This window comes from Massilia sp. GCM10023247 (genome assembly GCF_042653325.1).
Lineage (GTDB): Bacteria > Pseudomonadota > Gammaproteobacteria > Burkholderiales > Burkholderiaceae_D > Telluria.
Map to the genome: position 1 here is coordinate 113,702 of NZ_JBHSIB010000024.1, position 56,895 is coordinate 170,596.

Annotated in this window: 51 protein-coding genes (2 of these 51 only partly in view); 35 read left to right on the forward strand and 16 right to left on the reverse strand. The window is 67.5% G+C overall.

Annotation, left to right across the window (positions count from 1 at the left end):
* The 6 genes in view from cyoB to ACFPAH_RS19715 are tightly spaced (each overlapping or abutting the next) and all read left to right on the forward strand, a layout consistent with a single transcriptional unit that may run on beyond the window.
* Positions 1-1,508, forward strand: the 3' portion of a protein-coding gene (gene cyoB, locus ACFPAH_RS19690; protein WP_379748705.1) for a cytochrome o ubiquinol oxidase subunit I. 496 nt of this gene lie to the left of the window's left edge; the window shows 1,508 of its 2,004 coding nt (coding positions 497-2,004); the start codon falls outside the window, past its left edge; it ends in the stop codon at positions 1,506-1,508.
* On the forward strand, positions 1,501-2,145 hold the full coding sequence (gene cyoC, locus ACFPAH_RS19695) for a cytochrome o ubiquinol oxidase subunit III (RefSeq protein WP_379748708.1): 645 nt from the start codon (positions 1,501-1,503) through the stop codon (positions 2,143-2,145). Before cyoB ends, cyoC begins: the two co-directional genes overlap by 8 nt.
* Positions 2,142-2,555, forward strand: coding sequence for a cytochrome o ubiquinol oxidase subunit IV (gene cyoD, locus ACFPAH_RS19700; protein WP_379748710.1), 414 nt, complete (start codon positions 2,142-2,144; stop codon positions 2,553-2,555). The genes cyoC and cyoD overlap by 4 nt, the downstream gene beginning before the upstream one ends.
* Positions 2,552-3,373, forward strand: a complete 822-nt coding sequence (locus ACFPAH_RS19705; RefSeq protein WP_379748712.1) for an SURF1 family protein — start codon at positions 2,552-2,554, stop codon at positions 3,371-3,373. Before cyoD ends, ACFPAH_RS19705 begins: the two co-directional genes overlap by 4 nt.
* A complete protein-coding gene (locus tag ACFPAH_RS19710) occupies positions 3,357-4,712 on the forward strand; it encodes an ATP-binding protein (RefSeq protein ID WP_379748714.1) in 1,356 nt (451 codons plus the stop codon). The genes ACFPAH_RS19705 and ACFPAH_RS19710 overlap by 17 nt, the downstream gene beginning before the upstream one ends.
* Positions 4,705-5,265 carry a response regulator transcription factor gene (locus ACFPAH_RS19715; RefSeq protein ID WP_379748716.1) on the forward strand — a complete coding sequence of 187 codons (561 nt, stop codon included), beginning with the start codon at positions 4,705-4,707 and terminating at the stop codon, positions 5,263-5,265. The genes ACFPAH_RS19710 and ACFPAH_RS19715 overlap by 8 nt, the downstream gene beginning before the upstream one ends.
* A gap of 127 nt (positions 5,266-5,392) precedes the next feature.
* On the opposite strand, the gene ACFPAH_RS19720 is transcribed toward ACFPAH_RS19715, so the two are convergent.
* The gene (locus ACFPAH_RS19720; RefSeq protein WP_379748718.1) at positions 5,393-5,728 is read right to left on the reverse strand and encodes a DUF5710 domain-containing protein; all 336 of its coding nucleotides are present in this window, start codon (positions 5,726-5,728) and stop codon (positions 5,393-5,395) included.
* Positions 5,729-5,842: 114 nt separating this feature from the next.
* Entirely contained in the window at positions 5,843-6,607 is a 765-nt protein-coding gene (locus ACFPAH_RS19725) for a ZIP family metal transporter (protein WP_379748720.1), read from the reverse strand.
* Positions 6,608-6,746: 139 nt separating this feature from the next.
* Between ACFPAH_RS19725 and ACFPAH_RS19730 the strand changes: the two genes are divergently transcribed.
* From ACFPAH_RS19730 to ACFPAH_RS19755, 6 genes are all read left to right on the forward strand, one after another.
* Complete coding sequence (locus ACFPAH_RS19730) at positions 6,747-7,607, forward strand: metallophosphoesterase (protein WP_379748722.1); 861 nt, start codon at positions 6,747-6,749, stop codon at positions 7,605-7,607.
* A 33-nt stretch (positions 7,608-7,640) separates the two neighbouring features.
* Positions 7,641-8,174, forward strand: a complete 534-nt coding sequence (locus tag ACFPAH_RS19735) for a hypothetical protein (RefSeq protein ID WP_379748724.1) — start codon at positions 7,641-7,643, stop codon at positions 8,172-8,174.
* 222 nt (positions 8,175-8,396) lie between these two features.
* Positions 8,397-9,581 (forward strand): cation:proton antiporter, encoded by a 1,185-nt coding sequence (locus ACFPAH_RS19740; RefSeq protein WP_379748726.1) that lies wholly within the window; start codon positions 8,397-8,399, stop codon positions 9,579-9,581.
* Position 9,582: 1 nt separating this feature from the next.
* Positions 9,583-10,704 (forward strand): YbdK family carboxylate-amine ligase, encoded by a 1,122-nt coding sequence (locus ACFPAH_RS19745; RefSeq protein ID WP_379748728.1) that lies wholly within the window; start codon positions 9,583-9,585, stop codon positions 10,702-10,704.
* 94 nt (positions 10,705-10,798) lie between these two features.
* The gene (locus tag ACFPAH_RS19750; RefSeq protein WP_379748730.1) at positions 10,799-11,704 is read left to right on the forward strand and encodes a hypothetical protein; all 906 of its coding nucleotides are present in this window, start codon (positions 10,799-10,801) and stop codon (positions 11,702-11,704) included.
* Positions 11,701-12,330: an RES family NAD+ phosphorylase gene (locus ACFPAH_RS19755; RefSeq protein ID WP_379748732.1), complete on the forward strand. Its 630-nt coding sequence runs from the start codon at positions 11,701-11,703 to the stop codon at positions 12,328-12,330. Before ACFPAH_RS19750 ends, ACFPAH_RS19755 begins: the two co-directional genes overlap by 4 nt.
* Before the next feature lie 23 nt (positions 12,331-12,353).
* Here ACFPAH_RS19755 and ACFPAH_RS19760 read toward each other — a convergent pair whose 3' ends face one another.
* A complete protein-coding gene (locus tag ACFPAH_RS19760; protein ID WP_379748734.1) occupies positions 12,354-12,854 on the reverse strand; it encodes a MarR family winged helix-turn-helix transcriptional regulator in 501 nt (166 codons plus the stop codon).
* Positions 12,855-13,011: 157 nt separating this feature from the next.
* On the opposite strand from ACFPAH_RS19760, the gene ACFPAH_RS19765 reads away from it, so the two are divergent.
* Positions 13,012-15,426, forward strand: coding sequence for a penicillin-binding protein 1A (locus tag ACFPAH_RS19765; RefSeq protein ID WP_379748736.1), 2,415 nt, complete (start codon positions 13,012-13,014; stop codon positions 15,424-15,426).
* Between the two features lie 292 nt (positions 15,427-15,718).
* Here the strand turns inward: ACFPAH_RS19765 and ACFPAH_RS19770 are convergent, their stop codons facing one another.
* From ACFPAH_RS19770 to ACFPAH_RS19780, 3 genes are all read right to left on the reverse strand, one after another.
* On the reverse strand, positions 15,719-16,558 hold the full coding sequence (locus tag ACFPAH_RS19770; RefSeq protein WP_379748738.1) for a glucose 1-dehydrogenase: 840 nt from the start codon (positions 16,556-16,558) through the stop codon (positions 15,719-15,721).
* Between the two features lie 82 nt (positions 16,559-16,640).
* On the reverse strand, positions 16,641-17,789 hold the full coding sequence (locus ACFPAH_RS19775; protein WP_379748740.1) for a mechanosensitive ion channel family protein: 1,149 nt from the start codon (positions 17,787-17,789) through the stop codon (positions 16,641-16,643).
* A gap of 154 nt (positions 17,790-17,943) precedes the next feature.
* Positions 17,944-18,126: a DUF3606 domain-containing protein gene (locus tag ACFPAH_RS19780; protein WP_379748742.1), complete on the reverse strand. Its 183-nt coding sequence runs from the start codon at positions 18,124-18,126 to the stop codon at positions 17,944-17,946.
* 302 nt (positions 18,127-18,428) lie between these two features.
* Between ACFPAH_RS19780 and ACFPAH_RS19785 the strand changes: the two genes are divergently transcribed.
* The 3 genes from ACFPAH_RS19785 (at position 18,429) to ACFPAH_RS19795 (ending at position 23,271) form a co-directional block, all read left to right on the forward strand.
* Positions 18,429-21,542: an amidohydrolase family protein gene (locus ACFPAH_RS19785; protein ID WP_379748744.1), complete on the forward strand. Its 3,114-nt coding sequence runs from the start codon at positions 18,429-18,431 to the stop codon at positions 21,540-21,542.
* Positions 21,543-21,634: 92 nt separating this feature from the next.
* Positions 21,635-21,970 carry a thioredoxin family protein gene (locus tag ACFPAH_RS19790; RefSeq protein ID WP_379748746.1) on the forward strand — a complete coding sequence of 112 codons (336 nt, stop codon included), beginning with the start codon at positions 21,635-21,637 and terminating at the stop codon, positions 21,968-21,970.
* Positions 21,967-23,271 (forward strand): MFS transporter, encoded by a 1,305-nt coding sequence (locus ACFPAH_RS19795; protein ID WP_379748748.1) that lies wholly within the window; start codon positions 21,967-21,969, stop codon positions 23,269-23,271. The genes ACFPAH_RS19790 and ACFPAH_RS19795 overlap by 4 nt, the downstream gene beginning before the upstream one ends.
* Here ACFPAH_RS19795 and ACFPAH_RS19800 read toward each other — a convergent pair.
* Positions 23,268-24,704: an App1 family protein gene (locus ACFPAH_RS19800; protein ID WP_379748750.1), complete on the reverse strand. Its 1,437-nt coding sequence runs from the start codon at positions 24,702-24,704 to the stop codon at positions 23,268-23,270. The genes ACFPAH_RS19795 and ACFPAH_RS19800 overlap by 4 nt on opposite strands.
* A 197-nt stretch (positions 24,705-24,901) precedes the next feature.
* Between ACFPAH_RS19800 and ACFPAH_RS19805 the strand changes: the two genes are divergently transcribed.
* Entirely contained in the window at positions 24,902-25,987 is a 1,086-nt protein-coding gene (locus ACFPAH_RS19805) for an endonuclease/exonuclease/phosphatase family protein (RefSeq protein ID WP_379748752.1), read from the forward strand.
* Between the two features lie 112 nt (positions 25,988-26,099).
* Positions 26,100-26,306 (forward strand): hypothetical protein, encoded by a 207-nt coding sequence (locus ACFPAH_RS19810; RefSeq protein ID WP_379748754.1) that lies wholly within the window; start codon positions 26,100-26,102, stop codon positions 26,304-26,306.
* Positions 26,307-26,437: 131 nt separating this feature from the next.
* Here ACFPAH_RS19810 and ACFPAH_RS19815 read toward each other — a convergent pair whose 3' ends face one another.
* Both ACFPAH_RS19815 and ACFPAH_RS19820 read right to left on the reverse strand, forming a co-directional pair.
* Positions 26,438-27,253, reverse strand: a complete 816-nt coding sequence (locus tag ACFPAH_RS19815; RefSeq protein WP_379748756.1) for a DUF481 domain-containing protein — start codon at positions 27,251-27,253, stop codon at positions 26,438-26,440.
* Positions 27,254-27,453: 200 nt separating this feature from the next.
* Complete coding sequence (locus ACFPAH_RS19820) at positions 27,454-28,746, reverse strand: NCS2 family permease (RefSeq protein ID WP_379748758.1); 1,293 nt, start codon at positions 28,744-28,746, stop codon at positions 27,454-27,456.
* Between the two features lie 246 nt (positions 28,747-28,992).
* Between ACFPAH_RS19820 and ACFPAH_RS19825 the strand changes: the two genes are divergently transcribed.
* The 6 genes from ACFPAH_RS19825 (at position 28,993) to ACFPAH_RS19850 (ending at position 39,871) form a co-directional block, all read left to right on the forward strand.
* Complete coding sequence (locus tag ACFPAH_RS19825; RefSeq protein ID WP_379748760.1) at positions 28,993-31,236, forward strand: hybrid sensor histidine kinase/response regulator; 2,244 nt, start codon at positions 28,993-28,995, stop codon at positions 31,234-31,236.
* Positions 31,237-31,320: 84 nt separating this feature from the next.
* Positions 31,321-32,526: a hypothetical protein gene (locus ACFPAH_RS19830; protein ID WP_379748762.1), complete on the forward strand. Its 1,206-nt coding sequence runs from the start codon at positions 31,321-31,323 to the stop codon at positions 32,524-32,526.
* 514 nt (positions 32,527-33,040) lie between these two features.
* Complete coding sequence (locus tag ACFPAH_RS19835) at positions 33,041-34,228, forward strand: glycosyltransferase family 1 protein (RefSeq protein WP_379748764.1); 1,188 nt, start codon at positions 33,041-33,043, stop codon at positions 34,226-34,228.
* Positions 34,229-34,460: 232 nt separating this feature from the next.
* Entirely contained in the window at positions 34,461-38,513 is a 4,053-nt protein-coding gene (locus ACFPAH_RS19840; protein ID WP_379748766.1) for a PAS domain S-box protein, read from the forward strand.
* Complete coding sequence (locus ACFPAH_RS19845) at positions 38,510-38,935, forward strand: NUDIX hydrolase (protein ID WP_379748768.1); 426 nt, start codon at positions 38,510-38,512, stop codon at positions 38,933-38,935. The genes ACFPAH_RS19840 and ACFPAH_RS19845 overlap by 4 nt, the downstream gene beginning before the upstream one ends.
* 102 nt (positions 38,936-39,037) lie before the next feature.
* Complete coding sequence (locus ACFPAH_RS19850) at positions 39,038-39,871, forward strand: phytanoyl-CoA dioxygenase family protein (RefSeq protein WP_379748770.1); 834 nt, start codon at positions 39,038-39,040, stop codon at positions 39,869-39,871.
* Positions 39,872-40,030: 159 nt separating this feature from the next.
* On the opposite strand, the gene ACFPAH_RS19855 is transcribed toward ACFPAH_RS19850, so the two are convergent.
* The 4 genes from ACFPAH_RS19855 to ACFPAH_RS19870 form a co-directional block, all read right to left on the reverse strand.
* A complete protein-coding gene (locus ACFPAH_RS19855) occupies positions 40,031-40,282 on the reverse strand; it encodes a hypothetical protein (RefSeq protein WP_379748772.1) in 252 nt (83 codons plus the stop codon).
* A 78-nt stretch (positions 40,283-40,360) separates the two neighbouring features.
* Positions 40,361-40,630: a DUF5985 family protein gene (locus ACFPAH_RS19860; RefSeq protein WP_379748774.1), complete on the reverse strand. Its 270-nt coding sequence runs from the start codon at positions 40,628-40,630 to the stop codon at positions 40,361-40,363.
* Positions 40,631-40,632: 2 nt separating this feature from the next.
* The gene (locus ACFPAH_RS19865) at positions 40,633-40,890 is read right to left on the reverse strand and encodes a DUF5985 family protein (RefSeq protein ID WP_379748776.1); all 258 of its coding nucleotides are present in this window, start codon (positions 40,888-40,890) and stop codon (positions 40,633-40,635) included.
* Positions 40,890-41,243 (reverse strand): hypothetical protein, encoded by a 354-nt coding sequence (locus tag ACFPAH_RS19870; RefSeq protein ID WP_379748778.1) that lies wholly within the window; start codon positions 41,241-41,243, stop codon positions 40,890-40,892. Before ACFPAH_RS19870 ends, ACFPAH_RS19865 begins: the two co-directional genes overlap by 1 nt.
* A 216-nt stretch (positions 41,244-41,459) precedes the next feature.
* On the opposite strand from ACFPAH_RS19870, the gene ACFPAH_RS19875 reads away from it, so the two are divergent.
* From ACFPAH_RS19875 to ACFPAH_RS19890, 4 genes are all read left to right on the forward strand, one after another.
* Entirely contained in the window at positions 41,460-42,266 is an 807-nt protein-coding gene (locus ACFPAH_RS19875; protein ID WP_379748780.1) for a DNA/RNA non-specific endonuclease, read from the forward strand.
* 21 nt (positions 42,267-42,287) lie between these two features.
* A complete protein-coding gene (locus ACFPAH_RS19880) occupies positions 42,288-42,548 on the forward strand; it encodes a hypothetical protein (RefSeq protein WP_379748782.1) in 261 nt (86 codons plus the stop codon).
* A gap of 284 nt (positions 42,549-42,832) precedes the next feature.
* On the forward strand, positions 42,833-43,267 hold the full coding sequence (locus ACFPAH_RS19885) for a DUF2382 domain-containing protein (protein WP_379748784.1): 435 nt from the start codon (positions 42,833-42,835) through the stop codon (positions 43,265-43,267).
* Between the two features lie 24 nt (positions 43,268-43,291).
* The gene (locus tag ACFPAH_RS19890) at positions 43,292-44,908 is read left to right on the forward strand and encodes a YsnF/AvaK domain-containing protein (RefSeq protein ID WP_379748786.1); all 1,617 of its coding nucleotides are present in this window, start codon (positions 43,292-43,294) and stop codon (positions 44,906-44,908) included.
* Between the two features lie 137 nt (positions 44,909-45,045).
* Here the strand turns inward: ACFPAH_RS19890 and ACFPAH_RS19895 are convergent, their stop codons facing one another.
* From ACFPAH_RS19895 to ACFPAH_RS19905, 3 genes are all read right to left on the reverse strand, one after another.
* On the reverse strand, positions 45,046-47,901 hold the full coding sequence (locus ACFPAH_RS19895) for a M16 family metallopeptidase (protein ID WP_379748788.1): 2,856 nt from the start codon (positions 47,899-47,901) through the stop codon (positions 45,046-45,048).
* Between the two features lie 95 nt (positions 47,902-47,996).
* On the reverse strand, positions 47,997-48,914 hold the full coding sequence (locus ACFPAH_RS19900) for a sensor domain-containing diguanylate cyclase (protein ID WP_379749099.1): 918 nt from the start codon (positions 48,912-48,914) through the stop codon (positions 47,997-47,999).
* Between the two features lie 287 nt (positions 48,915-49,201).
* The gene (locus ACFPAH_RS19905) at positions 49,202-50,149 is read right to left on the reverse strand and encodes a sensor histidine kinase (protein WP_379748790.1); all 948 of its coding nucleotides are present in this window, start codon (positions 50,147-50,149) and stop codon (positions 49,202-49,204) included.
* Positions 50,150-50,348: 199 nt separating this feature from the next.
* On the opposite strand from ACFPAH_RS19905, the gene queE reads away from it, so the two are divergent.
* From queE to nadA, 7 genes are all read left to right on the forward strand, one after another.
* Positions 50,349-50,984 carry a 7-carboxy-7-deazaguanine synthase gene (gene queE, locus ACFPAH_RS19910; protein WP_379748792.1) on the forward strand — a complete coding sequence of 212 codons (636 nt, stop codon included), beginning with the start codon at positions 50,349-50,351 and terminating at the stop codon, positions 50,982-50,984.
* 25 nt (positions 50,985-51,009) lie between these two features.
* The gene (gene queD, locus ACFPAH_RS19915) at positions 51,010-51,456 is read left to right on the forward strand and encodes a 6-carboxytetrahydropterin synthase QueD (RefSeq protein WP_379748794.1); all 447 of its coding nucleotides are present in this window, start codon (positions 51,010-51,012) and stop codon (positions 51,454-51,456) included.
* Positions 51,449-51,982 carry a tRNA adenosine(34) deaminase TadA gene (tadA, locus tag ACFPAH_RS19920; protein ID WP_379748796.1) on the forward strand — a complete coding sequence of 178 codons (534 nt, stop codon included), beginning with the start codon at positions 51,449-51,451 and terminating at the stop codon, positions 51,980-51,982. Before queD ends, tadA begins: the two co-directional genes overlap by 8 nt.
* A 183-nt stretch (positions 51,983-52,165) precedes the next feature.
* Positions 52,166-53,092 (forward strand): alpha/beta fold hydrolase, encoded by a 927-nt coding sequence (locus tag ACFPAH_RS19925; RefSeq protein ID WP_379748798.1) that lies wholly within the window; start codon positions 52,166-52,168, stop codon positions 53,090-53,092.
* Complete coding sequence (gene ldcA, locus ACFPAH_RS19930; RefSeq protein WP_379748800.1) at positions 53,089-54,027, forward strand: muramoyltetrapeptide carboxypeptidase; 939 nt, start codon at positions 53,089-53,091, stop codon at positions 54,025-54,027. The genes ACFPAH_RS19925 and ldcA overlap by 4 nt, the downstream gene beginning before the upstream one ends.
* A 90-nt stretch (positions 54,028-54,117) precedes the next feature.
* Positions 54,118-55,719, forward strand: a complete 1,602-nt coding sequence (locus ACFPAH_RS19935) for an ABC-F family ATPase (RefSeq protein ID WP_379748802.1) — start codon at positions 54,118-54,120, stop codon at positions 55,717-55,719.
* A 102-nt stretch (positions 55,720-55,821) separates the two neighbouring features.
* Positions 55,822-56,895 carry the 5' portion of a quinolinate synthase NadA gene (gene nadA, locus ACFPAH_RS19940; RefSeq protein WP_379748804.1) on the forward strand. It continues 60 nt past the right edge of the window, so only the first 1,074 of its 1,134 coding nucleotides appear in the window; the start codon lies at positions 55,822-55,824; the stop codon falls past the right edge of the window.

Genomic DNA, 56,895 nt, shown 5'->3' on the forward strand with positions numbered 1-56,895 from the left:
TCATGGCTTCGCTGTTCGTCGGTGAGTTCGCGCGTACCGGCTGGCTGGCCTTCCCGCCGCTGTCGGGCATCCTGGCCAGTCCGGGTGTCGGCGTCGACTATTACATATGGGCCTTGCAGATCGCCGGTGTCGGTACCCTGCTGTCCGGCGTGAACCTGATCGTCACCATCGTCAAGATGCGCGCGCCGGGCATGGACCTGATGAAGATGCCAGTCTTCACCTGGACCTCGCTGTGCACCAACATCCTGATCGTGATGTCGTTCCCGATCCTGACCGCGACCCTGGCCATGCTGGGCATGGACCGCCTGTTCGACACCAACTTCTTCACGAACGACAAGGGCGGTAACGCCATGCTGTACGTGAACCTGATCTGGATCTGGGGCCACCCGGAGGTGTACATCCTGATCCTGCCGGCCTTCGGCATCTTCTCGGAAGTCGTCTCGACCTTCTCGGGCAAGCGCCTGTTCGGCTACACCTCGATGGTGTATGCGACCGTCGTCATCATGATCCTGTCCTACCTGGTGTGGCTGCACCACTTCTTCACCATGGGTTCGGGGGCGAGTGTCAACGCGTTCTTCGGCATCACGACCATGATCATCTCGATCCCGACCGGGGCCAAGATCTTCAACTGGCTGTTTACGATGTACCGCGGCCGTATCCGCTACGAACTGCCGATGATGTGGACCGTGTCGTTCATGCTGACCTTCACCATCGGCGGCATGACCGGCGTGATGCTGGCGATCCCGGCGGCCGACTTCGTGCTGCACAACTCGCTGTTCCTGACCTCGCACTTCCACAACGTGATCATCGGCGGCGTGCTGTTCGGCCTGTTCGCTGGTTTCAACTACTGGTTCCCGAAGATGTTCGGCTTCAAGCTCAACCAGTTCTGGGGCAAGGTCTCGTTCTGGCTGTGGTCGATCGGTTTCTGGGTCGCCTTCACGCCGGGCTATATCCTGGGCTTCATGGGCGTCACCCGCCGCTCGAGCCACTTCCAGGACCCCGAGCTGCAGCCGCTGTTCGTCATCGCCTTTATCGGCACGCTGATGATCGCCGGCGGTATCGCGGCCCTGATGATGCAGATCTACACCAGCTGGCGCGACCGCAAGAAAAACGTCGACGTCACCGGCGATCCATGGGATGGCCGTACGCTGGAGTGGGCGACCTCGTCGCCGCCGCCTGACTACAACTTCGCGTTCACGCCGGTGGTGTACGACAACGACACCTTCGCCGACATGAAGAAGAACGGCTGGAAGCGTCCGCTGCACGATTTCGTCGCGATCCACATGCCGAAGAACACCTGGGCTGGTTTCGTGATCTCGGCGATCTCGATGGTGCTGGGTTTCGCGATCATCTGGCACATGTGGCTGCTGGTCGGCATCTCGTTCTTCGCGATGATGGTGGCAATCATTGCCCACACGTTCAACTACAAGCGCGACTACTACATTCCGGCGGAAGAAGTGACCCGTACCGAGAATGCCCGTACTAAACTGCTGGAAAGCTATGTCTAACATTAACGCTACTCTGACTACCCAAGGCGGCGCCGTCGGCGCCGACACGGGCGCGCGCTACCACGTGCGCGAACACCACCCCCAGAACGGCACGCTGCTGGGGTTCTGGATCTACCTGATGAGCGACTGCCTCATCTTCGCCAGCCTGTTTGCGACCTATGCCGTTTTGGGCCGCAACTACGCCGGCGGCCCATCGGGCGCCGAACTGTTCGACCTCTCGCTGGTGGCCATCAACACGGCCTTCCTGCTGGTGTCGTCGATCACCTTCGGCTTCGCGATGATCTCGGCCCAGGCGAAAAACCTGGCCAAGACCCAGCTCTGGCTGGGCATCACGGGCGTGCTGGGCGTCTGCTTCCTGGCGCTCGAGATCTATGAGTTCTACCACCTGATCCACCAGGGTGCCGGTCCTGCGCGCAGCGCCTTCCTGACGGCCTTCTTCTCGCTGGTCGGCACCCACGGCCTGCACGTGCTGTTCGGTATCGTGTGGCTGACCACGCTGATGTTCCAGCTGCCGAAACACGGCCTGACCGCGGAAAACATGCGCCGCCTGTCGTGCCTGTCGCTGTTCTGGCACTTCCTGGACGTCGTCTGGATCTTCGTGTTCACCTTTGTTTACCTGATGGGAGTGCTGCCATGAGCGATCACAACCACGCGCTTCACGGCCACGACCACGGCCACGATCATCACGATGAGCCGGGCGTGCATTACAGCCTGAAGGACTACACGACCGGCTTCGTGCTGGCCGTGATCCTGACGGTGATTCCGTTCTGGCTGGTCATGGGCAACGTGCTCGACCCCAGCCTGACCCGCACCGTCATCCTCGGTTTCGCCGGCGTCCAGCTGGTCGTGCACATGGTGTACTTCCTGCACATGAACTCGAAGTCCGAGGGCGGCTGGAACATGATGGCGCTGATCCTGACGCTCGTCCTGCTGGGCATCATCCTGGCCGGCTCGATCTGGGTCATGTACCACATGAACACCAACATGATGGGTGGCATGGGCGACGCGGCCGCAGTCACGGGTCACGGCTCGCACGACATGCCATGATGGACCGGCACGATCCGGCAGGAGCCGCCCTGGCGACGGGGCGCCCACGCAGCGTTGCCAAAGTCATCCTGGCAATCATTGCCCTGCTGCTGATCGTGCTGTTCGCGGGGCTGGGGACCTGGCAGGTGCAACGCCTGCAATGGAAACTGGCCCTGATCGAACGCGTGGAGTCGCGCGTGAACGCGGCTCCCGCCCCTAGTCCCCCGGCCGCGCGCTGGGGGCAGGTGTCACGCGACACCGACGAATACCGGCACGTACGCCTGGCCGGACACTTCCTCTACGAATACACCACGCCGGTGCAGGCCGTTTCCGAACTCGGCGCCGGCTTCTGGCTGCTGACGCCGCTATGCACCACCGAAGGCACGATCGTGCTGGTCAACCGCGGCTTCGTTTCCGCGCCTGATGCGCGTGCGCGCTATCCGGCCCGTCGTGCCGAGGGCAATCCCTGCGCCGCCGCGGGCCCTGCGCACAGCCTGACCGGCCTGTTGCGCATCACGGAGCCGGGCGGAGGCTTCCTCCGAGAAAATGACCCGGCGAACAACCGTTGGTTCTCGCGCGACGTCGCGGCGATCGCCGCCGCGCGCGGGCTGGACCAGGTCGCGCCGTTCTTTGTCGACGCCAGGCGCGGGCAGGACCCGGCTGGCGCGCCCGAGGCGCCGGTCGGCGGCCTGACCGTCATTTCCTTCCAAAACAATCACCTCGTCTATGCCATCACTTGGTATGCTCTGGCTTTGATGGTGATCGGGGCGTGGTGGTTCGTTGCGCGCTCCGGTCCCCGTGGCGCCACCAGGGCAAAGGACAATGGCAGTAAAGCTTGATCTGTTAACAAGAATAGCGCCTTCGGCGGCATCCGCCGCCGAGGCAAACGTCGAATACGCGGCCGGGCACAAGAACATGTTGCAGCTCATCGAGCTGCGCTGGATCGCCGTCATCGGCCAGGTCACGACCATCGCCGGCGCGATCCTGATCTTCGACATCAACCTGCCGCTGGTCCACATGCTGCAGGTGCTGGCCTGCCTGATCGCCTTCAACATCGCCAGCCACCTGCGCTGGCACGAGCGGCGCCCGGTCGCCAACAGCGAGCTGTTCATGGCGCTGCTGGTGGACGTCGCCACGCTCACGGTGCTGCTCTACCTGTCGGGCGGCACCACCAATCCCTTCGCCTTCCTCTACCTGCTGCAGATCATTATCTCGGCGGTGCTGCTGGAAGCCTGGTCGACCTGGACCATTGTCGTGATCACCTTGATATGCCTGGCCCTGCTGGCCGTCTTCGCCCAGCCGCTGGCGCTGCCCTTCGACCACGCGCGCGGCATCGCCAGCCTGTATGTGCAGGGCATGCTGATCTGTTTTGCCCTGAATGCCGCGCTGCTGGTGATTTTTATTTCTCGCATCAGCGGCACCCTGCGTGCCAAGGCCGCCCAGCTGGCCGACCTGCGCCAGCGCGCGGCCGAGGAAGACCATATCGTGCGCATGGGCCTGCTCGCCTCCGGCGCCGCCCACGAACTCGGCACGCCGCTGGCGACCCTGTCGGTGATCCTGGGCGACTGGAAGCGCATGCCCGCCTTCCGCGACAATCCGCTGCTGGCAGAGGAAATCGCCGAGATGCAGACCCAGTTGCTGCGCTGCAAGTCCATCGTCAGCGGCATCCTGCTCTCGGCCGGCAATGCGCGCGGCGAGTCCGCGGTGCGCACGACCATCCACACCTTCCTCGACGGCCTGGCCGAGGAGTGGGAAGAGCGCCGCCAGGCGCCGCATTTCGAATACGAGAACGGCATCGCCGACGACGTGCCGGTTGCCTTCGACTCGGCCCTGAAGCAGACCATCGACAACCTGCTCGACAACGCGCTGGAAAGCTCGCCCGACTGGGTGCGGCTCGAGGCCAGCGTGGAGGAGGACACCCTGCGCCTGGTGGTGACCGACCGCGGCCCCGGTTTCGCTCCGGCCATGCTGGCCCAGTTCGGCAAGCCCTACCAGTCGACCAAGAACCGCGCCGGCGGCGGAGTGGGGCTGTTCCTGGTGGTGAACGTCGCGCGCACCCTCGGGGGCGCAGTCAGCGCCCGCAATCGCGCGGAAGCCGGGGAAGACGGCGGCGCGGAGGTCGTGCTGACCATCCCGCTGGGCTCGATCGCCTTGCCGGTGGAGGGCGAACATGCTTGACGACACTGTCGATACCGTCGAGGCGGCCCCGCTGCTGCTGATCGTCGAGGACGACGAAGCCTTTGCCCGCACCCTCGGCCGCTCCTTCGAGCGGCGCGGCTACCGGGTGCTGCACGCGCCGGGCCTGGATGAAGCGGCCGAGATCCTCAAGGAGCACGATCCCGGCTATGCGGTGGTCGACCTGAAACTCAAGGGTAATGCGTCGGGCCTGTCCTGCGTGCAGTTGCTCCACGCGCACGACCCGGAGATGCTGATCGTCGTCCTGACCGGCTTCGCCAGCATCGGCACGGCGGTCGAGGCAATCAAGCTCGGGGCCTGCCAGTACCTGGCCAAGCCCTCCAACACCGACGACATCGAGGCCGCGTTCGGCCACGTGGCCGGCAGCACCGAGGTGGAGGTGACGAATCGCTCGACCTCGATCAAGACGCTCGAGTGGGAGCACATCCATGCCGTGCTGGCCGAGACCGATTTCAATATTTCCGAAGCGGCGCGCCGGCTCGGCATGCACCGCCGCACGCTGGCGAGGAAGCTCGAAAAGCAGCGGGTCAAGTAAGGCGTACAGCGTAGGGTGGACTCCCGAGTCCACGCGTGAACGAGGAGCAGCCTTCAACGCAGCAGCGTCGCCCGCTACCAGCCCGCTGCCAACCGGTGGACTCGGGAGTCCACCCTACAAACCAGACCTACAGCGCCGCCAGCAGCCTGCGCACGGCCTGGTGCGCCTCCGACCAGCCGCTTTCGGCCAGCCTGGGCTTGCACTCGGCGCATTCCTCGAAGGGGTTGCAGGCGTGCGGCAGTTCGAGATACTTCGATCCGATCACCGGTTTCGCGCCAAAGGCGTCGCGCGAGGAGGCGCTGCCGCCGGCGGTCTTGCCGGCCGCGCCGGCGTCGATCCAGCGCTCGAACGGTTCGCTCGGCTTGCCGTCCGGGACGTACCAGCATTTGCGTGTGGGATTCCAGCGCGCGCCGAGCGCCTTGGCTTCGTCTTTTTCCGCGTACGGGACCTTCAGGACTATCATTCGGGCTTCTTTCAATGGTCGATACGGTGCCGCGCCTGGCGCAGCGGCGCACGTATTGTAAGGGCAAGTCGACGGCCGGGCACAGCCCGTGCCGCGAATCGCCGGCGCCGCCGATCAGCCACCGAGCTTGCTAAGGGCAAATGCCGCGAGGAAGCCGGCGACCGTGATCAGGCCGGCGAAATCGCGGGCCTCGTCGAAGGCTTCGGGAATCATGGTGTCGACCAGCATCGCCAGGATCGCGCCGGCCGCGATCGCCGTCGTCGCCGCCACCGTGCCCGGCGCGACCCCCTCGAACAGCGTGTAACCCACCAGCGACGCGGCGCCGGAGGCGAGGGTGATCGCGCCCCAGATGCCGAAGATATAGCCGGCGCTGCGGCCGGCCTTCTTCATCCCGGCCGCGCTCGACAGCCCTTCCGGCACGTTCGACAGGAAGATCGCCGAGACCGCGACCAGGCTGACCTTGTCGCCGCCCAGCAGCGACAGGCCGATCACGATCGATTCGGGAATGCCGTCGAGCAGGGCGCCGACCGCGATCGCCAGGCCGCTGCCGCCATGTGCGGCCTCGCTCGGCTGCAAGCCGCAGGAGCGCTTGCGGTGTTTCGCGCCATGGTGCGACAGCAGCCAGTTGGCGAGCGTAAAGATGGTCGCGCCCCCGAGGAAGCCGAGCGCCGTGGCCCGAAAGCCGCCGGTGCGCAAGGCTTCGTCCATCAGGTCGAAGGACAGGGCAGAAATCAGCACGCCGCTGCCGAAGGCCATGATCGCCGCAACGAGGCGCGCCGGTACCTGCAGCCAGTAGCCGGCGGCGGCGCCAAGCAGCAAGGCCGTGCCCGCGACCAGTCCCCAGAAGCCTGCCTGCAGCCAAACCGGCACCTCGCCCATCCCTTGCTCCCCTCCGTTATGCAAGCGCTGTCGGTGTCCATCCTACGCCGAAGCGCGTCATGCACGCGCTTGGCTGAGCGGCGGGGCGCGGCAGGGCCACACGGCTGTGCTACATTCGCGTTTTTGCAAGGAGCCTTCCATGACGATGTCCCCGTCCGCTGCGCCCGCACGGCGCCTGCCTGCACTCTTGCCTGCGCTGTTGTCCGGATTGGTGCTGGCCGGCTGCGCCGGCCTCGCGCCCGAGGGCACGCCTGCCGACGTGGCCTTTGTCCTCGTCGGCGAGGACGGCGCGGCAAGCGCGCGCGTGATCACCACCGCAAGGTCCTGCCCACCGCTGTGGGTCGACAACCGGGCCATGCCGATGCGGGTCCGGGTGCCGCATGGCAGCGTGCCGGCGCGCCCGGGCCAGCCGCACACGCCGCCGTCCACCGCCGTGCTGACCTGCGAGGCCCCGATCGCCGCCGGCGCCGCCAGCGCCTCGGTCTTCGGGCGGGCGCTGCCGGTGCCGAAGCTTGAGGCGCGGCGCATCGTCGTCATCGGCGATACCGGCTGCCGCCTCAAGGGACGCGAACTCCAGGACTGCAACGACCCGCAAGCCTTCCCGTTCGCGCAGGTGGCCGCGCGCGCCGCGGCCTTCAAGCCCGACCTGGTGGTGCACGTCGGCGACTACCACTATCGCGAAGACCCGTGTCCTGAAGGGCGCGCGGGCTGCGCCGGCAGCCCCTACGGTTACGGTTACGACGCCTGGGCCGCCGACTTCTTCACGCCGGCGCGCAGCCTGCTGGCCGGCGCGCCCTGGGTCGTCGCACGCGGCAACCACGAGAACTGCACCCGGGCCGGGCAGGGCTGGTGGCGCTGGCTCGACCCGCGCCCGTACCAGGCCGGCCGCGATTGCGACGACCCCGCCAACGACGCCGTCGGCGAGCATAGCGATCCGTACGCCGTGCCGCTCGGCGCCGGCGCCCAGCTGATCGTGTTCGACACCGCCAACACCTCTTAGCGCGGGCTGGCGCGGACCGACCCGCGCCGGGCCGTGTATGCGGACACCTACCGCAAGGTCGAGCAACTGGCGCGCGGCGCGCGCTACAACATCGCGGTCGATCACCACCCGCTGCTGGCCTTCGGCGCCAACCGCAACCCGAAGACCGGCGAAGTGACCCTGTTCGGCGGCGACCAGGGCTTGCTCGACGCCTTCGGCGACGTCGACCCCGGCATCCTGCCGCGCTCGATCCATATGTTGCTGTCGGGGCATGTGCACCTGTGGGAACAGCTCAGCTTCGCCAGCGAGCATCCGACCCAGTTCGTGTCCGGCTTCTCGGGCAGTGCGGAAGACACCGCGCCTTTGCCCGTCATGCCGCCGCCCGGCAAGACCCCGGCCCCGGGCGCCATCGTCGAGACCATGAGCAGCTGGATCGACGGTTTCGGCTTCATGACGATGGAGCGGGCCGGGGCGGAAGAATGGCTGGTAAAAGTCTGGGACCGCGAGGGCAGGGAGCGCAACAGCTGCAGCGTGAAGGGCCGCAAATCGCGCTGCAGCATCGCCCAGGTACATGCCTCGGCGCCCTGATGGCGTCTTTGCATTCGGACGAATGTAGTTGCCAAGGTTATATAGATCAGGCAATATGCCAGCGTCCTGGGGCGCCTTTCCGGCGCAGCCGGCGATCAGCGATGAGGCGCTCACGCGTTTCTTTTGGGCCTCCGGACGCTCCGGAGGCCGTTTTTTGCGCAAGGTGCACCGCCCGGTGCGCGCCGTACTTGCGCTAGTTACTCTCGACCGTTAGGGGAGCCTATGACCGACTACGCCGATCTCGGCCTGCAACTTGCCTGGCCGATCGCCATGGCGCTGGCCTGGATGGCCGGCGAACTGATTTACCGCTGGACCGCGCTGCCGCGGATCGCGGTCTACGGGCTCGCCGGTTTCTGTTTCGGCAACCTCGCGGCCGGCTACCTGCCGCCGTCCGAATCGAAGAATTTCATGCTGCTGGCGAACCTGGGCTTCGGCCTGATCCTGTTCGAGCTCGGCTACCGCATCAACCTGCGCTGGCTGCGCAACAATCCGTGGATCGTGGCGACCTCGCTGCTCGAGGCGGCCTGCACCTTTGCCGCCGTGTACGCCGTTGCCTCCTTCTTCGGCATGGCGCGCCTGCCTGCCGCGCTGACGGCCGCCCTGGCGATGTCGAGTTCCCCGGCCGGCCTGCTGCGCGTGCTCAACGAGCAGGGCGCCGCCGGCCAGGTGACCGAACGGGCCATGCACCTGACCGCCCTGAACTGCGTGATGGCCGTGTTTACGTTCAACGTCGTGGTCGGCATCGGCCTGTTCCAGACCTCGGGCGACCTGACCCACGCCGCCGGCAGCAGCCTGCTGGTGCTGCTCGTCTCGGCCGCCCTGGGCGCGCTGTTCGGCGCCCTGGTGCCGCTCTGGCTGCGCCTGATCGACGCCGCGCGCGACGCCACCCTGGCCTTTGCGCTGGCAGTGGTGCTGCTGGTGGCGGTCACCCACGTGCTCGAGTTTTCGCCGGTGCTGGCGGCCCTGACCTTCGGCCTGGTGGCGCGCCACCGCCGCATCTCCCTGAGCCCGGCGCAACGCAATTTCGGCGTGCTGGGCGACCTGCTGGCGGTGCTGATGTTCTTCTTCGTGGCCACCCGCGTCGAGATGGACCACGTCGGCGGCGGCATCGCGCTCGGCCTGCTGCTGGTGCTCGTGCGCGCCGTCGTCAAGGTCGGCGTCTGCGCGGCGACGGCACGGGTATCGGGCATTTCGACGCGCAAGGGCGCGCTCTCGGGCCTGGCGCTCACGCCGATGGCGGTGTTCGCGATCCTGCTGATGGAGCAGACCCACCTGATCGGCGTCGACCTGCTCGACAGCCTGGCGCCGTTGGCCGCCGCCATGCTGATGCTCGACGTCATCGGCCCCGTGCTGACCCAGCGCGCCGTCGTCTGGGCCAACGAAACCCGCACCGTAAAGGACCTTTGACATGGCACTCGGACCGTTCGCACAATCGCATTCGCTGACCATGGGCGTGGAGCTGGAATTGCAGCTGGTGAGCCTGTCGGATTTCGACCTGGTGGCTGCCTCGCCCGACATGCTCGAGCTGCTGGGACGGGCACCGTTCCCCGGCAACGTCACGCCCGAGATCACGGAGAGCATGATCGAGATTAACTCGAGCGTGCACACCCACCACGGCGAGCTGCTGGAAGAATTGCGCCAGATCCGCGACATCCTGCTGCGCGCCGGCGACATGCTGAACGTGGGCGTCTGCGGCGGCGGCACCCATCCGTTCCAACAATGGTCGCAGCGCAAGATCTTCGCCAAGCCGCGCTTCCGCGAGGTCTCCAGCCTGTACGGCTACCTGGCCAAGCAGTTCACGGTGTTCGGCCAGCACGTGCACATCGGCTGCAGTTCGGGCGACGAAGCCTTGTTCCTGCTGCATGCGCTGAACCGCTATGTGCCGCACTTCATCGCCCTGTCGAGCTCCTCGCCCTTCCTGCAGGGCAGCGACACGCTGTTCAATTCGGCGCGCCTGAATTCCGTGTTCGCCTTTCCGCTGTCCGGCCGCGCGCCTTTCCTGCTCAGCTGGGAAGCCTTCGAGCGCGATTATTTCGCGCGCATGGAGAAGACCGGCATCGTGAAAAGCATGAAGGACTTTTATTGGGACCTGCGCCCCAAGCCGGAGTACGGGACGATCGAACTGCGGGTCTGCGACACGCCGCTCACGGTCGAGCGCGCGGCGGCGCTGGCCTGCTACCTGCAAGCCCTGTGCCGCTACCTGCTCGAGGGCGCCGAGCCGCCGCCGCTGGAAGACGACTACCTGGTCTATAACTACAACCGCTTCCAGGCCTGCCGCTTCGGTCTCGACGGCACGCTGGTGCATCCGCAGACCCACGAGACGATTTCGCTGCGCGAAGACATCCTGACCACCCTGCGCAAGATCGAGCCGCATGCCAAGGCGCTCGGCAGCGAGCCGGCGCTGGAACACCTGTACGCCGAAACCCATACCGGCAGCGACGCCCATTTCCTGCGCAACGCGCATGCCGGTGGCGGCAGCAGCGAGGCGATCGTCGACGCGGCGCTGCGGCGCTTCAGGGAAGGCGGATAGGGCATCGCGTCGTGCGGCGCCGCAGGCCGGCATTGGTCGAGCAATCTTGCGAAACGGGCTTGAAGTCATGAAAGTCATGAGCTAGACTGGATTCATGAACAAACATTCCAGCCCGGTTGTCAGACAGGAAAGCCCTGAAGTGCTTGAAGCGCTCGAGGCGATCAGGAAGGCTGCGGAGTTCCTGCAGGGCAGCAGCGTGCCTGCCCCGGACGATACGGTCGTCGAGCAATACGGCGCGAGTCCGGATGTATCGAAAGTCCGGCTGGGGGAGTCCACCGTTTATTGGACGCGTCCTCCTGTATTCGACGTGGAAGTCAACGATTCGTCGACTTCCTACCTGGTGCTCGTGGAATGCAAAACCGGGGGCGGCAAGACCGAATCGTCGAATGTTCTCGCGAACCGGAAGCCGTCATGGCCGCCATCATGGTGGCCATTGGGGCGCCCCGCGGCCACACCAGGCTCCGGCGCGGCCGAAGGCGCTTCGCAGTCCGACCAGATCGCCTCCCTGAGGACGGAAGTCGAAGAGCTCAAGCGCCAGGTGGCCGTCCTGACCGGCCTCGTACAGCTCGGGAACGGGCCCGCCCCGAGCCCGCTCGCCGCGGCGAAGGCGCGCGGCGCATCGTACATGAAGGTCGAGTTCGAGAACCCGCAGAATCTCACGCTCGCGGCGGCGAGCCGGTACACAGGTCGCTCCGATCGGCTGATCAATCTGGAGCGAAACCGCGGCGCCCTCTATGCATTGATCCTGGAAGGGAATACCCGCGGGTATCGTTACCCGAAGTGGCAGTTTGACGTGGCGGCGGCAAGATTGCGCGCTGTCCTGGATGTGCTGGCCCCCAGCGCGATGAGTTGCTGGGCCTTGCACAGTTTCCTGACTCGGCCACACGTCGATCTCGACAATCGCAGCCCGGCTGAAGCCCTTGCCGATGGCACTTTCGCGATTGAACGTGTGGTGGGGCTTGCCCGTCAACGCGCAGACCTGCACCAGGGAGCTGCATGACTGGCGCGCCACCTTCCTCGCTGTCGCTGGACTGTCCGCTGCCACCGCCCGACCTCTGCTTTCGCCAGATACCGACCATTACCTTCGATTTGGCCGTTACGCCGCTTCTCCGGGTTCACCAGAGCCGGTACTCCCCGCTTTTCTTCAATCGCCGGTCCACGAGCCCCACGGTTTACCGGTTCGACGCACCCAACGACGAGTACGGCGTTCTTTACGCGTCACCGGAGTTCGAGGCATGCATGGCCGAGACACTCATCCGCGAGCGTTTCGAATCGGGTCCGCTCATCCTCGATGAGGCGGAGATCACCAGCCGGAGCGTCTCCAGGCTCGGTATTGTCGACCGTACGCAACTGTCCCTCGTCGACCTGACGGCTGCCCTTTTTCCGATTGGAGGAACGAGTGCGATAACGTCGACATCGGCATACCAGGCGTCGAACGCGTGGAGCAGGGCGTTCCATACGCACCCCGCCGAGTACGACGGCCTCTATTTTCGATCCCGATACTCGAACCTACCCTCGGTCGCCCTCTTCGACCGGGTTGAAGCAACGGTGGAGGGAACGACCCTGCTCTCGACCGATCCGAGGCTGGTCGCGTTCCTGGAAAAGTATCAAATTGGACTGGTCTAGCTGCCCGTTCGGAAAACGACGGCCTACAGCTGGGCCAGCGGCACCTGCGCACTGGCGGGATCGGCCTCCAGCACCTCGATCAGCTTGGACAGGTCTTGCTCGAGGCGCCTGAGCGTTTCCGCGTCGAGGCTGGCCAGCGCCTCCGGCAGCACGCCGGCAAACGGCACCGGCGCGCGCTGCAGCAGGGCGTCGGCGGCGGGCAGGGCGCGCAGGGCGACGCCGCGCCGGTCCTGGCCGTCGCGTGCCGCCGCGATCAGCCCGCGCGCCGTCAGGTTGCGCACCAGGTTGCTGGCGGTGGACTGGTGGATGTCGAGCGCGCGCGCCAGTTCGGTGACGCCGATGCCGGGCGAGCCGGCGATCACGGACAAGGCCCACAGCTGGGCGCCGCCGAGGCCGGCGTCGCGCTCGACCTGGCGGAAGTGGGTTTTCACCGAGTTGAACACGACCCGGAACTGGCGCAGCACCCGGGTTTCCGGGGTGAGGGCAGGCGCCGCCGATGCGCCAGTGGAATTTTGTAAAGACATTGTGACATTGTAGCGGAAAGCCGGCTGCGCTACACCTGCCGCCGTGCGTTTTGCCTCCCGCGGAGCCAGCGTGGCGCACCCAAGCGTAGCCGGGGCCGGCGTCGGCTATACTGCGCACACGTGGCAAGATCAAGGCAACCAAGGCGCAAGGACATCAGTGGACCAGGACAATAAGACCGAAAACGGCATCCGCCAGCAGGCAAAGGATTTGTTTGGCAGCGCGGGCACCCGCGCAGGCGCAGGCTACCGGCGCGCCCATGGCTTCCTCGAAGGGCGGCCGCGCAGCCAGCAGGTGCTCATCGTCGGGGCGGCCTCCTTCGGCGCGCTGCTGTTGCTGCTGCTGGTCTACCTGATCATCCTGATTCCGCTGACCCCGAGCGTGGCCGACCTGAAGCAGGTCAACAGCGCGCGCCCGACCACCATCCTGTCCGCCGACGGCAAGGAACTCGGCACCTTCGAGCAGGGCCTGCAGGAGCGGGTCAAGCTGTCGCAGGTGTCGCCGCACGTGATCAAGGCCCTGATCTCGACCGAGGACCACCGCTTCTACGAGCACCACGGCGTCGATTTCACGCGCATCGCCGGCGCGCTGGTGGCCAGCCTGAAGGGCGACGCCCAGGGCGGCTCGACCATTACCCAGCAGCTGGCGCGTAACATGTTCCCGGAAGAGATCGGCCGCGCGCGCAGCATCAACCGCAAGCTGAAGGAATTGATCACCGCGCTCAAGATCGAGAACACCTACAGCAAGACCGAGATCCTGGAAGCCTACCTGAACACGGTGCCCTTCCTGTACAACGCGCGCGGCATCGAAATGGCGGCGCGCACCTATTTCGACAAGTCCGCCCTGAAACTCGATGTGCTGGAAGCGGCCACGCTGGTCGGCATGCTCAAGGGGACCTATTACTACAACCCGGTCACCAATCCCGAGCGTTCGCTGGCCCGCCGCAACGTGGTGCTGGGCCAGATGGCCAAGCACGGCGCGTTTTCCGAAGCGCGCCTGAAGGCCCTGGTCAAGCGCCCGCTGCGCCTGGACTTCGAGCGCCAGCTCGATCGCAGCGGCCGCGACGACCATTTCACAGCCTACGTGCGCAAGTGGCTGCTGGCCTGGGCCGACGAGAACGACTACAACCTCGAACTCGACGGCCTGGTGGTGCAGACCACGCTCGACGCCGACCTGCAGCAGGCCGCGCAGCGCGCCGTCGAGCGCCAGGGCGGCGCCCTGCAGGCCGTGGCCGACGTCGAGTGGGCCAATCCCTGGCTGCCCGGTTCCACCTCGACCGGCACCTACACCTCGATGCGCGGCAGCGTCACGCCCTTCGAGCATTACTGGCGCACCCACGGCGCCCAGCTCGACGCCTTCATCCGCGAAAGCAGCACCTACCGCCAGGCGGTCGAGGGCGGCGAAGCCCCTGCCGCCGCCTTCAAGCGCATCAAGGCCGACCGCAGCTTCATGCGCGAACTGCGCGCGGCCAAGACCCGCCTGGAAGCGGGCTTCGTCGCGATCGACCCGGCCAGCGGCGAAGTCAAGGCCTGGGTCGGCAGCCGCGACTTCGCCAAGGACCAGTTCGACCACGTGGCCCAGGCCGCGCGCCAGCCCGGCTCCACCTTCAAGCCGATCGTCTATGGCGCCGCGCTGGAAAGCGGCATTTCGCCCGAGCAGCCGTATGTCGACGCGGTGATGGAGATCCGCGCCGCCGACGGCACGATCTGGAAGCCGACCGACATGTCGGGCACCACCGGCCGCCAGATGACCATGCGCGACGGCCTGGTGCATTCGAAGAACACGATCACGGCCCAGGTCATGCAGGACGTCGGCCCCACGAAGGTCGCCAAGCTGGCCCAGAACATGGGCATCCGCCAGAGCAAGCTGTCGGCCGTTCCCTCGCTGGCGCTCGGCACCAGCCCGGTCACGCTGCTGGAAATGGTGAGTTCGTACGCCACCATCGCGGCCCAGGGCGAATACCGCAAGCCGGTGTTCGTGCGCCGCATTACCGACCGCGAAGGCAAGGTGATCGCCGATTTCGGCACCGATGCCCCCGAGCGCGCGCTGTCGCAAGCGTCCAGCGTGGCGCTGATCGACATGCTGCGCGGCGTCGTCAACCGCGGCACCGGCACCGGCGTGCGCTACCGCTTCGGCATCAACGGCGACGTCGCCGGCAAGACCGGCACCACCCAGAACAATGCCGACGGCTGGTTCATCCTGATGCACCCGAACCTGGTGGCGGGCGCGTGGGTCGGTTTCAACGACAACCGCGTCACGATGCGCAGCAATTACTGGGGCCAGGGCGGCCACAACGCGATCCTGCTGGTCGGGGATTTCTTCCGCGCCGCCCTCGACGCCGGCAAGCTCGACCGCGAGGCCGTGTTCCCGGGCGGCCGCCCGCCCGCTCCCCCGCGCGTGCAGGAGGAAGAGCCGGAAGAAGAATTCATCGACGCCAGCGAGCTGCCCGAAGCGGCGCCGGTCGACGACGAATCCCATCCGCGCGCCGAGGACGCGGAAGAAGCGGAAGAAGTCATCGAAGAGCCGGTCGAGGTGATCTCGCCGCCGGTACCGGTGCCGACGCCGGACTTTTAATGCACGCAGGAATGCACGGGCCCGACGCGTAGCGTGGGCAGTTGTGCCCACGCGGTGGAACCGGTCCGTGCGGCAATGCCGGTGCTTGCTGCCGGTGGATATGCACCGGCACGACCGCGTGGGCAGCAGGGCTGGCTAAGAGCGCCTAACAAAACCTTCAGGGCAAGGCGCGGCGTCGAAGACAGTACGCCTGTACGGCGAGACGCTGCAACGCAGCCATGGAGGTTTTGTTAGGCGCTCTAAATGCCAGCACTGCAAGTGCCCACCCTACAAAACCGCGGCGGTGGCCCTTCTACAAAATCGGCGTGCCGCCCGTCACGGCGATGCGCGCGCCCGAGATATAGCTGGCCTGGCTTGACGCCAGCAGCACGTATACCGGCGCCACCTCGGCCGGCTGGCCGGGCCGTTTCATCGGCACCTGCTGGCCGAAACTGGCGACCTGGTCGGGCGGCATGGTGGCCGGGATCAGCGGAGTCCAGATCGGCCCCGGCGCCACCGAATTCACGCGGATGCCTCGTTCGGCCAGCAATTGCGCGAGGCCGGCCGAGAAATTCGCGATCGCGCCCTTGGTGGCTGCATAGGCCAGCAGCGTGGGTTTCGGGTTGTCGGAATTGACCGAGGTCGTGTTGATGATGGCCGAGCCGGGCGCCATGTGCTTCACCGCCGCCTTGCAGAGGTGGAACATCGCTGTGATGTTGACCTGGAAGGTATAGTCCCATTCCTTGTCCGGAATCTCCTCGAGCGAGTCGTGGGTCATCTGGAAGGCGGCGTTGTTCACCAGTACGTCGACGCGCCCGAATTCGCTCACTGCGCGCTCGACGATCGCCCGGCAGTGGCCGGGGTCGGCCAAGTCGCCCGGCACCAGCACGGCCTTGCGCCCGGCTTCCTCGACCAGGCGCGCGGTTTCGCGCGCGTCCTCGTGTTCGTTCAGGTAGGAAATCAGGACGTCGGCGCCCTCGCGCGCGAAGGCGATTGCCACCGCGCGGCCGATGCCGCTGTCGCCGCCGGTGATGATGGTGGCCTTGCCGGTCAGCTTGCCGGAACCCCGGTAGCTGGTTTCGCCGTGGTCGGCCTGCGGCCTCAGGTCGGCTTCGACGCCTGGCGGCTGCTGCTGTTGCGCGGGCTGGTTCATTGCATTCTCCTTGGTCGGTGGTCGTGCTTCGCACTCTAGCCAAGGAGCGCGCGGCAGGGCGCGCGCGAGCCGGCCTGTCGGCTCAGGCGCCTTTCGGCAGGCTGCGCAGCGGCCCCGGATGGCGCGCGCGATTGTCTTCCGGCAGCGGCGGCGCGTCCGGATGCTGCGCCTCGTGCGGTTGCAGCAGCAACTGCTGGGCGCGCGGCGCGGTCGAGATGCCGAGGTCGGCGAACATCTGCATCGAGGCCAGGATGACGGCCTGCTGGGTGTTCATGAACAGCCCGTAGTCGGCGTCGAGGACCGTGTAGACGATCTCCCATTCGATGAAGTCCTGGGTGTACCTTGCCAGGTGGGCGCGGTCGAAGCGTACCTTCTGGTGGCGCCCGATGAATTCCGCCACGGCGGTCGGCACCTTGGCGGCCAGCGCCGGCGGCGTATCCGGATGGGCGCGCAGGGTAAAGACCACGCGCCGCGTCTGCATGCGCTTGAAGTTCGATACGGTGCCCTTGAGCAGGTCGGCGTTCGAGACGATGACCTGCTCGCCGCTCAGGGCGCGCAGGCGGGTCGTCTTCAGGCCGACTTTTTCGACCACCCCCGAGGTGTTCCCGGTCGAGATGAAGTCGCCCACCTCGAAGGGCTTGTCCATCGCGATCGAGAGCGAGGCGAACAGGTCGCCGAGGACGTTCTGCACCGCCAGCGCGATGGCGATACCGCCGATCCCGAGGCTGGCGACAAAGGTCGAGATGTTGATGCCGAGGTTGGACAGCAGGGCCAGGGCGAAGATGATCCAGACGCTGGTCTGCAGCACCCAGATGATCAGGGTGTGGGCGATCGTCACCTGGTCGTCGGCGACCGCGCCGCCATGGGTGCGGAAGTAGCGGCGCGCGGTCACCTTGATCGCGCTGTGCAGGTAGATCGCCAGTTGCAGGCCGAGGGTCAGGAACCACAGGTGGCTGACGCGCTGGTTCCAGGGCGGCGGCAGGTCGAGCGCCGACAGGCCGATCAGGACGGCGGTGGCGAAGACGACCAGGTTGCTGGTGCGGGCGAGCGTCTTGCTGAGCACTTCGGCGACGGGACGGTGCGCCTGCTCGTCGCTCAGCTGCCCGAGGCGGCGGCGGGCGAGGGCGACGGCGCCGTGGATCGCGACGAAACTGAACACGGCCAGGGCCAGGGCGAACAGGGCATTCGGGAGCGTAATGTCTAGGGATGCAACAAAGGCGCGGAAATCCACATTGGGCTCCTTTTTAAATCGGGCATGACGCGGGCAAGCGGGATTGCCCGGCGGACGGGCGCCGCCGGAGGATGGTGCGAACGCAAGCACGGCGCCGCCGCAAGCCGCGGCGGCGCTCGACGGACGCGGGGCGCGTCCGTTCAGGCAAGCGGGTTTAGCGCTTTTTCTTCAGGTGCTCGCGCACGGCGTTTGCCGATACGCCGACTTCGGACACCGCTTTTTCCAGTTCTTCGCGGGTGACGCCCAGCGCTTCGGTCCAGTGGCGCACTTCCCACTCTTCGTGGACGTTGATGCGGCTGCGGTCCTGCGGACCGGCGTTTTGCAGGTTATCGGCCATGATGGGCTCCTATTGACGAGTTTGAAACAAATATGCCAGCGGGCGCGGCCTTGGTCCGTTAGGCATTTCACCTTCGCATGACATTTCCCGTTGTTCAGCTTTTGCTCATAAAAGTTCCCTCCCAACAGCGCCGATGCTTGAGCTAAGTCAGCTCAGACCCAATCGATAGCCCAGCCGTTTCCAAGCGGACCCAAGCGTCAGCCTCCCGTCAGACACGCTGCCGAATATGGATGAGTCAGCTACGCACCTTATTGGTGCATTTTGGCAACCACGCTTTTGTCCTCTCACCTGGAGGTAACAACATGAAGACTCGCAAGGAGTTCCCCGCTTCCCGTTTGCTGGTGCGCAGCGCGCTGGCCGTCGCCGTCGGGACCGCCGTCGCGGTGCTGGGCGCCTGCCAATGGCCGGGCGCGGGCGGCGTCGACGAGACCAACAACCTGCGCGGCCCGACGCGCGACATCACGGTCGAACTGCGCGAAGGCACCAACATGGCCGCCGCCCCATCCCCGGACGGCAAGCGCATCGTGTTCTCGGCGCAGGGCGCGCTGTGGGTGATGCCGGCCGCGGGCGGACGCGCGACCCGCATCACCGACTGGCGTTTGGAACCCACCCAGCCGGTGTGGTCGCCCGACGGCAAGCGCATCGCCTTCCAGAACTACGCTCCCGAAGGCAATTACCACATCTGGACCATCAGCCCGAACGGGCACGACGCCACCGAACTGACGCGTGGCCCCTTCGACGACCGCGAGCCGGCCTGGCTGCCCGACAGCAGCGGCCTGGTGTTCTCGAGCGACCGCAGCGGCGACGGCCAGTACAAGATCTGGACCGTCGGTGCGCGCGGCAGCGGTTTGCGCCAGGTGACGACCGGCCCCGGCATGGAAGCGAACCCGGTGGTCTCGCCCGACGGCGCGCGCCTGGCCTATGTCGACGGCCCCAACGTGGTCACCGCGCCCTTCGCCGGCGGCCCGCCGACCGTGGTCGCGCCCGGCTTTGCGCCGGCCTGGACGCCCGACGGCGGCGCCCTGGTCTACCAGAACGCCGGCCGCCAGCTGGTCGTCGGCGGCGCCCAGGTCACGACTGACGAAGACATCTTCCCGTTCCCGGTGCGCTTCCTGCCGAACGGGCGTTTCCTGTACACGGCCGACGGCAAGATCCGCACCCGCGCCGCCAGCGGCGCCAACCCGCAGGACATCGGCTTTCGCGCCGAGCTGACGCTGCGCCGCCCGGTGTTCCGGGAAAAGGACCGCCGCTTCGACGAATTCGGCCAACAGCGCGTGATGGGTATCAGCGCGCCGGTGCTCTCGCCGGACGGCGCCAGCATCGCCTTCGTGGCCCTGAACGACGTCTGGACCATGCGCATCGGCGAGGCGCCGGTGCGCCTGACCAACGACCCCGACCGCGACGTCACCCCGCAATGGACGCCCGACGGCCGCGCCGTGTATTTTTCGTCGGAGCGCGGCAATGCCGGCCAGCTCGCGATCGACCAGGTCGACGTGGCGACGCGCACCCGGACCCGCCTGGCCGCGATCCCCGGGCGCTCGATGGTGACGCCGAAGCTGTCGCCGGACGGTACCCGCATCGCCTACACCACGCTGTCGGGCCAGCTCGAGATCTGGACCCGGGCGACGGGCACCGCGGAAGTGATCATTCCGTCGGTGAGTACCCAGGTCAGCACGCCGCAGTGGACGCCCGACGGGCAGCGCATCATCCTGGTCGACAACGAGCGCATCAACAATCGCTTCCGCGAGGGTTACAACAAGCTGCGCGTGATCGACCTGGCCACCCGCACCGGCACCTTCTATCCGGTGGCGCCGATCCCGCAGCAGATCGCGGAACGCGACGAGGGCGCGGCCGCGCTGTCGCCGGACGGGCGCCGGATCGCCTTCATCATGGATTCGAAGCTGCACGTGATGCCGCTAGGGCCGACCGGCGCGCCGGCCGGACCGGCGCGCAAGGTGAGCGACGACATCGCCGACCTGCCGACCTGGGGCGGCGACTCGCAGACCATCCTCTACAAGTCGGCCGAGCGCGTGCGCACGGTGCAGTTCGACGGCAGCGCCTCAGTTCATACCCCACGGGACATCCCCGTGAAACTCACGTGGCGCCAGGCCGTGCCGCAGGGCCGCACCCTGATCCACGCCGGGGCACTGTGGGATGGCGTGGGCAGCACGCTGCGGCGCGACGTCGATATCGTGGTCGAGGGCAACCGCATCGTCTCGGTGGTGCCGCATGCCGCACACGAGGCTGGAACGCGCGTGGTCGACGCCAGCGGCCTGACCGTGATGCCGGGCCTGATCGAAACCCACCTGCACCCGCTCACGCTGTACCAAGGCGGCCAGTTCGGCCAAGTCGCGCAGTTGATGCTGTCCTACGGGATCACCACCGCGCAGTCGGTCGGGGGCCCGCTGCACCAGAGCGTCGAGATGCGCGAGGCGCTGGAGGCCGGCAACCTGATCGGCCCGCGCCTGTTCGTCTCGCCGCCGCTGTGGGAAGGCAACCGCCTGTTCTACAGTTTCGCGCGCACCCTGCGTACGCCCGAGATTGCGGACATCGAGATCGCCAAGGCCAAGCGCCTGGACGCCGACTTCCTGAAAAGCTATGTGCGGGCGCCGATCCCGGTCATGGAGCGCATCGCGCAGGGAGCGCTCGACCTCGGCGTGCCGAGCGGGACCCACCTGATCCAGCCGGGCGCCGCCACCGGACTGGCAGGCAACACCCACCTGTCGGCGACCCAGCGCATGGGCTACGGCTGGTCGAAATCGGTCGCGCGGGCGATCACCTACCAGGATGCCTACGACATCTTCGGCAAGGCCGACTTCCACCTGATCGACACGCTGTTCTCGGCCAGCGCGCTGGCCGGGCTCGATCCGGGCATCGTGACCGATCCGCGCTTCATCCTGGTGCCGCCGAACTTCGTTCCCGGCCTGCAGAACGCCCAGCCGCCCACGGCCGCCCAGATCAGCACGATCGTCAACGACGCCACCCAGCAGGCCAAGGTGAAGGCGGCCGGCGCGCTGGTGGCCAACGGGACCGATTCGCCGCTGGTGGTGCCGGGGATCTCGCTGCACCTGAACATGCGCGGCGCGGCGCTGGTCCAGGGCAACCTGCAGGCGCTGTACTCGGTGACGCGCGACGCGGCAAAGATGGCCTTCGTCGGCAAGGACCTCGGCACCATCGAGAAGGGCAAGCTGGCCGACCTGATCGTGGTGGGCGGCGACCCGCTGGCGGACCTGCGCGCGGCTGCCGACGTGCGCCTGGTGATCAAGAACGGGCGCGTGATCACCCAGGACGAGATCCTGGCGCCGGCGCGCACGCCGCGGCAGCTGGCTGCGCGCAAGCTGGCCCTGGAAGCGCAGGCCAAGCTGTGCAGGCAGGACCCGCACCAGTGCGAGGAAGGAGGCGGCCACGCGCATTGACGGCAGCTTGACGCTGGCTCCCCGGCGGTGTTTCAGGTAATCTTGTCATCATCACCACCAACACCGAGCCGCACCGCCGGGGAGTACTTCACATGACTTATCAAACCACCCAGCCCGAACGCAGCGCGGTCGACGCGCTGCCTGGCCTCGTCGCCCTCGACTTCGGCACCAACTGGTGCGGCTGGTGCCGCGCCGGCGAGCCGGTGATCGAGGCAGCATTGAAGGACTATCCGGAGGCGCAGCACATCAAGGTCGAAGACGGCCCCGGGCGTCCGCTGGGGCGCTCGTTTCGCATCAAGCTGTGGCCGACCGTGGTGTTCCTGAAGGACGGCGTGGAAGTGGCGCGCGTGACCCGTCCGGACAATCCGCACGAGGTGCGCGAGGCGCTGGCGGCAGCCGGTGGCGCTGCCGGAGCGCCCGGCGCATGACGGCACCGCTCGCTGCACCACGCAACCGCGCGCGCACGGTCCTCTTTGCCAGCCTGATCGGCACCACGATCGAATTCTTCGACTTCTATATCTACGCCACCGCCGCGGTGCTGGTGTTCCCGAAGCTGTTCTTCCCGGCGGCCGAGCCGGCTGCCGCGATGCTGCAGTCGTTCGCGACCTTCGCCATCGCGTTTTTCGCGCGCCCCTTCGGCTCGGCCCTGTTCGGCCACTTCGGCGACCGCATCGGCCGCAAGGCCACGCTGGTGGCGGCCTTGCTGACGATGGGCCTCTCGACCATCCTGATCGGCATGCTGCCGACCTATGCCTCGATCGGGGTGGCGGCGCCGATCCTGCTGGCGCTGTGCCGGTTCGGCCAGGGCCTGGGCCTGGGCGGCGAGTGGGGCGGGGCGGTGCTGCTCGCCACCGAGAACGCGCCGCCGGGCAAGCGCGCCTGGTACGGCATGTTCCCGCAACTGGGCGCGCCGATCGGCTTCTTCCTGTCGGGCGGGGTGTTCCTGCTGCTCACGCAAACCCTGGACGAAGCGCAGTTCTTCTCCTGGGGCTGGCGCATCCCCTTCCTGGCCAGCGCGCTGCTGGTCGTCGTCGGGCTGTACGTGCGCCTGAAGATCACCGAGACGCCCGATTTCCAGGCCGTGCTCGACCGCGGCGAGCGGGTCCGGATGCCGGTCGTGAGCGTGGTGCGCGAGCATGGCCGCGCGCTCGTGCTCGGCACCCTGCTGGCCACGTCGACCTTCGTCGTGTTCTACCTGATGACGGTGTTCACCCTCAGCTGGGGCACCACCGCCCTCGGCTATTCGCGCACCCAGTTCCTGCTGCTGCAGCTGGGCGCCGTGATTTTCTTCGGCCTCCTGATCCCGCCCTCGGCCCTGATTGCCGACCGCTTCGGGCGGCGCGCGGCGATGATGGCGGTGACCATCGCCATCACCCTGTTCGGCCTGGTCTACGGCCCGCTGTTCGGCTCCGGCAGCCTGCCGGTGGTGGCCCTGTTCATGGTGCTGGGCCTGTCGCTGACCGGCCTGACCTATGGTCCCCTGGGCACGCTGCTGGCCGAACTGTTCCCGCCGGAGGTGCGATATACGGGGTCCTCGCTGACCTTCAACCTGGCCGGCATCCTGGGCGCCTCGCTGGCGCCCTACGTGGCGACCGCGCTGGCGACCGACTACGGACTGGATTATGTCGGCTACTACCTGTCGGGCGCTTCCTTGCTGAGCCTGACTGCGCTGATGTTCATCCGGCGCGGCCCGGGGCCGCAGGCGCAGGGCGCGGCGGCCGTGCGCTAGGCAGGCGACTGCGCCCTGTCGTCGTCGCGCTTGTCGGTACGTACCGATCCCAGCCGCTCGACCCGGATCAGGCCCTCGGCCGCGGCATGGGAGGCGGCGAAGACGCTGTCCGGTGCCAGGATCAGCTGGGTCCCGGTGCTGCTGACCTCGTCGATCAGGCGGTCCAGGGCGTCGATACGGGCCGGGTCGGGGTTGACGTTGCGGATGTAGATCATGCGTACCGAGGCCGGGTGGCGGCGCACGATCTCGGTATAGATCTCGGGGTCGCGCTCGCCGCTGTCGCCGATCAGCACGAACTGCATGCCGGGGTAGAAGCGCATGATCAGCTCGATCTTGTCGAGCTTGTGGCTGTGGTCCTTCGAGAGCAGGTCGCGCACCTTCAGTTCGCGCAGCAGCAGCGGGCCGAGCGGAATTTCCTGCAGGCGCAGGAAGTCGACCAGCGGCCCGTACAGGTGCCAGGGGCTGCTCGAGACGTAGAACAGCGGATTGTCCTCGTTGCCGCCCGCGCCCTGGTTCAGGGCCCGGTAGAAGGCGGCCACGCCCTTGAAGGGTTTGCGCGTGTGGTGGTTGGTGCGCGCCAGCATCAGCGCCATGTTGAGCTTGTTCGTGACGTTGGTCCACAGCACCGTGTCGTCGATGTCGCTGATGATGCCGAAGCGCGCCGACGCGCCCGGCACGATGGCCTGGGCCGAGGCCCGCACCGGCGCCCCGTCCGGCCCCATGTGCGCAGGCAGTTCCAGCTCGACCGTGTGCCAGCCGCCGGGGAGGGCGTCGGCGCTCTCGAGGTCGAACTCGAAATAGCCGCCGGCGTCGGTTTCGGTCTCCCAGCTGCGTCCGCCGAAGCGGGCCACGACCCGGGCCTGCGCGACCTCGTCCGACTCGAGGCGGCGGTACAGGGCGACCAGGTTGGCCCAACTGCTGTCGTGCTCGCTCTGTTCGCGGTAGCTGTACTCGTCCAGCACCCGTCCCTTGATCCACAGCCGATGCGCGTTGCCGAAGCCGTGATAGGGCAGGACCATCAGGTTGCGTCCCCCGCCCTGGTCGCGCAGGCGGCGCAGGGCGCCGGTGGCGAACTGGCCGGCGGTGCGCGCCAGGCGCCGGTGCAGCGCCGGGGCCGCCTGGGCGACCGCCGGCGGCGGGTCGGCTTGCGCCGGCGCTGCCTGGGGCACGGTGGCACCGTGCTCGACCCACAGCGCCTGCGCGTCGTGCCCGGTGGCGTGCGCCGCTTCCTCGAGGTCGCCCGGCACCTGCGGGTCGAAGGCGCGCGGCAGGATGTGGACGGCGACCCCGCGCTCGCGCAAGGGGACGATGTCGGCCCCGGCCGCCACGCCGGGGTTCAGGTAGAGCACCGCGCCGTCCCCCTCGATGCGTTCGATGAGGTCGTCGAAGCCGCGGCGGGAAAAGATCAGGAAAGGCATGGGGGATGGAGGCATGGGGGCTCGGCGGGTCGGGTGCGTGTATGGTCGCGCGAACGGTCGCGTTATCAAGGGGGCTTCCAGTATGGCCCAAGCGCGCCCATGGGCGCCGCACGGGAGACGCAAGCGCACAGGCTGGTTCCTAAAGACAATGGCATACTGGGCGCATTGACTTTTTATGAAGATACTGAACGTTTCTTAGGACTTTTCCCATCATGCAATTTGCCGTGATTTCAACGCTGGTTGCGCTCATCCTGGTGGCGACCCTGCTGCCGCTGTCGAAGCACACGGAATGGTGGGTCCGTGACCTCGACTTCCCGCGCCTGCAGATCGCCATCCTGGCGCTGCTGGTGCTGGTCGCCGAACCCTTCCTGCTCGACATGAGCGAGCGCGCCTCGGACGTACTCGTCGCCATCACCGTCTGCTGCCTGCTGTACCAGGCCTGGTGGATTTTTCCCTACCTCAGGGTGTACCCGAACGAGGTCAAGTCGGCCGTCGGCAGCGCCAGGACCGAGCGCATCCGCATCCTGACCGCGAACGTGCTGACCCCGAACCGCAACACCGACGGCCTGATCGCCCTGATCCGCGAGCACCGGCCGCATGTGTTCGTGACGCTCGAGACCGACGCCTGGTGGCAGGAGCGGCTCGACGTGCTCGAGGACGACTACCGGTATTCGATGAAATGCCCGCTCGACAACCTGTACGGCATGCACGTGTACTCGCGCCTGCCGCTGGAAGACGAGGCCATCCAGTTCCTGGTCGAGGACGACATCCCCTCCATGCATGCGCTGGTGGTGCTGCCTTCCGGGCGCAAGGTGCGGATCCACTTCCTGCATCCTGCGCCGCCGAGCCCGACCGAACACGACGAGTCGACCGAGCGCGACGCCGAGCTGCTGGTGGTGGCCAAGAGCGTGGCCGGACTGGATACGCCGGTGATCGTGGCGGGCGACCTGAACGACGTGGCGTGGTCGCGGACGACGCGCCTGTTCCGCAAGATCAGCGGCCTGCTCGATCCGCGGGTCGGACGCGGCATGTTCAACACCTTCCACGCCGACTACTGGTTCCTGCGCTGGCCGCTCGACCACCTGTTCCACAGCCGCCATTTCACGCTCTCCTTTATCCGCAGGCTGCCGTCCTTCGGCTCCGATCATTTCCCGGTGCTGGTGGAACTGGTCTACGACCGGGCGCGCGGCGCCGAACAGGAAGGCCTGACGGCGGACCAGGAAGACCATGCGCTGGCCGAGGAGAAGATCGCGGCGGAACCGGTGACGGTCGACGACGTGCACGAGCCGCAAGCCTGAACCCGCCACTGGGGCGGGTTTGCCGCGGTTTGACGGCGGGCAAACGCGCGCCACCCGCCGGCTCGTCTGCTAGCATGGATGGCCTTCGAAAGAGATGTTGCGAGGCTATTGCATGTCTGATATTCAACATGCCGACCCGCGCGCCGACGCGCTCATGGCCGCCCGCGTCGACCGCGCATTGAAGATCCTGGAGACGGACGGGATGCATGCGGCTTTTGCCTTCATGCAGCTTGCCGGCGTGCCGCGCGGCGTCGCCCGGCGCGTGCTGTGCTCCCCGAAACACCAGCGCCAGGGCGACAGGCGGCGCTTGACGAGGTAGGGTGGCCGGCTCGACCGCGAGCGGGAGCGGGAGCGGGACGGGGACGGGGACGCGGCATATGCGCCGCGCACCCGTTCAACGGACGGATGGGACGAGGCGACAGTTCACGCGGCGCTCGAAGGCGTAGCGAATCAGAACGAATACACCAGCGTCAGCGAGGTCTGGGTATCGGTATTTTTCTTGTCCTCGGGCACGTTGCTGTCGTTGCGGGCGCTGAAGGCGGCCTTCATCTGCAGGGTGTCGTTGATCTTGGTGCTCAGCGCCGATTCGGCGATCGAGTGCACGTTCGAGGTGCCGCGCTCGACGCTGATGGTCTGCACGAAGGCTGCCGAGGGGCTGACCTGCCAGCGGAAACGGGCCGCGCCGCGCACGGTCAGGCCGTTTTCGCTCTCGCCGTTCTCGCGCTGGCCGCTGAAATAACCCGGGCCGATCTCGACGTCGAGCGCCTTGTCTTCCGTGTTGTACAGCTGCGAGCCGTGGCCGACCGCCAGCGAGGAATAGCGGGTCCAGGCGCCGAACTTGTCGTTCACGTGCGAGCCGAGGACAAAGGCGCGGCTGCCTTCGTTGAGCAGCTTGTAGGCCGCCTTGGCGGACAGCGCCCAGCGTTCGGCCGAGCGCTGGCGGTAGCGCTCGCCGTCGTCGTCGACGATCTGGTCTTCCTTGAAAAACCCGCTCAGGATGTATTCGTTGCTCCAGTCGGCCGTCTCGTGGCGGGCATCGATCTTGCCGCTGAGCGAGGTGCCGCTGGTGTTGCCGGAGGTCGTGATCGCGCCGAGCTCGGCCGAGGTGAACCAGGTGCCGTCGGGAATCGTCTCGGGGCGCGGGACGCTCAGGGCGCGGTGGATGGTGCCGATCTGGGGCAGGTCGTCGGCCGCACCGCCACCGGCGGCGGCAGTGCCATGCGCCAGCCCGAGGAGGGCCAGCGCGTACAACGGAAATAATTTCATAAGCATGGATGCGGCAAGAATGCGGCGCGGTTGCAGCCGCGCGCCGGCCCTTCGGCTTGCGCCGCGGACCGGCCGGTCGTTCGGGAAAGGAGCGCCGGCGCTCGCTGGGCGGCAGGGGCTCGGCCCTGATTGTATCCCAGAAGCAGCATAAGCGCGGCTTTCCGGGCCAACCGGGCGCGGGTGCCGGCGCAGGTGCCGACTCAGGTACCTATATAAACGATCTTGAAAATGAACAGCCCGGCAATGATCCAGACCACCGGCTTGACTTCGCGCGCGCGGCCCGTGGTCAGCTTCAGCGCCGCATAGGTGATGAAGCCGAAGGCAATGCCCTCGGCGATCGAATAGGTGAACGGGATCACCAGCGCGGTAATCGCCGCCGGGATGCTTTCGGTGGTGTCGCCCCATTCGATGTCGCCGAGGTCGCGCAGCATCAGGCAGGCGACGAACAGCAGCGCCGGCGCGGTCGCGTAGGCCGGCACCACGCCGGCGAGCGGCGCGATGAACAGGCAGGCCAGGAACAGCAGCGCCACTGCCAGCGCGGTCAGGCCCGTGCGCCCACCGGCCTGCACGCCGGCAGCGCTCTCGATGTAGGCGGTGGTGCTCGAAGTGCCGAGCGCGGCGCCGGCGACGATGGCGCCGCTGTCGGCCAGCAGCGCCTTGTTCAGGCGTTCCATCTTGCCCTCGACCAGCAGGCCGGCGCGGCTGGCCACGCCCATCAGGGTACCGGTGGCGTCGAACAGCTCGACCAGGAAGAACACCAGCACCACGTTCAGGATGCCGACCGAGAGGGCGCCCGGGATGTCGAGCTTGAGCAGGGTGGGGTCGATCGACGGCGGCAGCGAGAACACGCCCTTGAAGGTATTGCCGCCGAAGAAGAATGAAAGGATGGTGACGGCGATGATGCCGATCAGGATCGCGCCGCGTACCTTCAGGCGGTCGAGGGTGACGATCAGGAGGAAGCCGAAGACGGCCATCACGGCCGGCGGCGCGTGCAGGTCGCCCGCCTTGACCAGGGTCGGCTCGCTGCCGACCACGATGCCGGCGTTCTTCAGCGCGATCAGCGCCAGGAACATCCCCAGGCCGACGGTAATGGCGACCCGCAGCGAATGCGGAATGCCGTTGACGATCGCGCCGCGCAGGCCGAGCACCGACACCAGGATGAACAGGCAGCCGGAGATGAAGACGGCGCCGAGCGCCGCCGGCCAGGCCACGCCCATGCCCAGCACCACCGCATACGCGAAATAGGCGTTCAGGCCCATGCCCGGCGCCATGCCGATCGGGTAATTCGCGTACAGGCCCATCACGGCGCTGCCGAGCGCGGCCACCAGGCAGGTGGCCACGAACACGGCTTCCTTGGGCATGCCCGCGTCGCCCAGGATCGACGGGTTCACGAAGATGATGTACGCCATCGTCAGGAAGGTGGTCAGGCCGGCGAGCAGTTCGGTACGAACGTCGCTGCCGCTTTCCTTGAGTTTGAAGTAATTGTCGAGCATTGGGGAGGGGTCTCCAGCAGGGGCGCCTCTGGCGCGGTTTCGATGGCCGAAGCATAACACTGAGCAGCCCACCCCGGCCCGGCAATATTGGCGATTTTGCCAGCGCGCGGCGATCCAGGGCCGCCGCCGCGGCGATTTGGAACAGCGGTAACCGGTTTTACACTCTTTTGTTGCTTTACATTGCAGTGTTGGTATTATTAATTTTGCTGGCCGTCACGTCGACGGCCGTCAACCTGTGAGCCGGCGATGCAAATCCGTGCCTACCTGTACCTGATGGCCGCGGCAATTCTGGTGCCGGTGATCCTGTTCGCCGGCTTCGTGCTGCGTTTGCTCGACGACGCCGGCACGCAGACGGCGGTGGCGCGCCTGGCGCAGTCGTCGCACCGGGGCGCGCTGCTGGTCGACGACGAGCTGTCGAAGGCGGGCGCGGCGCTGCGCGTGCTGGCCGGCTCGCCCTCGCTGGCCCGCGGTGACTTCGCGGTCTTTCACCGGGAAGCGAAACTGGCCGCGCCGGGGCCTGCGAGCTGGACTGCGTTGCTCGACGAGCAGGGCGTCGAGCTGGTCAACACCCTGGCGCCGCCCGGCACGCTGCTGCCGGCCACCCCGCCGCCGCCGTTTCTCGACGAACTCTTCAAGCAGGACCGTGCCTTCATTGCCGATGTCACGCCCGGCCACCTCGGCGAGCGCCTGAGCACGGCCGTGGCCGTGCCGGCCCAGGCCGGCGGGCGGCGCTATGCGCTGCTGGTCCATTTCAGCACCCATCACTTCCGCCGGGTGCTGGCCGACGCCGGCCTGCCGAGCGACTGGCAGATCGACATCGCCGACCGCGAGGGTCACCTGGTGGCCTCGAGCCATGGATCGGCCGCGCTGGCCGGCCAGGACGCGCCGCCGCAACTGCTGGCGGCCGCGCGCGCGCGCGACAGCGGCGTGCTGGACCTGCCGATGCGCCACGGCGGGCCGTCGACAGTCGTGTTCACCCATGCGCCGCGTTCGGGCTGGCTGGTGTCGATCGCGGTGCCGCCGGGCGCGGTCAGCAGCCGCGCCGGCCCGGCCCAACGCGAGGCGGCGCTGGCACTGCTGGCGGCGCTGGGCGTGGCCTGCCTGGCGGCAGCCTGGTTCGCGCGCGGCTACACCCGCTCGATGGAGCGCGCCGTCGACGCCGCGGGCATGCTGGGCCGCGCCGAAATGCCGCCCAGGCTGCGCTCGCGCATCGTCGAGATCGACCGCCTGCTCGCTGCCTTGCGCAAGGCCGGCTCCGAGTTGCGGCGCGCCCAGGCGTTTCGCGACAGCGCCGGCAACGAGCGCCAGTCGCAGCTGGAGCGCGAAACCCATGCGCGCCAGACGGCCGAAGAGGAGAACCGCGCCAAGGACCAGTTCCTCGCCATGCTCGGCCACGAGCTGCGCAACCCGCTCGCGCCGATCGTCACCGCTGCCCAGCTGTTGAAAATGCCGGACGTCGACGGCCACCGCGCGCGCTACGCCGGCGACGTGATCGGCCGCCAGGTGGAGCACATGAACCGCCTGCTGGGCGACATGCTCGACGTGTCGCGGGTGACGCGCGGCCTGGTCACGTTGAACCCGGAAGACGTCGACCTGCGCGACGTCGTCGAGCGCGCCGTCGAGCAGACCCGCCCGCTGCTCGAGGAGCGCCAGCACCGGCTCGAATTGCGCCTGCCCACGCACCGGGTCGGGGTGCGCGGCGATCCGACCCGGCTGACCCAGGTGGTGGCCAACCTGCTCACCAACTCGGCCAAATATACGCCGATGCACGGCAACATCCAGCTGTCCCTGGCCTGCGCCGGGGATGAGGCGAGCCTCTCCGTGGCCGACGACGGCGAGGGCATCACCGCCGAGCTGCTGCCGCGCGTGTTCGACCTGTTCTCGCAGGGCGAGCGCAAGGCCCACCGCGCCCAGGGCGGCCTCGGGCTGGGCCTGGCGCTGGTGCGCAGCCTGGTGCAGCTGCACGGCGGCACGGTCGACGCCAGCAGCCCGGGACGCGGGGCCGGCAGCATCTTCACGGTGCGCCTGCCGCTCAGGCTCGAGCTGGCGGCGCTCGCTTCGCCGGCGCCGCCGCGCCGCGCCACCGAAGCGGCGGGTCATGCGCTGCGCGTCATGCTGGTCGACGACAACATCGATGCCGCGGTCAGCCTCTCGCTGCTGCTCGAAGCGGCCGGCGACCACCTGGTGTCGACCTATTACGACGCCGCCAGCGCGCTCGAGTGGGCCGCGTTCGAACGCCCGGACGTGTTCATCCTCGACATCGGGCTGCCCGACATGAACGGTTACGAGCTGGCGCGGCGCCTGCGCGCGATGCCCCAGTTCGAGTCGACCCTGCTGATCGCGCTGACCGGCTACGGCCAGATGGCCGACAAGACCCGCGCGCGCGAAGCCGGCTTCGACCTGCACATTGCCAAGCCGGCCGAGCCGGAGGAGATCCTGGCCGCGCTGGCGAACGTGCCCGTGACCCCAGAGGCCGCGCGGGCTGGCTGAAGCGCAGCCGAAACGCGCAGTCCGATCCCCTTGCCATGCGCGCGATGCGCTACCATGTCGGCTCCACCATTGATACGATCGACTATGCCGAAGAACAAGAAGCCCGTGCCGCGCAAGCCGGCCGCCGCCGCCGAACCCGACCTGGAAGCCCAGGCCCAGGCCCTGGCCGACCTCGCGCTCGAGGTAGCCGAGGGCGAGGAAGTCGATCCGGAAGGCGCTGCGGGGCACGCGGAAGAACTGGTCGTCGCCATCCGGCGCGCCCTGCGCCGCAAGCATGACGAGGTGCTGTACGGCGCCATCGAGCTGGCGCGCTTTACCGATCCGGACGCCTGCCGCCTGCTGCGTGCCCACATCGGCGAAGAGGCGGCGACCATGCGCCTGCGCCGCGAAGGGGAGCCGGAATTCGAGATCGACGCCTTCCTGATCCCGCTGTTCGTGCAGAGCACGGGCGGCCTGGCGGCCCAGGAAAACTTCGCCGACGACGAGGCCTACGCGGAACTGGCGGCGAGCTTCGTCGCCCTCGAACTGGATAGCCCGCGGGCAAAAGTGGCCCTGGTGCGCCACGCCTACGACCTGGCCGAGGTCGACCACATCGGCTACAGCACCCTGCAGGAGCTGCTGCGCGAGGCGGCTGCCACCCTGGGCAGCAAGAAGCCTGCGCCGGCGCCGCTGCTGGAAAACAGCATCCGCGGCTGGACCGGCGAGCCGGTCGCGCCGGACGAAGCGGCGATGGAGCTGCGCTTCCTGCTCGGCTTTTCGCTCAAGCGGGCCGACGACCCGTTCTATGCGGTGCCGAAGGACGAGATCGGCGCTGACGTGTATTTCGCCGACCGCATGCGCCGCTACCGCGCCTGGACCGAGCGGGTAGCGCCGCTGGTGCGGCGCTGCCTGACGAGCGAGCCGGACCGGCTGCAGCTCAATTTCCTGTACCAGGACCTGTTCCACGGCGCGAAAGAGCAGGGCGTGGCCGAGCTGGCCATGCTCGGCACCCTGTCCGAGATCAACCGCCTGCTGGCCAGCAAGGAACTGGCGCCGGACGCGGTGCGCGCCGTGGTGGCGCCCCAGGATGCCGGCGAACACATCGAATTGCGCGTGAACCTGTACGCACTCGACGGCGGCCCGCCCTGGGGCGGCGTCGTCAAGCCGACCGACCTGGCGGCCGACCTCGGCGCCGAGATCGACGAATTGTGCGATGCCCTCGGCACCCTCGGCATCGACGACGTCTCGACCGCCGACGGCTTCAGCGCAGACGGGCACCCGGAAGGCGCCCAGCCTTACCCGCCCGCGTAATCCGCTCTTGCTGCAGTGCGGGGGGGGGCGCTTCAGGCCCCCTGCGCGGCTCCCGCCTTTGTTCCCGCTTGATGCCATCCGGGCGGCGCTGCGCCGGTTTCCGGCGCCGTCTGACCCGGCTTCATGTACGCGCCCGCCGACACCCTGCGCGCCTGTGCGCCGGTACTGTCGAGCTCCCGAAACCCGCTCCGGCAGCAGCTTTGCGCCTCGCGCACGGTTGCGCGCGGCCCGTGTATGGATGAGTTTTCGTAGTTGATTTTCTTGTATATATGTAGGACTAACCCTACAAATGATTCCTGGCGACACCGGGCTCTCCTATGAGGAAACGGCTTGTGTTGCCGAAAACACCCTTCTTGTTTTAAATGTTGCAATGCATAAATGAAAATAATAGCAAATTTGCATGTTACGATTCGCTGCTCCGGCGTCGTGGTTCAGCGTGTTCAACTGCCGCTGCAGCCCGTCCAGCACGGACCCAAGATCAACTAAAGCGCCACCAAGGCGAGAGGAAATCAACATGCCGACCCTTATCGTGTTTTGCCACCTGCGTTGGGACTTCGTCTTCCAGCGTCCCCAGCACCTGATGACGCGCCTGGCGGAGCACTACCAAATCCTGCTTGTGGAGGAACCGGTACACAGCGAGGGCGCGGCACACCTGCAGAAGACGGCCGTCGCGCCGAACATCACGGTGTGCCGCCCGCATACCAACATCCACGCCCACGGTTTCCACGACGACCAGATCCCGACCCTGCAAGGCCTGCTGGCCGACCTGGTGCCGGAAGGCGAGCGTCCGGTCGTCTGGTTCTACACCCCGATGGCGCTGCCGCTGCTGCAGGGCCTGAACCCGTCGCTGGTCGTCTACGACTGCATGGACGAACTGGCCGCCTTCAAGAACCCGCCGAAGCAGCTGCTGCAGCGCGAATCGGCCCTGCTCGGCATTGCCGACCTGGTCTTCACCGGCGGCCCGAGCCTGTACGAAGCGAAGAAGAACCGCCACGCGAACGCCCACTGCTTCTCGAGCAGCGTCGACGCCAAGCACTTCCGCCAGGCCCTCGACAGCGCGATTTCGCACCCCGAGCAGACCCAGATCGCCGGCCCGCGCCTCGGTTTCTATGGCGTCATCGACGAGCGTTTCGACACCGAACTGGTCCGCCGCATGGCAGAAGCCCATCCGGAATGGCAGATCGTGCTGGTCGGCCCGGTGGTCAAGATCGACCCGGCCGAACTGCCGCGCGCCGCGAACGTCCACTACATGGGCCAGCGCAACTACGACGAACTGCCGAAGTTCCTGGCCGGCTGGGACGTGTGCTTGCTGCCCTTCGCGATGAACGATTCGACCAAGTTCATCAGCCCGACCAAGGTGCTGGAGTACATGGCCGCCGAAAAGCCGAGCGTCAGCACCCCGATCACCGACGTCAAGGTCCCGTACGGCGACGTGGTTGCCATCGCATCCACGCCGGAAGAGTTCATTGCTGCCTGCGAGCGCATGCTGGCCATGAGCGCCGAAGAGCAGGCAACGATGGTCGGGCGCATGCGCGACATCGTCGCCAACACCTCGTGGGACAAGACCGCTTCGCGTATGCACGAGCTGATCAGCACCACCGCGCCGGGCAGCAAGGCGCGCGCATCGGCCGTGCTGGAAGCGGGCAGCGCGGCCCGCGTCGCCCCGGCGACGCCGGCCGGTGCCCAGACCAAGGCTGCCTGAGCACCCGGCCCGCAAGGCGCTGCGGCGCCTCGACCGAGCCCGCCCGGCCAGTCCCGGCGGGCTTTTTTGCGTGCGTCGGGTGGGCTCCCGAGCCCGCCCGGCGCACGCCCGCAGCGCAAGCCTCTCACCCCGCGCACAATTGACAATCGGAAGCCCCGGGCATACATTGCTATCTTTGCAAGCTTACGCGCATCGCCATGCCGGTGCGCCCGTCGTAACGGCGCCAGAATAGATGAGTCCAGCCGTCCATACCCGCATCCTCCTCGTCGACGACCAGCCCGCCAACCTGGCCGTGCTCGAAGCGATCCTGGCCGGCCTGGCCGACAGCCTGGTGGCGGTCGGATCGGGCGAGGCGGCCCTGCGCGCCTTGCTCGAACACGAGTTCGCGCTGGTGCTGCTGGACGTGCAGATGCCGACGCTCGACGGTTTCCAGACCGCGGAACTGATGCGCCAGCATCCGCGCGCGCGTTCCGTGCCGATCATCTTCCTCACCGCCGGCGACCTCGATGCCGCGCCGCTGGAGCGCGCCTACGCGCTCGGCGCCGTCGACTGCCTCGCCAAGCCGCTGCACGCGCCGGCCTTGCGCGCGAAGGTGGCGGTGTTCGTCGACCTGTTCCGCAAGAACGCCGAACTGGCGCGGCGCGCGCCGGCTCGACCCTCGCACGCCGAGCGCATGGGGCAGGACCGCATCCGCCTGATCCTCGACAACCTGCACGACTACGCCGTCATCGGGACCGACGAGGCGCGCCGCGTCACCTCCTGGGAAGCCGGTGCCCAGGCGATCACCGGCTGGAGCGCGGAGGAGGCCGCCGGCCAGCCGGCCGACATGATCTTCCTGCCCGAAGACCGCGCCGCGGGCCGGCCCGAGGAAGAGGCGGCCGAAGCGCGTGCCAGCGGCCGCGCCCAGGACCGGCGCTGGCACCTGCGGCGCGACGGCAGCCGCTTCTTCGCCGACGGCGTCATGATTCCCCTGTACGAGGAAGGCCAGCTGCGCGGCTATGCCAAGATCATGCGCGACGCCACGCTGGAGTACGAGGCGGCCGAGCGCCTGGCCAGCAGCGAGCGCGCGCTCGACGCCAGCACCGAGCGCTTCGCGCTGCTGCTGGAATCCTCGAGCGAAGGCATCGTCGGCCTCGATGCCGGCGGCCGTTGCAGCTTCGTGAACGCGGCGGCCGCCGGCTTGCTCGGCTACGCGCCGGACGAGCCGGTCGGGATGGCGCTCGAGCGCCTGCTGGCCGATCCCGGCGACCCGCAGGCGGCCGCGCTGCTGGCGGCGGTGCGCACCGGAACGGCGGCGCGCGCCGACGACCTCGAACTGCGCTGCCGCGACGGCGCGCTGCTGCCTGTCTCGTGCTCGGTGTCGCCGCTGGCGCGCGGGGCCGCCGGGGCGGGCGCCGTGCTGAATTTTTCCGACAGCCGCGCGCGGCGCCAGGCCGCGCTCGAGCGCGAGCAGCTGCACGCGCAGCTCGGCGCCGCCAACGAGCGCATGCGCGACATCTTCTACCAGGCGCCGGCTTTCATGGCCGTGATGCGCGGCCCCGAGCTGACCTTCGAGATGGCCAACGAGCGTTTCGCCAACCTGGTCGGCGGGCGCGCCCTGCTGGGCCGCGCGCTGCGCGCCGCGCTGCCCGAGATGGCGGGACAGGGTTTCTTCGAGCTGCTCGAGGGTGTGTACGGCAGCGGCGAAACCTACCATGGCAGCAACGTGCGCCTGCTGCTGCAAACCGGCCCGGCCCTCGACACGTATTACGTCGACTTCGTCTACATGGCCCTGCGCGAGGCCGATGGCAGGATCTCCGGGGTGCTGGTGCACGGCGTCGACGTCACCGAGCGCACCCGCGCGAACCTGCTGACCCTCGGGCAGCGCGGCGCGCTCGAGCTGGCGGTGTCGAACGCGCCGCTGGGCGACGTGCTCGACCTGCTGGCGCGCACGGCCGAGGAGTATGCCGGCGGCGCGGCGCTGGCAGGCATCCAGCTGGCCGAGCCCGGCAACCGCCTGTGCCACGCCGCCGCGCCCAGCCTGCCGGGGCCGCTGCGCGCGGCGCTCGACGCCCTTGGCGTCGCGCCGCTCGGCGCGGCCGGCGGCACGGCGGCCTGGCGCGGCGAGCCGGTCGATTGCCCGGACATCGCCACCGACCCGCTGTGGGAGGCAGCCCGGGCGCCGGCGCTCGAAGCGGGCCTGCACGCCTGCCGCGCGCTGCCGATCCTGGCGCCCAGCGGAGCGGTGCTGGGCGCGTTCGCCTGGTACTACCGGGCCGGTCCGGTCGATGCCGAACGGGCCGCGCGCGACCATGCCGCGATGGCCTTGCTGGCCAATAGCGCCTCGCTGGTGATCGGGCAGCGCGAAGAGGCGTTGGCGCGGCGCGCCGCCGAGGAGCGCTCGGACGTGATCCTCGAGAGCATGACCGACGGCTTCCTGGCCATGGACGGCGCCTGGCGCATCGGCTACGCCAACAGCGCCGCCGAGCGCATCACGGGCCTGGCGCGCCCCGAACTGATGGACCAGGTGTTCTGGGACCTGTTCCCGGAATGGCAGGGCAGCGAACCGGAGCGCGCCTGCCGCCGCTGCGCGCTCGAGCGCATCGGCTCGCGCACCGAGGCCTTCCTGCCCGCCTGGGGCGGCTGGTACGAGATCAGCTGCTTCCCGACGCCGGGCGGTGGGGTGGCGCTCTACCTGCGCGACCAGAGCGAGCGGCGCCAGGCCGAGGAAGGGGTGCGCCGGCTGGCCGCCGTCGCCGAGCAGTCCTCGGACTTCATCGGCATCTTCGCGCCCGGCGGCGCCGGCCTGTACCTCAATCCCGCCGGGCGCGCCATGAGCGGCATCGATGCCGGGGCCGACATCGGCGACGTGCGCCTGCTCGACTTCTTTGCGCGCGACTGCCGTCCGTTCGTGCGCGCCGAGGTGCTGCCGGCGCTGACCGGGCCGCGCCAGAAATGGGAAGGAGAACTGCAGTTCGCGCCGCGTGCCGGGAGCCTCGAGCCGCTGCCCGTGTATTTCAAGGGCTTCGTCGTCCACGCGAGCGACGGCAGCCACCTGGGCCTGGCCACGATCACGCGCGACATCACCGAGCAGAAACGCGCCGAGAACGAACTGCGGCGGGTGGCGGCCGACCTGTCCGAGGCCGACCACCGCAAGAGCGAGTTCCTGGCCACGCTGGCGCACGAACTGCGCAACCCGCTGGCGCCGATCCGCACCGGGCTCGACCTGCTGCGCATGGCGCCGGGCGACGCCGTGGCCGCTGCGCGGGTGCACGGCATGATGCACCGCCAGCTGGGCCAGTTGATCCACCTGGTCGACGACCTGCTCGACATTGCCCGCATCACGCGCGGACGGATCGAGCTGAAAAAGGAGCCGGTCGACCTGCGCCTGGCGGTGCAGATGGCGGTCGAGACCAGCCAGGCCCTGGTCCAGGCCGGCGGCCACCTGCTGTCGGTCGACCTGCCGGACGAGCCGCTGCCCTTGCTGGCGGACCTGACGCGGCTGGTCCAGGTGCTGGCCAACCTGCTCAACAATGCAGCCAAGTACACGCCTGCCGGCGGGCGTATCCACGTGGCGAGCTGGCGCGAGGACGGCCAGGCGCTGGTCGCGGTGACCGACAGCGGGGTCGGCATCGCCCCCGAGGCGATCGGTTCGGTATTCGAGATGTTCACCCAGGTGCGCAGCAGCCTGGACCGGGCGCAGGGCGGCCTCGGGATCGGCCTGTCGCTGGTGCGCCGCCTGGTCGAGCTGCATGGCGGGCGGGTCCAGGCCTTCAGTGCCGGCCGCGGGCATGGCAGCACTTTCACCGTGAGCCTGCCGCTGCGGCGCGCCGACCCGGCCGCGGCGGACGGGGAGGGGCAGGGCGCCGCCGCCGGCGCGGCAGCGGGAGCCAGGCGGCCCTTGCGGGTGCTGGTCGTGGACGACAACGTCGACGCTGCCGAAAGCCTGGTCGCGCTCCTGGCCGTGCTCGGCAACGAGACGCGGATGGCCCACGACGGTCCGACCGGCCTGCAGGCGGCGCGCGAGTTCCGCCCCGACCTGGCCTTCCTCGACATCGGCCTGCCCGGCATGAACGGGCACGAGCTGGCGCGCGCGCTGCGCGCCGATCCGGGCACGCGCGGCACCGTGCTGGTGGCCCTTACCGGCTGGGGCGCGGCCAGCGACATGACGCTCTCGCAGGACGCCGGCTTCGACCAGCACCTGACCAAGCCGGTCGGCCTGGACGCGCTGGCCCAGGCGCTGGCGGCCGCTAACCGGGGCCGGGACCAGGGCCGGGACCAGGGCCGCCTGCAGCCAAGCCGATGAGCAAATACACCGTTTCCTGCGGCACCCTGGTGCTCAATTCGGCCGGCCAGCTGCTGCTCTGCCACGTGACCGGCACCGCCGCCTGGGACATCCCGAAAGGGATGCAGGACCCGGGCGAAACCACGCTCGAGGCGGCAATGCGCGAACTGCACGAGGAGGCCGGGATCGGCTTCGCGCCCGGCCGCTTCCGCGACCTGGGGCAGTTCGACTACCGGCGCGACAAGCGCCTGCACCTGTACCGGGTCGATGCCTTCGACGAGCTGGGCGACCTGTCGCAGCTGGCCTGCACCAGCTATTTTGCGCACCACGTCACCGGCAAGCCGACGCCGGAAGCCGACGGCTTCCGCTGGGCCGGGCGCGAGCAGCTCAGCCGCCTGTGCTGGCCGCGCATGGGGGCCTTGCTGCTGAAGCTGGACTGGTAGGGGGCGGTGCGGAGCGGTGCGGGGCTGCGCGGGCATGCGACCCGTTTCCGGTTTTTCGCAGTAACATGAAACCTCAACCGGTTCGCACCGAAGGAGAGTAATGTGAGCAGCCAGACCAAGTTCGAGCCTTACGACGAAGCCGCCATCATGGGCGGCCTGTACGGCGACGGCATCATCGCCTGCAAGGGCGCATTCGAGGGTGCCTGGGTCGAGCGCCTGGGCCAGGATATCGCCACCCTGTTCGCGGAAGCGAAGCGCCAGCCGGGCGGCGTGCTCGAGCGCGGGCCGAACCGTTACTACGTCGAGATCCACCCGGAACGCATTTCCGGCTTCGCCGACATCGTGTCGCATCCCTGGGTGGTGGCGGTCTGCCGCGCCATCCTCGGCCCCGACTACCGCGTCGTCGAAGCCGGGTTCGACGTGCCCGGCCCCGGCGCGCTGCACCAGCCCTGGCACCGCGACTTTCCGGCTCCGGAGGCGACCCTGGTCGGCCGGCGCCTCAATTCGCTCGCCTTCAACATCACCACCGTCGACGTGAGCGAGGACATGGGGCCGTTCGAGATCGCCCCCGGCACCCAGTGGGACGACCTGGCCGGCGGCGACCCGATGTTCCCGGCCAGGGAGCTGTGGCCGCGCTACGAGGCGCGGCGCCAGCGCAAGCTGCCGCAGATGGGGGATATCTCGGCACGCTCGGCGCTGACGATCCACCGCGGCACGGCCAACCACTCCGATCGCTCGCGCCCGGTGTTCGTGCTCGGGGTCGACGCGCCCGACGCGCGCAACGCGGACAAGCACGACTTGCAATTGACCCGCGCGTATTACGAAACGCTGGCGCCCGAAGTGCGGCGCCACATCACCTGCCGCCTGGTCGACCGGCTGGAGCCGATCGTGCAGGCGCATACGATCGAAGGGCTGCGGATGGGGCTGACGATGTAGGGTGGGCGGCTCGACCGTGGCATTGGCGAGCCGCAGACGTTCGCGCCGCCCACGCGTTCAGCCGGCCTTGTGAAACCTCGCGAAGGCTCACCTGCTGGTTGAACGCGTGGGCGGCGTCAAGGCCGCGTGGCCGCAGTCCGTAGGGTCGAGCCGACCACCCTACGCGGTACCCTTGTTTTCGTCTTCGGGTTCGGTGTCGATGGTGTCGGGCATCGAATCGTGGATATTCCCGGGCAGCTGGCCGACGCGGCGGGTGTCGTCGGACTGCATGTCGAGGTTGACTTCCTCGGCGACCTCGAAGCGGCCGTCCTCGGCCCCTTCCTCGCCCGGCAGGAGGTTTTCCGAGCGGTTGTGCTCGTCGGTCTGGGTTTGCGGCGCCTGCCGCTGCCCGCGCGGGTCGTTCGTGGCCATGATGTCCTCCGGATGGGATGTTGTCATGGCTTCATTATTACTGACGGCCGCCGCCGCGGGCGCACGTTTATCGCCGGCCTACTTGCGCGAGCCTTCGCGCGGCAGGTTCTTCTCCAGGATCGCCCACAGGATCAGGCCATAGGCCAGGAGCCGGATCAGGTAGTGCAGCGGCGAGTCCTCGGCGCCGGCGTCGTTCACGGCCGAGTACAGGCGGTGCAGCCCTTCGATGAAGAAGGAGAGCGCGAAATACAGGAAGAAGCGGTCGCCCGAATTGCGCCAGAAGCGTACGAAGTAGAGGGCGATCACGATCGACCCCATGCAGATTGCGCCAGTGAACAGGTCGGTCATGCTCATTCCTTTTCGTAGATCAGGCCGTACAGCAGCAGCGAGACGGCAACCAGGGCACTGATGAGCCGGGCCGGCAGGAAATCGATGTTCGGGAATACGATCTTGTCGAGCAGCAGGAAGGTGTTATTCAGCGTCATGACTGCGAAGCAGGAGCCGCTCCAGAACAGCAGGCGGTAGCGCGTGCGGCGGTAGCTGGCGAACAGCAGCCAGGCGCAGGCCAGCGAGGTCAGGATGCACAGCAGGTAGATGGTTTCCGCCATTACGAATCCTTTCGCAATTTGAAGGCATCGGCAAATTGCTGCGCCTTGCGGTCCAGGGAAGAATGGATGAGCATGGTGACTTCGACCAGGTGCCGGGAATACAAATCGGCCAGCGCATCGATGCGTTCGCGCAGCTGGTCCGACGATGGGTGGTACTGGAAGCAGTCTTGCGATGGCGTGTCGCAGGGCACGACCATGCCGGCGCGGCACAGGTCTTCCAGCAGGGTTTCGGCGGTGCGCTCGCGCACGTACAGGCGCCCGGCCAGCGTGGCCGAATGCCACTGCTGGGTCGGATTCGCGCGCAGCAGCAACAGCGCTTCGAGGAAGGGCACGGACGGGATGCTGGTAAGCACGAATCGCCGCAAGTCCTCCGGGAACGGAACATTTTCCATCGACGGGTCGGTATTTCCGATATGGAATGTTGACTAAGAGCCCGCAATTCTAGTCGATTCCATCAGACAATGCATCCAATCGTGCACCGTACTGACAACTCATCCTTTCCGAAACAACCCTTCGCCGGGTAAATCTGTGTCGGCTACAATGCCGTTTTGTCACACTTCGATTCCACCATGTTCCAACGATTCATTGCCGGCGCAGCCCTGCTGGCCTCGCTGCTCGTGCCCGCGCTGGCGCCTGCCACGGCCGCCGCCGCGGCCCTGTCCTCGGGCTGCCCCGACCATTACGCGGACGGCCGGCCGCCCGAAATCCGCAATCCGAAACTGGCCGTCGCCACGCGCGAGCTGTGCTACGGCGTCTTCGGCGTCATGCATTCGGGCGTCACGCGTACCCCGCTGTGGTCGGCCGAGCACCTGCGTGCCGACCAGCTCGCCGCCGCCGAGGGCCTCAAGCGCGACAATGCCTTCCACGCCGAGCCGCGCCTGCCGCGCTCGCAGCGCGCCGAACTCGACGATTATGCGCGCAGCGGCTTCGACCGCGGCCACATGGCGCCGAACGGCGACATGCCCGACCGCAGCGCCCAGCGCGAAAGCTTTTCGCTGGCCAACATGGTGCCCCAGGACAGCGAGCACAACCGTCATATCTGGGCGCCGATCGAAGGCGCGGTGCGCAAGATGGCGAAGAAGGAAGGGCAGCTGTACGTGATCACCGGCCCGGCCTTCCTCGGCACCAACCTGCGCAAGGTCGGCAACGTGCTGGTGCCGACCCACCTGTACAAGGTGGTCTACAGCCCGCGCCAGAAGGCGGCGGCGGCCTGGTTCACGGAGAACCGGGCGCACGCCCCGATCCAGGTGATCCCGGTGGCCGAACTCGAGCGCATCGTCGGCATCACCTTCCTGCCGAGCCTGAGCCAGCAGCAGAAGGAGCGCATGCTGCGCCTGCCGGCGATCCGCCAGAAGAAACAGCGCCAACATTCCTGAACCCGATCACTGGAGAACGCCATGCATGCCAAGAAGAAGTCCTTTGTGCCCTACGCGAACGAGGCCGACGTCGTCGAAATCGGCAACCTGATGATCGAGAACCGGCTCGATCGCATTACCTTGTCCGGCGACGTCGACCTGACCCTCGATGCGGCCGGGCTGGCGCATGCGCGCCGCCTGCACGAGATCGTCAAGGCCGTGGTGGAACGGCTCGAGGCGGGGCCGCTGCCGGACAAGCTGCCCGCGCCCGAGGTCAAGACCGTCGGCAACCCCTTCGCCTGAGGCTGCGCTGCCTCCTTGCGGGCGGCGCCGGCGCGCCCGCAAGCCGCACTTCTGTTTTTCCTTCATCTACTTTCGGTTTTTCCTGATCCTTCCGCGCGCGCTGCCCGCAGCCGCGCGTATGTCCCATCGAGCCCGCCTTTTGCGCCGCCGGCGCTTCCTGCATGAGGGCGCCCGGGCGCCTCCGAGCAAGCTCAACATTTACTCCCGTCAATGGTGCGCTATGCCCCGACCGTTTGGAGTAATCTGAATTTGTCTCGCGCCAGCAACCGAAGGGAGCCAAATCGATGGCAGTCAATTCAGCTAATCCAGAAGCGTCAACCGGCCAGGATTGCGTGCGGATCCCGGTCATCGCGGAGCAGCTTGCCGTCGGTACCCGTACGGTAGACACGGGGCGCGGCGTCCGCGTTCACAAGACAGTCGTCGAACAGCCGGTCACCATCGACGAGGCCCTCGGGCACGACGCGGTGGATGTCCGGCACGTCGCGGTCGACCGCATCGTCGCGCCCGACGAGGTACCCGCCACCCGCTACGAGGGCGACACGCTGGTCGTGCCGGTGCTCGAGGAGGTGCTGGTGGTGGAGCGCCGCGTGCGCATCAAGGAAGAGCTTCACATCACTCGGGTTCGTCACGAGCGGCAGCACCAGGAAACGGTCGTCCTGAAGGCCGAGCAGGTGAATGTCGAGCGATTCGACGAATCCGGCACCCCGCCAATGAAGTGACCAACAGTATCTGGAGGAACCATCATGCAACATACACTGATCGCCGTCTTTGACAACCACGCCGATGCAATGAGCGCCAAGAACGAGCTGCTGTCGTCGGGCTTCTCCAGCTCCGACGTGCGCCTGTCGCATGGCGACGAAACCGCCCCGGGCGGTTCGATGGCCAGCACCAGCACGACCAGCAGCGCCGACACCGAACCGGGCATCGGCGCCAGCATCAAGAACTTCTTCAGCGACATCTTCGGCAGCGACGACAACGTACACAGCACCAAGTACTCCACCGCCGTCGAGCGCGGCAACCACGTCCTGACCGTGAACACCGACAGCGAGCCGGAAGTCGAGCGCGCCGCCGACATCGTCGAGCGTTACGGCCCGATCGACATCGACGAGCAGTCCGAGAAGTGGGGCGCCACCACCGGCATGGGCTCGGGCGCCATGATGGGCAGCGCCGGCAGCATGAGCGGCGGCCAGTCGATGTCGCTGCAATCGGACGGCGACCGCCTGCCGCTGAACCAGCAATCGCTGAACGACCCGAACCCGATGGGCACCACCTACCAGGAGCCGATGGGTTCGCGCGACCAGCTGAGCGCGGGCGGCTACGGCGGCGGCACCGGCAGCGGCTCGAGCCTGCAGCAGAACCAGTCCGGCGCTTCGCTGACCGGTTCCTCGCTCGAAGGCTCGGCCGCGTCGACCAGCGGTTCGTCGATGACGGGTTCTGCCCTGACCGGCTCGCAGCAGCGCGATACCACCAAGACCGCCATCCCGGTGGTGCAGGAGCAGCTCAAGATCGGCAAGCGTGAAGTCCAGCGCGGCGGCGTGCGCGTCTACTCGCGTGTCGTCGAAACCCCGGTAGACGAGAGCATCGGCCTGCGCGAAGAGCATGTGAACGTCGAGCGCCGTACGGTCGACCAGCCGATCAGCGGCGCCGACGCCACCGCCTTCAAGGAACAGTCGATCGAAATGCGCGAGACGGCCGAGGAAGCCGTGGTCGAGAAATCGGCCCGCATCGTCGAGGAAGTCACCATCAACAAGGAAGTCTCGCAGCGCGAGCAGCAGATCCACGACACGGTGCGCCACACCGAGGTCGAGGTCGAGCAGCTCGGCGGCAATACGGCCCGCTCGAACATGATGGGCGACGACGACTACTACCGCCAGCACTTCACCAGCACCTACGGCAGCAGCGGCGCGTCCTACGACGAGTACGCGCCGGCCTACAGCTACGGCTCCGAGATGCGCCGCAACCAGAAATACAGCGGGCGCAAGTGGGATGAGGTCGAAAACGACCTGCGTACCGACTGGGAGTCGCGCAGCACCGGCAGCAAGGCCGGATCGACCTGGGAGAAGATGAAGGCGGCCGTGCGCCAGGGCTGGGACCGCATGACCGACGACGATGACGACTACTACCGTAACCACTACACCAGCACCTACGGCAGCAGCGGCAGCTCGTACGACACCTACAAGCCGGCCTACACCTACGGCTCGCAGATGCGCCAGAGCGACCTGTATCGCAACCGCCCATGGGACGAAGCGGAACCGAGCCTGCGTAGCGACTGGGAAACCCGCAACGCCGGCAAGACCGGTTCGACCTGGGAAAACATGAAGGACGCCGTCCGTCACGGCTGGAACAAGATGACCAAGTAGGTGACCAGACAAGTCCGCGAGGGCGGGCCGGTGCAGCTTGCCGGCCTCCCGAACGGCTTGCGTAAACAGGAGCGGGCGCCCGAGGGCGCCCGCTTTTTTTGCATCCGGCCGCCCCGGTGCGCGCACCGGGGCCGGCTTTACTCCGCGAAGGCCTGCGCCACCGGCGTGATCTTCACGTTCTCCGGCTGGATGTTCAGCTTCATGTTGCCGATCACCTGGTCTTCGTCCAGCACCGCCTGCGGCTTGGGCGCGTCATACTTGATCGGCGAGAAGGCGTCCGACACGAGGGCCTGTTTCAGGCCGGCCGCGTCCCTGGTGATGAACACCACCGACAGGTTGCGCGCCGACAGGTGCTTCCTGATCGCCGCGTTGACGTCGGCCACGGTCAGCTTGGCCAGTCCGTCGCGCATCATCTGCGTGAATTCCGGCGTGCCGTACCACTGCGAGTCGAGCGCATAGCCGAGGCGCTGGTCCTGGGTGGCGGTCATCACGAACACGTTCTTCATCAGGTAGCCGCGGGTGGTCTCGAAATCCTGCTCGCTCAGGCCTTCGTCGACCAGCTTGCCGAGTTCGCGCAGCGCCAGGCGCAGCGCGAAATGGGCATTTTGCGGGGCCACAGGGCGGATCCAGACTTCGAACAGCTGCGCCTTGCGGCCCAGGTTCGGGTTCGGGAAGAACTGGTACATCCCACGCGGGAAGGCTTCGATATAGGCGTAGTCGCCGTAGTTCAGGCCGCGCAGTTCGCGGATCTGCTGATACAGGTGGGCGCTCGAGGCGCGGTGTTCGCCGAGCCAGGTCTTGGCCAGCCACAGGGCCGGGAAGTCCGGGTGCGAACGCGTCACCTCGAGCGGCAGGCCGAACGAGATCGCCGTGGCGCGCGTGTTCTTCTCGATGATCTCGACTTCCAGGCCGTTCGGCTTGCGGCCTTGCAGCGCCGTGGTGGCGGGCAGGCCCGGACCGGCCGGCAGGCGCGCCAGGTTGGCCTTCAGGGCATTGGTCATCGGCTCGCTGACGTCACCCGAGATGCCGACGCGCATCGCGCCCAGCGTATAGGCGCGGCGATAGAAGGCCTTGACGTCGTCCAGGGTGATCGATTCGATGCCCTTGAGCGTGCCCAGCACCGGATGCGCGTAATGCGTGCCCGCGTAGACGTTGGCCTGCAGCCGCTCCTTGCCGAACTCTTCCTCGTTATTGTCCTTCAGGTCCAGCAGCAGCGCGTTCTTCTGCGCGTCCTTCAGGCGGCGGAAGTCTTCCTCGCGAAAGCCCGGTTCCAGCAGCAGCGGCATCGCGATCTCGAGGAACTGGTTCCAGTTGTCCTTGTGGATCGAGCCGCTGAAGGTGGTCATCTCCTTGTCGACCTGTTCGTTGAAACTGCCGGCAAGCGGGAACAGGGCCTTGGTCACTTCGTCGATCTTGCGCTGCTGCGAGCCGCTCGAGGCCACCATCGCCGCGGTCAGCGCAGCCAGCCCTTCCTTGCCCTTCGGGTCGTGGGCCGAGCCGGCTGCGAACAGCAGCTTGAAGCGCACCTGGGGCAGCGCCGACTTTTGCACCAGCAGGTCGATCTTGGCGTCGCTTGCGGCCAGGTTCGCGGTGGTCCCGGCCATGCTGGCCAGCTTCGGCAGGGTGGCGATCCCGGCCGGCAGGGCGTCGTGCGACAGGGTGGTGACGACCATGCTGTCGTCGACCAGGTAGTTGCGCGCGGCCGCCTGCAGGTCGGCCGGGGTCAAGCTGTCGACCAGGCGGTAATAGCGGTTCAGGGTGCCGTAGGAACGGTCGAAGTGGACGTAGGAAGCGAGGGTGGCGGCGATCTGCTCGGTGTTGTCGAGCGAGCGGATCAGCCCATACTTCTGGGCCGACTTCGCATCCTGCAGCTCCTTGCTCGTCACCGGGGTGTCGCGCAGGCGCGCCACGGTCTGCAGGATGGCGTCGCGCACGTAGAGGGCGTCGGCCGGTTTTTTCACGCGCGCGCCGATCGTGGCCAGGGTCGGGTCGACCCGGTTCGGCGTGAAGTCGAACAGCTGGTCGACCTTCTGCTCGTCCTGCACCAGGCGCTTGTACAGGGGCGAGGTGCGGCCGAACGAGAGCGAGAGCAGCATCGACAGCGCAGCCTGGTCCTTCCGGGTGTCGGAGAAGGCCGGCGCGCGGAAGGCGACCGTCACCAGCGGCAGGGTCGCCGTCGGCCATGGCACGTGGCGGTACTGGGCGCCCTTGGGTGCCGGTTCGGCCGGCACCGGTGCCTTGTAGTTCCCTTTTTGCCAGCCGGCCCAGTATTTCTCGACCAGGGCGATGGCACGCTTCGGCTCGACGTCGCCGGCGACGATGATGGTGGTCTTTTCGGGGCGATACCAGCGGTCGAAGAAGACCTTCGAATAGTCGTACTGGTTCGGCATGTCCTCGATGTCCTTCAGGAAGCCCATCGTGGTGTGCTTGTAGGTGTGCGTCGTGAAGGCGGCTTCGCGCTGGGTCTCGAACAGCTTTTGCATCGGGTTCGCGCTGTTCTTGTTGTACTCGCCCAGCACGGCGCGCGATTCGGTCTTGAACGCTTCGACCGGGTAGGACAGGTGCTGGAAGCGGTCGGCCTCGACCTTCAGCACGGTTTCCAGGTCTTCCTTGGCGAAGGTCGTGTAGTAATTGGTGAGGTCGTCGCTGGTATAGGCGTTCTGGCGCGCGCCTGCCTTGGTGATGATTTCCTGGTATTTTTCCGGCGGATAGGCTTTCGTGCCGCGGAACATCATGTGCTCGAAGAAGTGGGCAAAGCCCGACTTGCCCGGTTCGATCTCGTTGCGCGAGCCGGTCTGCACCGGAATCGTGACCGACACCAGGTTCGGGAAACCGGTCGGCACGACGATGATCTTCAGGCCGTTGGCGAGGGTCTTTTCGGTTGCCTTGAACGGCAGCACGTCGCTGCCGGCATGGGCGCCGGTCGCCACGCTCGACGCGGCGAAAACGGGTGCGGACAACGCCAGCAGCGCGGTCGGGATGAGTTTGGACACACTGTCTCCTCGGGAAAAATATGTGCGCGAAGCATAATTTAATCCCAGAGAAATGAACAGCTCAGCTTGGTATGCATGTCCAGCCGGGCGGCGGGTCAACCGGGGCTGGCGTCCCCCAGCGGCAGGCTGATGCGGTTGCGGCCGAGGTGCTTGGCGCGGTACAGGGCGGCGTCGGCAATGGCCACCAGGTCGCTCGAACTGTTGTCCGGGCCGGCGATGGCGGTGGCGGCGCCGATCGAGACCGTCACCTGGCGCAACGGGGCCAGGCCGTTGGGCAGCTGCAGGCTCTCGACCCGGCGCCGGATCCGCTCGGCGACGATGGCCGCGCCTTTCAGGGACTGGTTCGGCAGGATCACGGCGAACTCTTCGCCGCCGTAGCGCGCCACCAGGTCGTTGGCCCGCATTTCGCTGGCGACCGCGGTGGCGATGCGCTTGAGGCATTCGTCGCCGCCGAGGTGGCCGTTGGCATCGTTATAGGCCTTGAAATTGTCGACGTCGACCATCAGCAGCGACAGCGGCTGGCGCAGGCGCAGGGCGCGCGTCCATTCGGCGGCGAGGGTGTCGTCGAAGCAGCGCCGGTTGGCCAGGCCCGTCAGGCCGTCGCGGGTGGCGAGCTTCTCCAGCGCCGATTGCGCCATCTTTTCGTCGGTCAGGTCGCGCAGGGTCTCGACCACGGCGCGCAGGCGCCCGTTCTCGTCGAAAATGGGGCTGGCGTCGGCGGCCAGGTAGCGCCGCTTGCCGGCGCGCGGCATGTCGCACCAGGTCTCGATCGACAGCGGAGCCTGGGCCGGCTGCGGCTTGCCGTGGCGCGGATAGATGTTGCGGATCTCGTCGGTACGGTTCTGGATGACGAGGTCGGCCAGGGTCGGGCGGCGGTGGTCGTAGAAGCTGCGCCAGTGGTCTTCGGTGCCGATGACTTCGATGGCCGGCACCCCGGTCAGGCGTTCGCAGGCACGGTTCCAGATCAGCACCTGGGCATTACTGTCGAGAACGAAGACGGGGACTGCCAGCATTTGCAGCAGCTGGTGGGTGAAGCGCAGGTCGGCCTCCGGCGCCAGCGCGCTGCCTGCCGGGCCGGTGCCTGCCGCGGCCGGCGACGCGAACGCGTCGAGCACGGCGCCGGTGGCGGGGTTCGGCATGGGATTGGTCGGCGAGCTCAGGCGTTGCATCGCTGTACTGGTCATCAGGCGGCCTTTTCAACTTTCAGTTGAGCAATCTATTGATTGCTGACAAGGACCGATTCTGCAACCGCCGTCCGGGCAGGCTATTGATGTGAAGCAATATTCACAGGATTGACTTTTCAGGCCGCCAGCATCCCATGCCGGTCGGGTAGGCTGAGGGTGAGCCGCCGGCCGCTGCCAGGGCTGGTCCCCACCACGAGGGTGCCGCCGAGCGCTTCGATGCGCGGGCGCATGCCGGCCAGGCCGCAGTCGCAGGCGAGGGCCGGACGCGGCTGGTCCTGCGGCGCGACGCCGTCGTCGTCGATTCGCAGGAACAGCTGGGGCCCGCCGCGTTGCAGGCTGACCCGGACCTCGGTGGCGGTGGCCTGGTTCGAGACGCCGGACAGGACCTCCTGCAGCACGCGGTAGAGCAGGGTGTCGGTCTCCTGGCCGGAGGCGGCGCCGGCGCAGGCGCCCGGCGTCGCGTCGAACCGGTGGCCAATGCCGGTCAGGCGGGTGAACTCGCCGAGCTGGCGCGCCATCGCCGCGTCCAGCCGCTCGTTCACGCCCAGCGGGCGCAGGCCGTTGACCACGATGCGCAGCGAGCGTAGCGCCAGGTCGAGCGTCCTGACCATGTCCCCGGCCTTCTGGTGCACGGTCGGGTGGATGCCGTTGCTGGCGACCTGGAGCAGCGACAGCTCGATCCGCAGCGCCAGCAGCGTCTGTCCGATGTCGTCCTGGATATCGCGCGCGATGCGGTCGCGCTCGCCGTCGCGCATCGCATCCTGCTGGCGCACCACGCGCGACAGCACGGTCTGGGTCTCCTGCAGCAGGCTGTCGGAAAGCTGGCGCGCAGCGCACTCGCGGGCGAGCTGGGAAGCCAGTTCGCGGCTGCGGTCGTCGGCATCGATGGCCCGGCGCAGCAGCAGGCAGATCGCGCCGCCCAGGCCGAGCAGCCAGAGGATCGTGGTGACGGTCGAGAGCCCCGGGGCGGCGGGCGTCGCCTGGAAGAGCGCGCCCACGACGCAAGCGAACAGAACTGCGAGGGCGGGGATGCAGCCGGCTGTCCTGGCAAGTGCGGTCTTCATGACGCTCCTTCCGACGGGTTATAAGAAATTTCCTCTGGTAAAGTTACCGCTTGTCGCAGCAGGCGATGTTGTCGCGAGTCAATACCTTTGTCGCATGGAAGTGCGCGCGGGCCGCGCCTGCGCTTGCCGTCGAACCGCCGGTCCGCTGGCTGACCGGGCCCGGTTGCCGCTATAATGGAGGGTTGACGAGAGGTTTACCGTGACTTACAGCATCAAAGAAATTTTCTATACCTTGCAGGGCGAGGGCGCCCACGCAGGGCGCCCGGCCGTGTTTTGCCGCTTCTCCGGCTGCAACCTCTGGACCGGCCGCGAGAGCGACCGCGCCAGCGCGGTCTGCCAGTTTTGCGACACCGATTTCGTCGGCACCGATGGCGAGCGCGGCGGCAAGTTCCGCGACGCCGAGGCCCTCGCGCGCGAAATCGACAGCCTGTGGCCGGCCACCCATGCGGCCAGCAAATACGTGGTGTTTACGGGCGGCGAGCCGCTGCTGCAGCTCGATGGCGCGCTGATCGCGGCCATGCATGCGCACGGCTTCACGATCGCGATCGAGACCAACGGCACCTTGCCGGTGCCGCCCGGCGTCGACTGGATCTGTGTCAGTCCGAAGATGGGTTCGCAGCTGGTGGTCGGGAAGGGCAACGAAATCAAGGTCGTGATCCCGCAGGCCAACCAGGACCTGGCCCGGTACGAAGGGCTGGACTTCGAGCATTTCTTCGTGCAGCCAATGGACGGCCCGCTCGCCGCGCACAACACGCGCCTGGCCATCGAGACCTGCCGCAACAATCCAAAGTGGAAGCTCAGCCTCCAGACCCATAAACTCCTCCAGATTCCCTGACTTTTCACTAGGCTGACGCTGACCCATGCTTACTATTACCCGCAAGCTCGAATTCGATGCCGGCCACCGGATTCCCGACCACAAGAGCCAGTGCCGCAACCTGCACGGCCACCGCTATACCCTCGAGATCACCCTGGTCGGCGAGGTCATCCAGGCCGAAGGCAATTCCGACAACGGCATGATCATGGACTTTTCCGACATCAAGGCGCTCGCCAAGGAGCACCTGGTCGACGTCTGGGACCACGCCTTCCTGGTCTACGAAAAGGACGACAAGGTGCGCGAATTCCTCGCCAGCCTGCCCGGCCACAAGACGGTCGTGATCGACCGCATCCCGACGGTCGAGAACCTGGCCCAGGTCGCCTTCGGCATTCTCAAGGCCGCGTATACCGACCGCTTCGGCACCGGCCTGCACCTGCACAAGCTGGTGCTGCACGAAACCCCGAACTGCTGGGCCGAGATCACGGATGCCTGACCTGTCCCCGATCCTGCCGGCGGCCGACGCGGCCACGCCCGAGGCCGCTGCCCGGGACGAACGCTTCATGCGCCTGGCGCTGGCGGCGGCCGAGCAGGCGCGCCTGCAGGGCGAGGTCCCGGTCGGCGCCGTCCTCGTCAAGGATGGCGAAGTCGTCGCGATCGGCCACAACGGCCCGATCGGGCGCCACGACCCCACCGCGCACGCCGAGATCGTGGCCCTGCGCGCGGCGGCCGAAAAGCTGGGCAACTACCGGCTGCCGGGTTGCGAGCTGTATGTGACCCTCGAGCCCTGCGCCATGTGCTCGGGCGCGATGATGCACGCCCGCCTGGCGCGGGTGGTGTACGCGGCGCCCGACCCGAAGACGGGCGTGTGCGGATCCGTGCTCGACCTGTTCGCGCATGAGGGGCTGAATCACCATACCGAGGTGGTCGGCGGCGTGCTCGCCGTCGAGGCCAGCAGCATGCTGAAGAGTTTCTTCGCCGAGCGACGCGCCAGCGCGCGCCGCGGTGTCGCGCCGCCGTAAGGAGGCGCGCCGCGCGCTCGCGCCGCCCTGGCTGCGAAAATGCTATGCTGGTCTCGCGCTGCGATCTGAATGCACCAAGAGGGTCTTGTCAGGTGCCTTCCCTGGGAGACCGCGCAGCGACAGGAGACCAGCCGTGCACCCTTTTATCCGTCCGCTTCCTTCACCGGAGCCGGTCCAGATGCCATGCCGACCCTGAGCGCCAACGGCATCCGCATCGCCTTCGACACGGCGGGGGACGCCAAGTCCACGCCGCTGCTGTTGCTGCATGGCCTGGGCATGCAGCTCACGGCCTGGCCCGACGCATTCGTCGACGGCCTGGTCGAGCTGGGTTTCTACGTCATCCGTTTCGACCACCGCGATTGCGGCCTGTCCACCAAGTTCGACCGTGCCGGCACGCCCAGGCCCGGCTGGAGCTGGTTCAAGTCCCTCCTCAGGCTGCCCCTGCGCCCGGCCTACCGCCTCGACGACATGGCCAGCGATGCGCTCGGCGTGCTGTCGGCGCTCGGGATCGCCAAGGCGCACCTGGTCGGGGTCGCGATGGGCGGCATGGTGGCCCAGATCCTGGCTGCGCGCCATCCGCAGCGCGTGCTGAGCCTGACCTCGATCATGTCGAGCAGCGGCCGGCGCGGCCTGCCCGGGCCGACCGCGGCGGCGCGCGCGGCGCTGGCGCGGCGGCCGGCCAACCCGAACGAGGTCGAGTCCATCGTCGACGCCACCGTCGCGCTGTGGCAGGCGATCGGCAGCCCGGCCTATCCCACGCCCGAAAAGCAGTTGCGGCGCCGCGCGGCGCGCGCCTTGCGCCGCTGCTATTGCCCGGCAGGCGAGGCGCGCCAGACGCGGGCCGTCGCCGCCGCGCCCGACCGCAGCGCGCTGCTGCAATCGATCAGCGTGCCCACCCTGGTCATCCACGGCGCCTGCGATCCCTTGGTACCGCCTGCCTGCGGTGCCGACACCGCGGCCCAGGTGCCGGGCGCCCGCTTCGAACTCATCGAGGGAATGGGGCACGACCTGCCGGCCCAGCTCAACGAGCGGCTGCTGACCTTGATCGACTTCCATGCACGGGGTAAGATGACGCCGGACTCAACACCGCGCCTCTTCGTCAAACAGTGATTAATTCTTCCTTCGGCGATGCCCTCGGCGTCGCCATCGTGGCGCCCGGCGGCTATGCGCCGGACCCGCTCGCGGTCGAGCGCGGCATCGCCCGTCTCGAGGCGCGCGGCTGCCGCGTGCACAACTACTACGACCATCAATCGATCCACCAGCGCTTCGGCGGCACCGACGAGGCGCGCCTGGCGCAGCTGTATGCGGCAGCCGACGACCCCGCCGTCCAGGTGGTGATGACGGTGCGCGGCGGCTACGGCATGACGCGCCTGCTGCCGCACATCGATTTCGAACGGCTGGCCTCCAGCGGCAAGCTGTTCGTCGGCTATTCGGACATCACGGCCCTGCAGATGGGCCTGATGGCGAAGACGGGGGCGCTCAGCTATGCCGGTCCCTTCGTGGCCGGCGACTTCGGCGCGCTCGACCCGGTCGAGTTCACCCTCGAGCACTTCTGGCGCTGCCTGGCCGGCCCGAGCCATACGATCACGGAGACGGCCTGCGGCAACCCCTGCGTGGACCTGGAGGGCACGATCTGGGGCGGCAACCTGGCGATGCTCTGTTCGCTCGTGGGCACCCCATGGTTCCCGCGCATCGATGGCGGCATCCTGTTCGTGGAAGACATCAGCGAACATCCCTACCGGGTCGAACGCATGCTGCTGCAGCTGCACCAGGCCGGGGTGCTGGAGCGGCAGCAGGCGCTGGTGCTGGGCGACTTCTCCGGTTACCGGCTCGGCCCGCTGGACAATGGCTACGATTTCGAGGCCATGCTGGCCTACCTGCGCGCCACGCTGCCGATCCCGGTGGTCGAAGGACTCTCCTTCGGCCACATCGCGCGCCGGGTGACGATTCCCTTCGGCGCCCAGGCGCGCCTGGCGAGCACGGCCGAAGGCTTCAGCCTGCGCCTGTCGGACTACCCGACGCTGCGCTGCCAGCCAGCCGCCTGAGGCCGCGGCGCCCGGGCGCCGCCCGGGCGAATCCCTTCGGGGCATGTTAAAATACGCGGTTAATCGCAAACTCCGCTAGAGGTCCTACCAGTGCTAAGTACAGCCAACATCACGATGCAATTCGGCGCCAAGCCGCTGTTCGAAAACATTTCCGTCAAGTTTGGCGACGGCAATCGTTATGGCCTGATCGGCGCGAACGGCTGCGGGAAGTCGACTTTCATGAAAATCCTTGGCGGCGACCTGGATCCATCGGCCGGCAACGTCAGCCTCGATCCGGGCGAGCGCCTCGGTAAACTCCGCCAGGACCAGTTCGCGTACGAAGACGTGCGCGTGCTCGACGTCGTCATGATGGGCCACACCGAACTGTGGGACGCGATCGCCCAGCGCGACGCCATCTACGCCAACCCGGAAGCGACCGACGACGACTACATGCGCGCGGCCGAGCTCGAGGGCAAGGTCGCCGAGTACGACGGCTATTCGGCCGAAGCGCGTGCCGGCGAACTGCTGCTGGGCCTGGAAATCGCCAGCGAACTGCACCATGGCCCGATGAGCGCGGTGGCGCCCGGCTGGAAACTGCGCGTGCTGCTGGCCCAGGCCCTGTTCTCGAACCCGGACATCCTGCTGCTCGACGAGCCGACCAACAACCTGGACATCAACACGATCCGCTGGCTGGAAGACGTGCTGAACCAGCGTAACTCGACGATGATCATCATCTCGCACGATCGTCACTTCCTGAACCAGGTCTGCACCCACATCGCCGACATGGACTACGGCACGCTGAAGGTCTACCCGGGCAGCTACGACGACTACATGCTGGCCTCGACCCAGGCCAGGAACCAGCAGCTGGCGAACAACGCCAAGGCCAAGGAAAAGGTCGCCGAGCTGCAGGACTTCGTGCGCCGCTTCTCGGCCAACAAGTCCAAGGCGCGCCAGGCGACCTCGCGCGCCAAGCAGATCGACAAGATCAAGATCGAGGAATTCAAGCCATCCTCGCGCGCCTATCCGTTCGTGCGCTTCGAGGGCGAGAAGAAGCTGCACCGCCTGGCCGTCGAGACCGAAGGCCTGACCAAGGCCTACGACCGCACCCTGTTCAGGAACTTCTCGATCATGGTCGAAGCGGGCGAGCGCATCGCGATCATCGGCGCCAACGGCGCGGGTAAAACCACGCTGCTGCGCTGCATCGGCGGCGAGGACATCACCGGCCTGGCGGCCGACCAGGGCCGCGTGAAGTGGGCCGAGAACGCGAACGTCGGCTACATGCCGCAGGATCCGACCGAGGAATTCGCCACCGACGCCATCCTGACCGACTGGATGGGGCGCTGGACGAAAGAGGGCGACGACGACCTGGCGGTGCGCTCGATCCTGGGCCGCCTGCTGTTCGGCGGCGACGAGGTCAAGAAGTCCGTGCGCGTGCTGTCCGGCGGCGAGAAGGGCCGCATGATGTACGGCAAGCTGATGCTGGGCCGTCACAACGTGCTGCTGCTCGACGAGCCGACCAACCACATGGACATGGAATCGATCGAGTCGCTCAACATCGCACTGGATAAATACGAGGGCACGCTGATCTTCGTCTCGCACGACCGCGAATTCGTCTCCTCGCTGGCGACCCGCGTGCTGGAAGTGAAGGAAAACGAAGTCGTCGACTTCCGCGGCACCTACGAAGAGTACCTGACGAGCCAGGGCATCGACTAAGTGCCGGGCCGTTGTAGGGTGGACGGCTCTGCCGTCCACGCGTTCGACCGGCTGCCGCGCGACAGCACCGGTATTCCGCCATCAATGTGAGATCAACATCGCATGAACATCCTGCCCATCAAGACCTACGAGTACGACCACCCGCAAGGCGGCAATGCCTGCACCGCCCAGGCATGGGCGCGCACCCCGGCGACCCCGACGCTTGAAGAAAAGCGCGAGCTGAAAGAACGCATCCGGCGCCTCCTGAAGGAAAAGGAGGCGGTCCTGGTCGCCCACTACTACGTCGACCCCGAGCTGCAGGACCTGGCCGAGGAAACCGGCGGCTGCGTCTCCGATTCGCTCGAGATGGCCCGCTTCGGCCGCGACCATCCTGCCAAGACCCTGGTCGTGGCCGGCGTGCGTTTCATGGGCGAGACCGCCAAGATCCTCAGCCCCGAAAAAACCATCCTGATGCCGGACCTCGAAGCGACCTGTTCGCTCGACCTGGGCTGCCCGGCCGACGAGTTCGCGGCCTTCTGCGACCAGCACCCGGACCGCACCGTCGTCGTCTACGCCAACACCAGCGCCGCCGTGAAAGCGCGCGCCGACTGGATGGTGACCTCGTCGATCGGCCTGGACATCGTCAAGCACCTGCACGAGCAGGGCAAGAAGATCCTGTGGGCGCCTGACCGCCACCTCGGTTCCTACATCCAGAAGCAGACCGGCGCCGACATGCTGCTGTGGCAGGGTTCATGCATCGTGCATGACGAATTCAAGGGCATTGAACTCGACCTGCTGAAAGCCGAGCATCCGGATGCGAAAGTGCTGGTGCACCCGGAGTCGCCAGCGAACGTGGTGGCCCAGGCCGACGTGGTCGGTTCCACCACCCAGCTGATCAACGCCGCGCAGACGCTGGACGCGACCACCTTCATCGTCGCCACCGACAACGGCATCCTGCACAAGATGCGCATGGCCGCGCCCGGCAAGCACTTCATCGAAGCGCCGACGGCCGGCAACAGCGCCACCTGCAAGAGCTGCGCGCACTGCCCGTGGATGGCGATGAATGGCCTCAAGAACCTGGCCGAGGTGCTGGAAACCGGCGCCAACGAAGTCTTCGTCGACCCGGCCATCGGCCGCGAAGCCGTGCGCGCGATCGACCGCATGCTCGATTTCGCCGCCGCCAAGAAGGCGAAAGCG

Coding starts and splice junctions, on each gene's coding strand:
- ACFPAH_RS19785 (WP_379748744.1), top strand. CDS start 18,429: ATGAAGACTCGCAAGGAGTTCCCCGCTTCCCGTTTGCTGGTGCGCAGC.
- ACFPAH_RS19905 (WP_379748790.1), bottom strand. CDS start 50,149: ATGAAGACCGCACTTGCCAGGACAGCCGGCTGCATCCCCGCCCTCGCA.
- ACFPAH_RS19755 (WP_379748732.1), top strand. CDS start 11,701: ATGACTGGCGCGCCACCTTCCTCGCTGTCGCTGGACTGTCCGCTGCCA.
- ACFPAH_RS19835 (WP_379748764.1), top strand. CDS start 33,041: ATGCCGACCCTTATCGTGTTTTGCCACCTGCGTTGGGACTTCGTCTTC.
- ACFPAH_RS19820 (WP_379748758.1), bottom strand. CDS start 28,746: ATGCTCGACAATTACTTCAAACTCAAGGAAAGCGGCAGCGACGTTCGT.
- ACFPAH_RS19705 (WP_379748712.1), top strand. CDS start 2,552: ATGATGGACCGGCACGATCCGGCAGGAGCCGCCCTGGCGACGGGGCGC.
- cyoD (WP_379748710.1), top strand. CDS start 2,142: ATGAGCGATCACAACCACGCGCTTCACGGCCACGACCACGGCCACGAT.
- ACFPAH_RS19855 (WP_379748772.1), bottom strand. CDS start 40,282: ATGGCCACGAACGACCCGCGCGGGCAGCGGCAGGCGCCGCAAACCCAG.
- tadA (WP_379748796.1), top strand. CDS start 51,449: ATGCCTGACCTGTCCCCGATCCTGCCGGCGGCCGACGCGGCCACGCCC.
- ACFPAH_RS19880 (WP_379748782.1), top strand. CDS start 42,288: ATGCATGCCAAGAAGAAGTCCTTTGTGCCCTACGCGAACGAGGCCGAC.
- ACFPAH_RS19845 (WP_379748768.1), top strand. CDS start 38,510: ATGAGCAAATACACCGTTTCCTGCGGCACCCTGGTGCTCAATTCGGCC.
- ACFPAH_RS19865 (WP_379748776.1), bottom strand. CDS start 40,890: ATGGCGGAAACCATCTACCTGCTGTGCATCCTGACCTCGCTGGCCTGC.
- queD (WP_379748794.1), top strand. CDS start 51,010: ATGCTTACTATTACCCGCAAGCTCGAATTCGATGCCGGCCACCGGATT.
- ACFPAH_RS19840 (WP_379748766.1), top strand. CDS start 34,461: ATGAGTCCAGCCGTCCATACCCGCATCCTCCTCGTCGACGACCAGCCC.
- ACFPAH_RS19745 (WP_379748728.1), top strand. CDS start 9,583: ATGGCACTCGGACCGTTCGCACAATCGCATTCGCTGACCATGGGCGTG.
- ACFPAH_RS19830 (WP_379748762.1), top strand. CDS start 31,321: ATGCCGAAGAACAAGAAGCCCGTGCCGCGCAAGCCGGCCGCCGCCGCC.
- ACFPAH_RS19800 (WP_379748750.1), bottom strand. CDS start 24,704: ATGCCTCCATCCCCCATGCCTTTCCTGATCTTTTCCCGCCGCGGCTTC.
- ACFPAH_RS19750 (WP_379748730.1), top strand. CDS start 10,799: ATGAACAAACATTCCAGCCCGGTTGTCAGACAGGAAAGCCCTGAAGTG.
- ACFPAH_RS19925 (WP_379748798.1), top strand. CDS start 52,166: ATGCCGACCCTGAGCGCCAACGGCATCCGCATCGCCTTCGACACGGCG.
- ACFPAH_RS19890 (WP_379748786.1), top strand. CDS start 43,292: ATGCAACATACACTGATCGCCGTCTTTGACAACCACGCCGATGCAATG.
- ACFPAH_RS19860 (WP_379748774.1), bottom strand. CDS start 40,630: ATGACCGACCTGTTCACTGGCGCAATCTGCATGGGGTCGATCGTGATC.
- ACFPAH_RS19805 (WP_379748752.1), top strand. CDS start 24,902: ATGCAATTTGCCGTGATTTCAACGCTGGTTGCGCTCATCCTGGTGGCG.
- ACFPAH_RS19710 (WP_379748714.1), top strand. CDS start 3,357: ATGGCAGTAAAGCTTGATCTGTTAACAAGAATAGCGCCTTCGGCGGCA.
- ACFPAH_RS19770 (WP_379748738.1), bottom strand. CDS start 16,558: ATGAACCAGCCCGCGCAACAGCAGCAGCCGCCAGGCGTCGAAGCCGAC.
- ACFPAH_RS19760 (WP_379748734.1), bottom strand. CDS start 12,854: ATGTCTTTACAAAATTCCACTGGCGCATCGGCGGCGCCTGCCCTCACC.
- ACFPAH_RS19715 (WP_379748716.1), top strand. CDS start 4,705: ATGCTTGACGACACTGTCGATACCGTCGAGGCGGCCCCGCTGCTGCTG.
- ACFPAH_RS19810 (WP_379748754.1), top strand. CDS start 26,100: ATGTCTGATATTCAACATGCCGACCCGCGCGCCGACGCGCTCATGGCC.
- cyoC (WP_379748708.1), top strand. CDS start 1,501: ATGTCTAACATTAACGCTACTCTGACTACCCAAGGCGGCGCCGTCGGC.
- ACFPAH_RS19795 (WP_379748748.1), top strand. CDS start 21,967: ATGACGGCACCGCTCGCTGCACCACGCAACCGCGCGCGCACGGTCCTC.
- ACFPAH_RS19825 (WP_379748760.1), top strand. CDS start 28,993: ATGCAAATCCGTGCCTACCTGTACCTGATGGCCGCGGCAATTCTGGTG.
- ACFPAH_RS19885 (WP_379748784.1), top strand. CDS start 42,833: ATGGCAGTCAATTCAGCTAATCCAGAAGCGTCAACCGGCCAGGATTGC.
- ACFPAH_RS19790 (WP_379748746.1), top strand. CDS start 21,635: ATGACTTATCAAACCACCCAGCCCGAACGCAGCGCGGTCGACGCGCTG.
- ACFPAH_RS19720 (WP_379748718.1), bottom strand. CDS start 5,728: ATGATAGTCCTGAAGGTCCCGTACGCGGAAAAAGACGAAGCCAAGGCG.
- ACFPAH_RS19780 (WP_379748742.1), bottom strand. CDS start 18,126: ATGGCCGATAACCTGCAAAACGCCGGTCCGCAGGACCGCAGCCGCATC.
- ACFPAH_RS19740 (WP_379748726.1), top strand. CDS start 8,397: ATGACCGACTACGCCGATCTCGGCCTGCAACTTGCCTGGCCGATCGCC.
- ACFPAH_RS19815 (WP_379748756.1), bottom strand. CDS start 27,253: ATGAAATTATTTCCGTTGTACGCGCTGGCCCTCCTCGGGCTGGCGCAT.
- ACFPAH_RS19875 (WP_379748780.1), top strand. CDS start 41,460: ATGTTCCAACGATTCATTGCCGGCGCAGCCCTGCTGGCCTCGCTGCTC.
- ACFPAH_RS19900 (WP_379749099.1), bottom strand. CDS start 48,914: ATGCTGGCAGTCCCCGTCTTCGTTCTCGACAGTAATGCCCAGGTGCTG.
- ACFPAH_RS19725 (WP_379748720.1), bottom strand. CDS start 6,607: ATGGGCGAGGTGCCGGTTTGGCTGCAGGCAGGCTTCTGGGGACTGGTC.
- ACFPAH_RS19730 (WP_379748722.1), top strand. CDS start 6,747: ATGACGATGTCCCCGTCCGCTGCGCCCGCACGGCGCCTGCCTGCACTC.